The organism is Streptomyces sp. NPDC097640 (assembly GCF_040302705.1).
GTDB lineage: Bacteria > Actinomycetota > Actinomycetes > Streptomycetales > Streptomycetaceae > Streptomyces.
In genome coordinates this window covers 157,597-213,213 of the sequence record NZ_JBEOSB010000003.1, presented here as the reverse complement: position 1 = coordinate 213,213, position 55,617 = coordinate 157,597, and the positions used below count along the sequence as shown (strand labels likewise).

At 71.9% G+C, this 55,617-nt stretch carries 53 protein-coding genes and 1 tRNA gene (2 of these 54 cut by a window edge); 31 read left to right on the top strand and 23 right to left on the bottom strand.

What is annotated here, in order from left to right:
• The 7 genes from ABTY62_RS05375 to ABTY62_RS05345 form a co-directional block, all read left to right on the top strand.
• Nucleotides 1-539: the 3' portion of a trans-aconitate 2-methyltransferase gene (locus ABTY62_RS05375; protein ID WP_352128037.1), read on the top strand. 283 nt of this gene lie to the left of the window's left edge; the window shows 539 of its 822 coding nt (coding positions 284-822); its start codon lies beyond the left edge, outside the window; its stop codon occupies nt 537-539.
• Nucleotides 539-901, top strand: coding sequence for a VOC family protein (locus ABTY62_RS05370; RefSeq protein WP_352128277.1), 363 nt, complete (start codon nt 539-541; stop codon nt 899-901). The genes ABTY62_RS05375 and ABTY62_RS05370 overlap by 1 nt, the downstream gene beginning before the upstream one ends.
• A gap of 221 nt (nt 902-1,122) precedes the next feature.
• On the top strand, nt 1,123-1,425 hold the full coding sequence (locus ABTY62_RS05365; RefSeq protein WP_352128276.1) for a Scr1 family TA system antitoxin-like transcriptional regulator: 303 nt from the start codon (nt 1,123-1,125) through the stop codon (nt 1,423-1,425).
• Nucleotides 1,422-1,634: a DUF397 domain-containing protein gene (locus ABTY62_RS05360; protein WP_352128035.1), complete on the top strand. Its 213-nt coding sequence runs from the start codon at nt 1,422-1,424 to the stop codon at nt 1,632-1,634. The genes ABTY62_RS05365 and ABTY62_RS05360 overlap by 4 nt, the downstream gene beginning before the upstream one ends.
• Before the next feature lie 111 nt (nt 1,635-1,745).
• Nucleotides 1,746-3,140, top strand: a complete 1,395-nt coding sequence (locus tag ABTY62_RS05355) for an AAA family ATPase (RefSeq protein WP_502997404.1) — start codon at nt 1,746-1,748, stop codon at nt 3,138-3,140.
• Nucleotides 3,137-3,889, top strand: coding sequence for an HNH endonuclease family protein (locus ABTY62_RS05350; protein WP_352128033.1), 753 nt, complete (start codon nt 3,137-3,139; stop codon nt 3,887-3,889). Before ABTY62_RS05355 ends, ABTY62_RS05350 begins: the two co-directional genes overlap by 4 nt.
• Nucleotides 3,890-4,023: 134 nt before the next feature.
• Complete coding sequence (locus ABTY62_RS05345) at nt 4,024-4,896, top strand: hypothetical protein (RefSeq protein WP_352128031.1); 873 nt, start codon at nt 4,024-4,026, stop codon at nt 4,894-4,896.
• Nucleotide 4,897: 1 nt separating this feature from the next.
• Here the strand turns inward: ABTY62_RS05345 and ABTY62_RS05340 are convergent, their stop codons facing one another.
• From ABTY62_RS05340 to ABTY62_RS05330, 3 genes are all read right to left on the bottom strand, one after another.
• Nucleotides 4,898-5,359: a hypothetical protein gene (locus ABTY62_RS05340; RefSeq protein WP_352128030.1), complete on the bottom strand. Its 462-nt coding sequence runs from the start codon at nt 5,357-5,359 to the stop codon at nt 4,898-4,900.
• 81 nt (nt 5,360-5,440) lie between these two features.
• On the bottom strand, nt 5,441-6,139 hold the full coding sequence (locus tag ABTY62_RS05335) for a TetR family transcriptional regulator (RefSeq protein WP_352128275.1): 699 nt from the start codon (nt 6,137-6,139) through the stop codon (nt 5,441-5,443).
• Nucleotides 6,139-7,119, bottom strand: coding sequence for an acyl-CoA desaturase (locus ABTY62_RS05330; protein WP_352128029.1), 981 nt, complete (start codon nt 7,117-7,119; stop codon nt 6,139-6,141). Before ABTY62_RS05330 ends, ABTY62_RS05335 begins: the two co-directional genes overlap by 1 nt.
• A gap of 286 nt (nt 7,120-7,405) precedes the next feature.
• On the opposite strand from ABTY62_RS05330, the gene ppc reads away from it, so the two are divergent.
• Complete coding sequence (gene ppc, locus ABTY62_RS05325) at nt 7,406-10,126, top strand: phosphoenolpyruvate carboxylase (RefSeq protein WP_352128028.1); 2,721 nt, start codon at nt 7,406-7,408, stop codon at nt 10,124-10,126.
• Between the two features lie 153 nt (nt 10,127-10,279).
• Here ppc and ABTY62_RS05320 read toward each other — a convergent pair whose 3' ends face one another.
• From ABTY62_RS05320 to ABTY62_RS05295, 6 genes are all read right to left on the bottom strand, one after another.
• Nucleotides 10,280-10,798 (bottom strand): hypothetical protein, encoded by a 519-nt coding sequence (locus ABTY62_RS05320; protein ID WP_352128027.1) that lies wholly within the window; start codon nt 10,796-10,798, stop codon nt 10,280-10,282.
• Nucleotides 10,799-10,864: 66 nt separating this feature from the next.
• A complete protein-coding gene (gene pth, locus ABTY62_RS05315) occupies nt 10,865-11,455 on the bottom strand; it encodes an aminoacyl-tRNA hydrolase (RefSeq protein WP_352128026.1) in 591 nt (196 codons plus the stop codon).
• A gap of 148 nt (nt 11,456-11,603) precedes the next feature.
• Nucleotides 11,604-12,188, bottom strand: coding sequence for a 50S ribosomal protein L25/general stress protein Ctc (locus ABTY62_RS05310; protein WP_352128025.1), 585 nt, complete (start codon nt 12,186-12,188; stop codon nt 11,604-11,606).
• Nucleotides 12,189-12,455: 267 nt separating this feature from the next.
• Nucleotides 12,456-13,430: a ribose-phosphate diphosphokinase gene (locus ABTY62_RS05305; RefSeq protein ID WP_352128024.1), complete on the bottom strand. Its 975-nt coding sequence runs from the start codon at nt 13,428-13,430 to the stop codon at nt 12,456-12,458.
• Nucleotides 13,431-13,501: 71 nt separating this feature from the next.
• On the bottom strand, nt 13,502-14,977 hold the full coding sequence (gene glmU / locus ABTY62_RS05300; RefSeq protein WP_352128023.1) for a bifunctional UDP-N-acetylglucosamine diphosphorylase/glucosamine-1-phosphate N-acetyltransferase GlmU: 1,476 nt from the start codon (nt 14,975-14,977) through the stop codon (nt 13,502-13,504).
• Nucleotides 14,978-15,088: 111 nt separating this feature from the next.
• Nucleotides 15,089-15,161: transfer RNA gene (locus tag ABTY62_RS05295), tRNA-Gln, on the bottom strand.
• Between the two features lie 221 nt (nt 15,162-15,382).
• On the opposite strand from ABTY62_RS05295, the gene ABTY62_RS05290 reads away from it, so the two are divergent.
• Nucleotides 15,383-16,894, top strand: coding sequence for a sensor histidine kinase (locus ABTY62_RS05290; RefSeq protein ID WP_352128022.1), 1,512 nt, complete (start codon nt 15,383-15,385; stop codon nt 16,892-16,894).
• Nucleotides 16,895-17,006: 112 nt separating this feature from the next.
• Here ABTY62_RS05290 and ABTY62_RS05285 read toward each other — a convergent pair whose 3' ends face one another.
• The gene (locus ABTY62_RS05285) at nt 17,007-17,486 is read right to left on the bottom strand and encodes an SUKH-3 domain-containing protein (protein WP_352128021.1); all 480 of its coding nucleotides are present in this window, start codon (nt 17,484-17,486) and stop codon (nt 17,007-17,009) included.
• Nucleotides 17,487-17,515: 29 nt separating this feature from the next.
• A complete protein-coding gene (locus ABTY62_RS05280; protein WP_352128020.1) occupies nt 17,516-18,064 on the bottom strand; it encodes a YwqJ-related putative deaminase in 549 nt (182 codons plus the stop codon).
• Between the two features lie 254 nt (nt 18,065-18,318).
• On the opposite strand from ABTY62_RS05280, the gene ABTY62_RS05275 reads away from it, so the two are divergent.
• From ABTY62_RS05275 to ABTY62_RS05265, 3 genes are all read left to right on the top strand, one after another.
• The gene (locus tag ABTY62_RS05275; protein WP_352128019.1) at nt 18,319-19,296 is read left to right on the top strand and encodes an SMI1/KNR4 family protein; all 978 of its coding nucleotides are present in this window, start codon (nt 18,319-18,321) and stop codon (nt 19,294-19,296) included.
• Between the two features lie 5 nt (nt 19,297-19,301).
• On the top strand, nt 19,302-22,730 hold the full coding sequence (locus tag ABTY62_RS05270) for an SUKH-4 family immunity protein (RefSeq protein ID WP_352128018.1): 3,429 nt from the start codon (nt 19,302-19,304) through the stop codon (nt 22,728-22,730).
• 241 nt (nt 22,731-22,971) lie between these two features.
• Nucleotides 22,972-23,889, top strand: coding sequence for a coiled-coil domain-containing protein (locus tag ABTY62_RS05265; RefSeq protein WP_352128017.1), 918 nt, complete (start codon nt 22,972-22,974; stop codon nt 23,887-23,889).
• A gap of 22 nt (nt 23,890-23,911) precedes the next feature.
• Here ABTY62_RS05265 and ABTY62_RS05260 read toward each other — a convergent pair whose 3' ends face one another.
• Entirely contained in the window at nt 23,912-25,558 is a 1,647-nt protein-coding gene (locus ABTY62_RS05260; protein ID WP_352128016.1) for an MFS transporter, read from the bottom strand.
• A 469-nt stretch (nt 25,559-26,027) separates the two neighbouring features.
• On the opposite strand from ABTY62_RS05260, the gene ABTY62_RS05255 reads away from it, so the two are divergent.
• From ABTY62_RS05255 to ABTY62_RS05245, 3 genes are all read left to right on the top strand, one after another.
• The gene (locus ABTY62_RS05255; RefSeq protein ID WP_352128015.1) at nt 26,028-26,816 is read left to right on the top strand and encodes an ABC transporter ATP-binding protein; all 789 of its coding nucleotides are present in this window, start codon (nt 26,028-26,030) and stop codon (nt 26,814-26,816) included.
• Nucleotides 26,813-29,389: an ABC transporter permease gene (locus ABTY62_RS05250; protein WP_352128014.1), complete on the top strand. Its 2,577-nt coding sequence runs from the start codon at nt 26,813-26,815 to the stop codon at nt 29,387-29,389. The genes ABTY62_RS05255 and ABTY62_RS05250 overlap by 4 nt, the downstream gene beginning before the upstream one ends.
• Nucleotides 29,390-29,544: 155 nt before the next feature.
• Nucleotides 29,545-30,117, top strand: a complete 573-nt coding sequence (locus ABTY62_RS05245) for a GNAT family N-acetyltransferase (protein ID WP_352128013.1) — start codon at nt 29,545-29,547, stop codon at nt 30,115-30,117.
• Between the two features lie 10 nt (nt 30,118-30,127).
• Here ABTY62_RS05245 and ABTY62_RS05240 read toward each other — a convergent pair whose 3' ends face one another.
• Nucleotides 30,128-31,249, bottom strand: a complete 1,122-nt coding sequence (locus tag ABTY62_RS05240; protein WP_352128012.1) for a MerR family transcriptional regulator — start codon at nt 31,247-31,249, stop codon at nt 30,128-30,130.
• Between the two features lie 121 nt (nt 31,250-31,370).
• Between ABTY62_RS05240 and ABTY62_RS05235 the strand changes: the two genes are divergently transcribed.
• Nucleotides 31,371-31,769 (top strand): VOC family protein, encoded by a 399-nt coding sequence (locus ABTY62_RS05235; protein WP_352128011.1) that lies wholly within the window; start codon nt 31,371-31,373, stop codon nt 31,767-31,769.
• Here the strand turns inward: ABTY62_RS05235 and ABTY62_RS05230 are convergent.
• Together ABTY62_RS05230 and ABTY62_RS05225 are read right to left on the bottom strand one after the other, a co-directional pair.
• Entirely contained in the window at nt 31,753-32,175 is a 423-nt protein-coding gene (locus ABTY62_RS05230) for a GvpL/GvpF family gas vesicle protein (RefSeq protein WP_352128010.1), read from the bottom strand. The genes ABTY62_RS05235 and ABTY62_RS05230 overlap by 17 nt on opposite strands.
• Nucleotides 32,176-32,322: 147 nt before the next feature.
• Entirely contained in the window at nt 32,323-33,090 is a 768-nt protein-coding gene (locus ABTY62_RS05225; RefSeq protein WP_352128009.1) for a FadR/GntR family transcriptional regulator, read from the bottom strand.
• A 227-nt stretch (nt 33,091-33,317) separates the two neighbouring features.
• Between ABTY62_RS05225 and ABTY62_RS05220 the strand changes: the two genes are divergently transcribed.
• From ABTY62_RS05220 to ABTY62_RS05195, 6 genes are read left to right on the top strand one after another with little or no spacing between them, the layout of a single operon-like run.
• Nucleotides 33,318-34,709, top strand: a complete 1,392-nt coding sequence (locus ABTY62_RS05220) for an MFS transporter (RefSeq protein ID WP_352128008.1) — start codon at nt 33,318-33,320, stop codon at nt 34,707-34,709.
• Between the two features lie 60 nt (nt 34,710-34,769).
• Nucleotides 34,770-36,518: a dihydroxyacetone kinase family protein gene (locus ABTY62_RS05215; RefSeq protein WP_352128007.1), complete on the top strand. Its 1,749-nt coding sequence runs from the start codon at nt 34,770-34,772 to the stop codon at nt 36,516-36,518.
• A gap of 22 nt (nt 36,519-36,540) precedes the next feature.
• Nucleotides 36,541-37,056, top strand: a complete 516-nt coding sequence (locus ABTY62_RS05210; RefSeq protein ID WP_352128006.1) for a ribose-5-phosphate isomerase — start codon at nt 36,541-36,543, stop codon at nt 37,054-37,056.
• Entirely contained in the window at nt 37,056-37,853 is a 798-nt protein-coding gene (locus ABTY62_RS05205; protein ID WP_352128005.1) for a triose-phosphate isomerase family protein, read from the top strand. Before ABTY62_RS05210 ends, ABTY62_RS05205 begins: the two co-directional genes overlap by 1 nt.
• A gap of 1 nt (nt 37,854) precedes the next feature.
• A complete protein-coding gene (locus ABTY62_RS05200) occupies nt 37,855-38,682 on the top strand; it encodes a sugar phosphate isomerase/epimerase family protein (protein ID WP_352128004.1) in 828 nt (275 codons plus the stop codon).
• Complete coding sequence (locus tag ABTY62_RS05195; protein WP_352128003.1) at nt 38,679-39,554, top strand: phosphogluconate dehydrogenase C-terminal domain-containing protein; 876 nt, start codon at nt 38,679-38,681, stop codon at nt 39,552-39,554. Before ABTY62_RS05200 ends, ABTY62_RS05195 begins: the two co-directional genes overlap by 4 nt.
• A gap of 198 nt (nt 39,555-39,752) precedes the next feature.
• Here ABTY62_RS05195 and ABTY62_RS05190 read toward each other — a convergent pair whose 3' ends face one another.
• Together ABTY62_RS05190 and ABTY62_RS05185 are read right to left on the bottom strand one after the other, a co-directional pair.
• Nucleotides 39,753-39,953: a DUF397 domain-containing protein gene (locus ABTY62_RS05190; RefSeq protein WP_352128002.1), complete on the bottom strand. Its 201-nt coding sequence runs from the start codon at nt 39,951-39,953 to the stop codon at nt 39,753-39,755.
• Between the two features lie 13 nt (nt 39,954-39,966).
• Entirely contained in the window at nt 39,967-40,821 is an 855-nt protein-coding gene (locus tag ABTY62_RS05185; RefSeq protein WP_352128001.1) for a helix-turn-helix domain-containing protein, read from the bottom strand.
• A gap of 187 nt (nt 40,822-41,008) precedes the next feature.
• Between ABTY62_RS05185 and ABTY62_RS05180 the strand changes: the two genes are divergently transcribed.
• Together ABTY62_RS05180 and ABTY62_RS05175 are read left to right on the top strand one after the other, a co-directional pair.
• Nucleotides 41,009-41,341 carry a hypothetical protein gene (locus ABTY62_RS05180; protein ID WP_352128000.1) on the top strand — a complete coding sequence of 111 codons (333 nt, stop codon included), beginning with the start codon at nt 41,009-41,011 and terminating at the stop codon, nt 41,339-41,341.
• A 110-nt stretch (nt 41,342-41,451) separates the two neighbouring features.
• Entirely contained in the window at nt 41,452-41,706 is a 255-nt protein-coding gene (locus ABTY62_RS05175) for a hypothetical protein (RefSeq protein WP_352127998.1), read from the top strand.
• Here the strand turns inward: ABTY62_RS05175 and ABTY62_RS05170 are convergent.
• Nucleotides 41,690-42,034 carry a methyltransferase domain-containing protein gene (locus ABTY62_RS05170; RefSeq protein ID WP_352127997.1) on the bottom strand — a complete coding sequence of 115 codons (345 nt, stop codon included), beginning with the start codon at nt 42,032-42,034 and terminating at the stop codon, nt 41,690-41,692. The two genes, ABTY62_RS05175 and ABTY62_RS05170, sit on opposite strands and share 17 nt — an antisense overlap.
• Before the next feature lie 26 nt (nt 42,035-42,060).
• On the opposite strand from ABTY62_RS05170, the gene ABTY62_RS05165 reads away from it, so the two are divergent.
• The gene (locus ABTY62_RS05165; protein WP_352127996.1) at nt 42,061-42,576 is read left to right on the top strand and encodes a hypothetical protein; all 516 of its coding nucleotides are present in this window, start codon (nt 42,061-42,063) and stop codon (nt 42,574-42,576) included.
• 226 nt (nt 42,577-42,802) lie between these two features.
• On the opposite strand, the gene ABTY62_RS05160 is transcribed toward ABTY62_RS05165, so the two are convergent.
• Both ABTY62_RS05160 and ABTY62_RS05155 read right to left on the bottom strand, forming a co-directional pair.
• Nucleotides 42,803-43,054, bottom strand: a complete 252-nt coding sequence (locus ABTY62_RS05160) for a type II toxin-antitoxin system RelE family toxin (protein ID WP_352127995.1) — start codon at nt 43,052-43,054, stop codon at nt 42,803-42,805.
• On the bottom strand, nt 43,051-43,305 hold the full coding sequence (locus ABTY62_RS05155; protein WP_352127993.1) for a type II toxin-antitoxin system Phd/YefM family antitoxin: 255 nt from the start codon (nt 43,303-43,305) through the stop codon (nt 43,051-43,053). Before ABTY62_RS05155 ends, ABTY62_RS05160 begins: the two co-directional genes overlap by 4 nt.
• A gap of 305 nt (nt 43,306-43,610) precedes the next feature.
• Between ABTY62_RS05155 and mfd the strand changes: the two genes are divergently transcribed.
• Nucleotides 43,611-47,150, top strand: a complete 3,540-nt coding sequence (mfd, locus tag ABTY62_RS05150; protein ID WP_352127992.1) for a transcription-repair coupling factor — start codon at nt 43,611-43,613, stop codon at nt 47,148-47,150.
• A 93-nt stretch (nt 47,151-47,243) separates the two neighbouring features.
• Here the strand turns inward: mfd and ABTY62_RS05145 are convergent, their stop codons facing one another.
• Nucleotides 47,244-48,590, bottom strand: a complete 1,347-nt coding sequence (locus ABTY62_RS05145; protein ID WP_352127991.1) for a nucleotidyl transferase AbiEii/AbiGii toxin family protein — start codon at nt 48,588-48,590, stop codon at nt 47,244-47,246.
• Nucleotides 48,587-49,276, bottom strand: coding sequence for a hypothetical protein (locus tag ABTY62_RS05140; RefSeq protein WP_352127990.1), 690 nt, complete (start codon nt 49,274-49,276; stop codon nt 48,587-48,589). Before ABTY62_RS05140 ends, ABTY62_RS05145 begins: the two co-directional genes overlap by 4 nt.
• A gap of 42 nt (nt 49,277-49,318) precedes the next feature.
• Between ABTY62_RS05140 and ABTY62_RS05135 the strand changes: the two genes are divergently transcribed.
• The 5 genes from ABTY62_RS05135 (at nt 49,319) to ABTY62_RS05115 (ending at nt 54,639) form a co-directional block, all read left to right on the top strand.
• The gene (locus tag ABTY62_RS05135; protein WP_352127989.1) at nt 49,319-49,831 is read left to right on the top strand and encodes a hypothetical protein; all 513 of its coding nucleotides are present in this window, start codon (nt 49,319-49,321) and stop codon (nt 49,829-49,831) included.
• A 79-nt stretch (nt 49,832-49,910) separates the two neighbouring features.
• Nucleotides 49,911-50,825, top strand: coding sequence for an LLM class flavin-dependent oxidoreductase (locus ABTY62_RS05130; RefSeq protein ID WP_352127988.1), 915 nt, complete (start codon nt 49,911-49,913; stop codon nt 50,823-50,825).
• Nucleotides 50,826-51,002: 177 nt separating this feature from the next.
• Nucleotides 51,003-51,497: a hypothetical protein gene (locus ABTY62_RS05125; protein WP_352127987.1), complete on the top strand. Its 495-nt coding sequence runs from the start codon at nt 51,003-51,005 to the stop codon at nt 51,495-51,497.
• Nucleotides 51,498-51,628: 131 nt separating this feature from the next.
• The gene (locus tag ABTY62_RS05120; RefSeq protein ID WP_352127986.1) at nt 51,629-53,383 is read left to right on the top strand and encodes a S8 family serine peptidase; all 1,755 of its coding nucleotides are present in this window, start codon (nt 51,629-51,631) and stop codon (nt 53,381-53,383) included.
• 278 nt (nt 53,384-53,661) lie between these two features.
• Nucleotides 53,662-54,639, top strand: coding sequence for an aldo/keto reductase (locus ABTY62_RS05115; protein WP_502997411.1), 978 nt, complete (start codon nt 53,662-53,664; stop codon nt 54,637-54,639).
• On the opposite strand, the gene ABTY62_RS05110 is transcribed toward ABTY62_RS05115, so the two are convergent.
• A protein-coding gene (locus tag ABTY62_RS05110) for a substrate-binding domain-containing protein (RefSeq protein ID WP_352127983.1) crosses the window boundary here: on the bottom strand, nt 54,640-55,617 show its 3' portion. 162 nt of this gene lie beyond the right edge of the window; 978 of the gene's 1,140 nt are visible here — the last part of the coding sequence; the start codon falls outside the window, past its right edge; it ends in the stop codon at nt 54,640-54,642.

Sequence of the window (55,617 nt, the reverse complement as noted above, 5' to 3'; positions counted from 1 at the left end):
GCCCCGCCGACGCCGGGCGCTGGGTGCCCGAGGAGACCTTCGACCTGATCGTCTCCAACGCGCTGCTCCAGTGGGTCCCCGGCCACCCCGAGTCCTTCCCGGCCTGGATCTCCGCCCTCCGCCCCGGCGGCACCTTCGCCTTCCAGGTCCCGGGCAACTTCACCGCGCCCAGCCACACCCTGCTGGCCGGCCTGTGCGAGTCCCCCCGCTGGCGAGACCGCCTCTCCGCCCACGGCAGCCGCCCCGCCCCCGTCCTCGACCCGGCCGCCTACCTGGAGCGGCTGGCCGCCCTCGGCTGCGAGGTCGACGCCTGGGAGACCACCTACATCCAGATGCTGACCGGCCCCGACCCGGTGCTCGACTGGGTCAAGGGCACCGCCCTGCGCCCCGTCCTCACCGCCCTCGAGGACGACCCCACGGCCCGCGACGCCTTCCTGGCCGAATACGCCGAACTCCTCCGCAAGGCCTACCCGCCCGGCCCGCACGGCACGGCGTTCCCCTTCCGCCGTATCTTCGTCGTCGCGCGGAAGGCGCAATGATGCTCGCCGCGATCGACCATGTGCAGCTGGCCGTCCCGCCAGGCGCCGAGGGCGCGCTCCGCACGTACTACGGCGAAGCGCTCGGCATGACCGAGATCCCCAAGCCCCCCGTCCTGGCGGCGCGCGGCGGTCTGTGGTTCCGATGCGGACCGGTCCAGCTCCACCTCGGCGTCGAGGAGCGCTTCCGGCCGTCGAAGAAGGCCCACCCGGGCATCCGGGTGACGGACATCGACGCCCTCGCGGCGCGGCTGGCGGAGCGCGGCGCCAAGGTCGTCTGGGACGAGAACCTGCCGGGCCACCGCCGCTTCTACTCCCAGGACCCGGCCGGGAACCGGCTGGAGTTCCTGGAGCCGGTCGTCTGACCTCACCCGATCGGATGATCGGATCTCATTCGGCCGGTGGTGGCGCGCGTCGGCGGCGTAGCGTCGCGATGTCGCCCATGCCCGACGCCCGCGGGGGGAGAGGTTACGACGGGTAAGAGTTCATCCCCGGCCACACTGGACGACTTTATGTGGCAAGCGTGGAAGGATTTGCGGCCCCTTGACGGTTTGCGCGCCGAGATCATCGAGGAGGCGATGGAGGTATCTCCTCCGCCTCGTCGTCGCCATGGCGTGATCGCGAACTGTCTCCGTCAAGCCGCGGGCGCCCATTAGCGCATGCTGCCGGAGCCGGCCACTTCGTCGTCCTGGGACGGAACGACGAAGCCAACCCCCTCAACTCCATGGCAGTCGTCTACATCGAGATGCGCCGTCGTGGCCTGTACCTCGATGACGCCGAAGAAGTCGCTGCTTATAAGTTGACCTTCGATTACCTTCGTTCTCAAGCGGTCGACGCCTCGGCCTCGCTGCGGCTGTTGGCAAAAACCCGACAGGAGCTGACCTCATGACCGATCGAATATTGCCTGCGACAGTCTGGTTCAAGAGCAGCTACAGCGGTCCAGAGGGCAACGACTGTGTCGAGGTGGCAGACCTACGCGCCCGCATCGGGGTTCGGGACTCCAAGAACACGGACAGTCCCGTGCTGGCCTTCTCCGTCGACGCCTTCGCGTCGTTCCTCACCGAGGTCAAAGCGGGCCGCTGGGACCTTCCCACCTGAACGGCCAGCCCCACTCGCGGGTGCTTCCGGTCGGCTGAGGTTTTCCACAATCCGTACAGTGCTGATGCGACAGCGTGTATACATCCTGTAGCAGCGAGAAAGGGTGAGTCGGTGTACGTGGCGGGGTTACGGCTCGACGGTGTCCGTGGGTTCCACGGGCCGCGCACCGTGGATCTCGACTTCACCCGGCCAGACGGCGGCTACGCCGGGTGGACGGTGCTGGCCGGGCGCAATGGCTCGGGCAAGACCACGTTACTGCGTGCCATCGCGCTGTGCCTCGCGGGAAACCGGCGGGCCGCCCAGTTGGATGCGGAGCTGGAGGGCTGGTTGTCGGAGGGCCGGGAGCATGCCTCGCTCACGGCGGTACTGATGGCCGACCGCGCAGAGGATCCAGGGAGCGGTAAGGCGATGGGGCACGGGTCTCGGACCCCTGAATTCCAGGTTCGGCTCCAGTGGAAGCCCGAGGACGCGCTGTTTCCGGAGTCGGGCGACGTCATGCCCACTGAGGTGAAGTTCAGCGGCGGTCGGCAGGCCGGCTCACTGTGGTCTTCGTCGCCGATGGGCTGGTTCCACGCCGGGTACGGCCCGTTCCGTAGGTTGTCCGGGGCCGGGATGTACCACGAGCGCCAATCCCGTGCCGCCCAGCGCGGCGCCGCGAGCCGCGCCGCCGCGCTGCGCACCCTGTTTCAGGAGCAGGCCGCCTTGACCGAGGCCGTCGACTGGCTGGTCGCGGGGCACCTCTACCGAATGGAGGGGCGCACTGGGGCTCAGGAGCTCTTGGATACCGTCATCGCGCTGCTCAACCATGATCTGCTGCCCGACGGCTACCGCATCGTTGAAGTCGATTCGGACGGGCCGTGGCTTCGCCGGGACGACGGTGCGGGCGCGATGTTTCCGCTGCACCAGATGAGTGACGGGTTCCGCACCGTCGTCGCTCTGGTCCTCGACATGGTCTGGCGGATGCATTCCGCGTACGGAAACCTGGATCTCAGGTGGCGTGACGGCGAGCAGGGCCCCGAGCCGTATCTGCCCCACTCGGGTGTGGTCCTCATCGATGAGATCGACGCACACCTCCACGTCTCCTGGCAGCGGCGCATCGGGGAGTGGCTCAAGGCACATTTCCCGGCCATCCAGTTCATCGTGACCACGCACAGCCCCTACATCTGCCAGGCCGCCGACGAGCGCGGTCTGATCCGGCTGCCAGGGCCCGATGAGCCGAAGCCGCCGGAAGTTGTATCCGAGGCGCTGTGGAAGCGCATCGTCTATGGAACGGGCGACGACGCCGCGCTTTCAGACCTGTTCGGTCTGGATACCCCGTACTCGGATGAGGCCCAGGAACTGCGACGGGAACTTGTGGCGCTGGAGGCTCGCGTGGTCACGGGGCAGGCCACGCAGGAAGAAGAAGCACGCCACGAGGCTCTGAGAGAGCGGCTGAAGAGCTCGCCACGCACCAGGGTCTCGGAAGTGGAGGCCCGCTTAAGGCGTCTCGGGGCCTTTGACGAATGATCCGGATACAGCGCATCGAGCTGCCTCGACAACTGGCGGCTCACGCGGCGGAGCTCACCGAACGAGTGACGAAGGCCGACCCGGAGGGTCGGTACGACCTCGCGCGCGGGCTGTGGAGCCACACCACTCATCGGCGCAAGCTCGTCACCCCGCTGCGTGAGTTATTGGGCCAGATGGCACATGGCAACCGTTGTTGCATGTATTGCTGTGACGACCTCAGCACGGATGTCGACCATTTCGAGCCGTTGGCGATCAACCCGTTACGGACTTTCGACTGGCTGAACCACCTGCTCGCCTGCACGGCATGCAACAGCCACCACAAGGGGGATCGCTTCCCTCTGGACAGCCTGGGTGAGCCGCTGCTCATCGATCCCACTCAGGAAGATCCATTCGAGCATCTGTACCTGGGCCTGGCGAACGGCGAGTACACCGGGCTGTCGGACAAGGGATGGGCGACGCTGGAGGTGTGCGGGCTGAACAGGGATGACTTACCCGAGGCCCGATGCGGTGCCCGGGACGTGGTGAGCATATGCCTGGATGCCTGGCAGAGCGGCTGGGAGCAGGCGAACCAAAGCAAGATGGCACTGGCCGTTCGCACCATCCGTGCACAGCCGTTCGCCGATGTCGCCCAGTTTATGCTTCGGCAGGCGGTGTTACCGAAGGCCAGGACGGTCTTCGCCTTTGAGGTCGGGGACGAGACGTTGGATCGATTACAACGCCCGGAGCTGCGCGCGGCCCTGCTTGCCTGACACCGGCACAGTCGGCCAAGGTCACATGCCAGGCACGCTTTGCCGCAGCGTTCCCCTTGGGCCGTGCGTCATGAGACCGTGGATGTGCTGAACAACACAGGGTGGGCCAAGGCTTACGTTCTCGGGGGAGAGCCATGGACAGCGCGTCGGGCGGGGCTGGTTCGGGTACGAACGCAGGCAGCAGCGAGGAGCAGCGGCAGCGGGGCGTGTGGATTCTGGTCGCCGCCGCCCTCGCCTTCGCGGTCCTGGTGCTGCCGCAGGTCGTCGAGGACGACGACAAGACCTCTTTCGCGGGCGCCCTCCCGTCCAGCGGCTCCTCGCGCCTGCCGTCGCTGCCCAGTGGGATACCCAGCGGTGTGCCCAGTGGTCTGCCGAGCGGCCTGCCGAGCGGACTGCCCACCTCGTCGCCGCCCAGCTATGGCTCCGGAGGCGGCGGCAGCGGGGGAGGGGGCGGGTCGGTGCGGACGCAGCAGCCCGCCGCGCCCACCCCGGCGCCGGACCCCACCGCGGAGGCGTTCCGGGCGGTGAGCCCGGGTGACTGCCTCGCCGTCTACGACACCGGCCGCGGCGACTACAACACCGGGGTTCCCTACCGGGTCGGGTGCAGCGCGGGCAACGCCTATATGTGGGTGACCGGGGTCCGCTCCAGCAGCAGCGGCTGCACCCAGGGGTCGGGCCGCGGCTATATGTCGTACACCTCGCGGGGGCAGACCATCGCCCTGTGCCTGACCCGTCAGTTCAAGGTGGGCTACTGCCTGTTGGCGAAGCAGTCGGGCAGCGGGCAGTCGGCGCAGATGCGGGCCGGGCTGATGACCGCGGTGGACTGTGACGCGAAGCGGGTCCCCTCCCGGTACAACCAGGTCCTGCACATCACCGGCGTCTACAAGGCCCCGGCGACCCGCTCCGCGTACGACTGCGCCCGGGTCCAGGGCGACCGTACGTACTACTGGTCGTGGGTGGTCAACGGCGGCCGGACGCTGCTGTGCACCATGGTGTACCAGGGCTGACTCAGAGCGTCGCCACACTCACCACGCCCGCGCTCACCGCGAGCAGCAGGAAGAGCCCGCCGCCGCCCGGGGCGGCGAGGTACGGCAGCAGGGCCACCGTGGCCAGCAGACAGTACGCGGCGGTCACCCAGGACAGCACCTGCTGGGCCTCTTCCGGGCCGTGCCGGTTGAGCCGCACCACCAGCGCCATGACGACGGCCGCCCACAGGGCGGCGCGCGGCTGACCGAAGGAGAGCTTGTCGTAGAGATCCACGGCGGGCTTGTACCAGTCCGTCTCGGACAGCTCGGCCGCGAACTGGATCATGTCTTTCAGATACGAGCTCGAAGCGAGCGAGGTCGCGTCCTTCAGATCGGCCCGCACCCACTCCGAGATCACCAGCACCATCAGGCCCAGCGCATGACAGAAGCCCGGCCCCGCGCCGACCGTCTTCTTACGCGCCTCGGACCGCTCCCCCGTGGACATATGAAAGCCCCCTCCCCCGTGGCTCACATCATCTACCGGGGGGAGGGGCGCGGACCAGCCCTCAGCCGGTGAGGAAGTCGGTCAGGACTTGCGGTGGCCGATCAGCCGGGGCTTGGGCTCCAGCCCGTCCAGGCCGTGCCAGGCCAGATTCACCAGATGGGCCGCCACCTCGGCCTTCTTCGGCCGGCGCGCGTCCAGCCACCACTGGCCGGTGAGCGCGACCATGCCCACCAGCGCCTGGGCGTAGAGCGGGGCGAGCTTCGGGTCGAAGCCGCGGGCCTTGAACTCCAGGCCCAGGATGTCCTCGACCTGGGTGGCGATATCGCTGATCAGCGAGGAGAAGGTGCCCGTCGACTGGGCGACGGGGGAGTCGCGCACCAGGATGCGGAAGCCGTCGGTGTAGGTGTCGATGTAGTCGAGCAGGGCGAAGGCGGCCTGCTCCAGCAGCTCGCGGGGGTGGCCCGCGGTCAGCGCCCCGGTCACCATGTCCAGCAGCCGGCGCATCTCGCGGTCCACCACGACCGCGTACAGCCCCTCCTTGCCGCCGAAGTGCTCGTAGACCACCGGCTTGGAGACCCCGGCCTTGGCCGCGATCTCCTCCACCGACGTGGCTTCGAAGCCGCGCTCGGCGAAGAGCGTGCGACCGATGTCCAGCAGCTGCTCCCGGCGCTCCTTGCCGGTCATCCGCACCCGGCGGGTGCGCCGGGATCCGGATCCGGAGGCGCGGGCCGTCCGGTCCTTGTTACCGCTGGTATTACTGTCGGTCGCCACGCCCCCCATCATGCCGCTTCGGCGGTTTCCTCTTTACGGCGGGCGTCGATACGGGCCTCATTGGGCCAGCGCACGTCATAGGCCCAGCCGGCCTTCTCGAACCAGCGGATGATCCGGGCGCTGGAGTCCAGCTGGCCCTTCATCACGCCATGGCGGGCGGAGGTCGGGTCGGCGTGGTGCAGATTGTGCCAGGACTCGCCGCACGAGAGCACCGCCAGCCACCACACGTTGCCGGACCGGTCGCGCGACTTGAAGGGCCGCTTGCCGACCGCGTGGCAGATCGAGTTGATCGACCAGGTGACATGGTGCAGCAGCGCCACCCGGACGAGCGACCCCCAGAAGAACGCGGTCGCCGCGCCCTGCCATGACCAGGTCACCAGCCCGCCGATCAGCGCGGGCAGCAGCAGCGAGACCAGCGTCCAGACCACGAACTGCCGGGAGATGCGGCGGATCGCGTCGTCCTTGATCAGGTCGGGCGCGTACTTGTGCTGCGGGGTCTGCTCCTCGTCGAACATCCAGCCGATGTGCGCCCACCACAGGCCCTTCATCAGCGCCGGAACGCTCTCCCCGAAGCGCCAGGGGGAGTGCGGGTCGCCCTCGGCGTCGGAGAACTTGTGGTGCTTGCGGTGGTCGGCCACCCAGCGCACCAGCGGCCCCTCCACCGCCAGCGACCCGGCGATCGCCAGCGCGATCCGCAGCGGCCGCTTGGCCTTGAAGGAGCCGTGGGTGAAGTAGCGGTGGAAGCCGATGGTGATGCCGTGGCAGCCGATGTAGTAGAAGGCGACCATCAGGGCCAGATCGAGCCAGCTGACCCCCCATCCCCAGGCCAGCGGGATGGCCGCGGCCAGGGCGAGGAAGGGGACGGTGATGAACAGCAGCAGGGTGATCTGTTCGATGGAGCGCTTGCTGTCCCCGCCGAGCGTGGCGGAGGGAAGTGGGTGCTCCTGGGCCTTCGGCGCGTCTTGGATCACGTCGGGGCTTGCAGTCATGGGATCCCTCGTGGGGCTCGGGGGTACGGCTACGGGACCGTAACCTACGGCGACGTAAGTATGGCAGGGCCCCGAAGCGGGGCAATAGGGCTATGGATTCCCCCGAGGGTGTGCCGCCTATCCTGGTGGCGTCGGACAGCGTGGTCCGCACATCGCCGATAGCTCGGGGGTCCCGGGGCCGCGCCACGCGGTGGAGCCGCACCACGTCCGGAGCAGCCGTGCCTCGGCGTTTTCGGCCCCGTCGTTCCCCCGACCAGTGCCCGATCACTGCAAGGAGCCCGCACCTGTGAGCAGTGCCGACAACACCAACGCCGCCCTGCGCGCCGATATCCGCCGTCTGGGTGACCTACTCGGCGAAACCCTGGTCCGTCAGGAGGGCCCCGACCTCCTCGACCTCGTCGAGCGCGTCCGCGCTCTCACCCGTAGCGACGGCGAGGCCGCCGCGGAGCTGCTCGGCTCCACGGATCTCGAGACGGCGGCCAAGCTCGTACGCGCTTTCTCCACCTACTTCCATCTGGCGAACATCACCGAGCAGGTCCACCGCGGCCGCGAGCTGCGCGCCAAGCGCGCCGCCGAGGGCGGCCTGCTCTCCCGCACCGCCGACCAGCTCAAGGACGCCGACCCCGAGCATCTGCGGGAGACGGTCCGCCACCTCAACGTCCGCCCCGTCTTCACCGCCCACCCCACCGAGGCCGCGCGGCGCACCGTCCTGAACAAGCTGCGCCGGGTCGCCGAGCTGCTCGACACCCTCGCCGTCGGGGGCGACAGGCGCCGCACCGACCTGCGCCTGGCCGAGAACATCGACCTCCTCTGGCAGACCGACGAGCTGCGCGTGGCCCGCCCCGAGCCCGCCGACGAGGCGCGCAACGCCATCTACTACCTCGACGAGCTGCACGCCAACGCCGTCGGCGATGTGCTGGAGGACCTGTCCGCCGAGCTGGAGCGGGTCGGCGCCCCGCTGCCCGCCGGCACCCGCCCGCTCACCTTCGGCACCTGGATCGGCGGCGACCGCGACGGCAACCCCAACGTCACCCCCCAGGTGACCTGGGACGTGCTGATCCTCCAGCACGAGCACGGGATCACCGACGCCCTCGCCGTCGTCGACGACCTGCGGGCCGCCCTCTCCAGCTCCATCCGCAACTCCGACGCCTCCGAGGAACTGCTGGACTCCCTCCAGCGCGACCTGGAGCTGCTCCCCGAGATCAGCCCCCGCTACAAGCGGCTGAACGCCGAGGAGCCCTACCGCCTCAAGGCCACCTGCGTCCGGCAGAAGCTCCTCAACACCCGCGCCCGCCTGGCCGGCGGCACCCCCCACCAGCCGGGGCGCGACTACCTGGGCACCGCCGAGCTCCTGGCCGACCTGCACCTCATCCAGGAGTCCCTGCGCGCCCACCGCGGCCAGCTGATCGCCGACGGCCGCATGGAGCGCGCCATCCGCACCCTCGCCGCGTTCGGGCTCCAGCTGGCCACCATGGACGTACGCGAGCACGCCGACGCCCACCACCACGCGCTCGGCCAGCTCTTCGACCGCCTCGGCGAGGAGTCCTGGCGGTACGCCGACATGCCCCGCGACTACCGGCGCAAGCTGCTCGCCAAGGAGCTGCGCTCGCGCCGACCGCTCGCCCCCACCCCCGCCCCGCTGGACGCCGCCGGGGCCAAGACCCTCGGCGTCTTCCACACCATCCGCGAGGCCTTCGAGCGGTTCGGCCCCGAGATCGTCGAGTCGTACATCATCTCCATGTGCCAGGGCTCGGACGACGTCTTCGCCGCCGCGGTCCTCGCCCGCGAGGCCGGGCTGGTCGATCTGCACGCCGGCTGGGCCAAGATCGGCATCGTGCCGCTGCTGGAGACCACCGAAGAGCTCAAGATCGCCGACCAGCTCCTCGACGACATGCTCTCCGACCCCTCCTACCGGCGGCTGGTCGCCCTGCGCGGCGATGTCCAGGAGGTCATGCTCGGCTACTCCGACTCCTCCAAGTTCGGCGGCATCACCACCTCCCAGTGGGAGATCCACCGCGCCCAGCGGCTGCTCCGCGACGTCGCCCACCGGCACGGCGTACGGCTGCGCCTCTTCCACGGCCGCGGCGGCACCGTCGGCCGCGGCGGCGGCCCCACCCACGACGCGATCCTCGCCCAGCCCTGGGGCACGCTCGAAGGCGAGATCAAGGTCACCGAGCAGGGCGAGGTCATCTCCGACAAGTACCTGGTGCCCTCGCTCGCCCGGGAGAACCTGGAGCTGACCGTCGCCGCCACGCTCCAGGCCTCCGCCCTGCACACCGCCCCGCGCCAGTCCGACGAGGCCCTGGCCCGCTGGGACGCCGCGATGGACACCGTCTCGGACGCCGCCCACGGCGCCTACCGGGCGCTGGTGGAGGACCCGGACCTGCCCGCGTACTTCTTCGCCTCCACCCCCGTCGACCAGCTCGCCGAGCTCCACCTCGGCTCCCGCCCCTCCCGGCGCCCGGACTCCGGCGCCGGCCTGGACGGGCTGCGGGCCATCCCCTGGGTCTTCGGCTGGACGCAGTCGCGGCAGATCGTGCCCGGCTGGTTCGGCGTCGGCTCCGGGCTCAAGGCGGCCCGCGAGGCGGGGCTCGACGTGGCCCTGGACGAGATGCACCAGCACTGGCACTTCTTCCGGAACTTCCTGTCCAACGTGGAGATGACGCTCGCCAAGACCGATCTGCGGATCGCCCGGCACTACGTCGACACGCTGGTGCCGGACGAGCTGAAGCACGTCTTCGACACCATCCGGGCGGAGCACGAGCTCACCGTGCGGGAGGTGCTGCGGATCACCGGCGAGACGGAGCTCCTGGACTCCAACCCGGTGCTGAAGCAGACCTTCCATGTCCGTGACGCCTACCTGGACCCGATCTCCTACCTCCAGGTCTCGCTGCTGCGCCGCCAGCGCACCGCCCATGAGCGCGGCGAGGACGCCGACCCGCTGCTCGCCCGGGCCCTGCTGCTGACGGTCAACGGCGTCGCGGCGGGCCTGCGCAACACGGGGTGACCTGCGGTCCGCACCCGAGATGACCGCGGCCTGGGCCGCTCCTCGCGGAGCGGCCCAGGCCGCGGTCTTTGTGTTGGGCCATTCCGGGGCTGCGCCCCGGCCCGCACATTGGTGCTGCTCCCCTCCCCGCCCGGGGGCGGAGGGCTGGGGGCGTCAGAACGTCAGGGTGGCGAAGGACGCGGCGAGGAGGGCCGCGCCGGTGAGGCCCAGGGCCCACGCGGTGCGGCGGAGGCGGAGGCCACCCGCGACCATGAGCGCGGCCAGCAGGAGGGAGCCCGCGAAGGGCACCCAGGCGTGCAGGATTCCGGTCATCCCGGTCCGTACCGCTTCGTCCGAGCCGGGCTTGAGAGCCACCAGCAGGCGCTCGCCCCGGCCGTCGGTGACCGCCTTGTCGATCCGCACCTTCGCGCGGGCATGGCCGGAGCCGTCAATGGGCGTGAAGGCGCCCGTGCACCAGTCGTCGTCGCAGGCGGCGACCGTGATCGTGCCGCGTTCGAGGTTCTTGGTGAACATCGCCGGCTTGGCGGTCGCCCACGAGTACCAGACCCCCGCGACCAGAACGAACAGCGCGAGGAGCGCCATCACCACGTTCTTGGTGACGAGCAGCAGCCCGTATGCGCTCTCGCTCGCCCGCCGCTTACGGCTGCGTTTGATCGTGCCGGTGGAAGACATGGCCGCGATCCTGGCGACACCCTGGCCCGCCGGTCAACCTCCGCCGAGGGCATCGGGGGCGGATTCTCAGGAGTTGTACGTGGACTGCGCGCGCTCCAGACCGTCGACGATCAGCGTCTCCACCGCATCCGCGGCGCGGTCCACGAAATAGTCCAACTCCTTGCGCTCAGAAGCGGAGAAGTCCTTCAGCACAAAGGCCGCGACGTCCATCCGGCCGGGCGGCCGGCCGATCCCGAAGCGGACGCGGAAGTAGTCGGGGCCGAGCGATTTGGTGATCGACTTCAGGCCGTTGTGGCCATTGTCACCCCCGCCGAGTTTGAGCCGGAGCGCGCCGTGGTCGATGTCCAGTTCGTCGTGGATGGCGATGACATGCCCGACCGGCACCTTGTAGAAGTCGCGCAGCGCGGTGGTGGGGCCGCCCGAGAGGTTCATGAACGACATGGGCTTGGCGACGATCACCCGGCGGCTCGCCGGGCCGGGCGCGCCGACGCGCCCCTCGACGACCTGGGCGCGGGACTTGTGCGCCTTGAATCGACCGCCCATGCGGTCGGCCAGCAGGTCGGCCACCATGAAGCCGACGTTGTGGCGGTTGCCGGCGTACTCGGGCCCGGGGTTGCCGAGGCCCACGACGAGCCAGGGGCTGGCTTCGTCCGTCATCTGACCTCATCTCCTGGAGGTGAAGGACCGGCCGCCGCCCCGGGCCCGGCCCCGGGCGGGGCAGGGGCGGGACGGCGGCCGGAACGGGCAGGGGGTGGCGTGGCGCCTCGGCCTCAGGCCTCGGCGCGTGACGCCTCCTCGGGCGTTGTTACGCCTCCTCGCCCGCGGCCTCGCCCTCGGCGGCCGGGGCCTCGGCCTGGGCGGAGACGACCTGGATCACGACGGCGTCCTCCTCCACGGCCAGGGTGGTGCCGGCCGGCAGGGTGATGTCCTTGGCGAGGACGGAGTGACCGGCGTCCAGGCCCGCGACGGAGACGGTGACCGCCTGCGGGATGTGGGTGGCCTCGGCCTCGACCGGCAGCGCGTTCAGCACGTGCTCGAGCAGGTTGCCGCCGGGGGCCAGCTCGCCCTCGGTCTGGATCGGGACCTCGACGGTGACCTTCTCGCCGCGCTTCACCAGGAGCAGGTCCACGTGCTTGAGGAAGCCCTTGATGGCGTCGCGCTGGACCGCCTTGGGGATGACGAGCTCCTTCTTGCCCTCGACGTCGAGGCTGAGCAGCACGTTCGGGGTCTTGAGCGCGAGCATCAGGTCGTGGCCCGGCAGGTTGACGTGGACGGGCTCGGAGCCGTGGCCGTACACCACACCCGGGACCAGGCCCTCGCGGCGGGCGCGGCGGGCGGCACCCTTGCCGAACTCGGCACGGTTCTTGGCGGAAATCTTGACCTCAGCCATGGCTGCACTCCTCGTAGTCGTTGTATGCCGCTGAAAGCGGATCTGACGGCCGTCACCCGGCCCACGACAGACCATCTCTACGAAGAGCGCGTCGATAACGGACGAGCCGCGTGCATCACCGCACACAGCTTCCCTCGCCGAGCAACCCGGCAATTCTACCGTCCCGGGGCGCATGCCTCGGCACATGGCTGAGGCCACCCCTCGCGGGGTGGCCTCAGATCGGTCGGCGGGCGCTCGGGGCGGCGGGCCCTAAGTCGCCGGCGGTCATCAGTGCTCCTCGAAGAGGCTGGTCACCGAGCCGTCCTCGAAGACCTCCTGGACCGCGCGGGCGATGGTTGGCGCCATCGACAGCACGGTGATCTTGTCGAGCTCGACCTCGTTCGGGGTGGGCAGGGTGTTGGTGAAGACGAACTCGCTCACCTTCGAGTTCTTCAGCCGGTCCGCGGCCGGGCCGGACAGCACGCCGTGGGTGGCCGTCACGATGACGTCCTCCGCGCCGTTGGCGAACAGCGCGTCCGCCGCGGCGCAGATGGTGCCACCGGTGTCGATCATGTCGTCGACCAGGACGCAGACCCGGCCCCGCACATCGCCCACGACCTCGTGGACGGTGACCTGGTGGGCCACGTCCGGGTCGCGGCGCTTGTGCACGATGGCCAGCGGGGCGCCGAGCCGGTCGCACCAGCGGTCGGCGACGCGCACCCGGCCCGCGTCCGGGGAGACCACGGTCAGCTTGTCGCGGTCGACCTTGGCGCCCACGTAGTCCGCGAGCACCGGCAGCGCGAAGAGGTGGTCGACCGGGCCGTCGAAGAAGCCCTGGATCTGGTCGGTGTGCAGATCGACCGTGAGGATCCGGTCGGCGCCCGCGGTCTTGAGCATGTCGGCGATCAGCCGGGCCGAAATGGGCTCACGGCCGCGGTGCTTCTTGTCCTGGCGGGCATAGCCGTAGAACGGCACGATCACGGTGATGGAGCGCGCGGAGGCCCGCTTCAGCGCATCGACCATGATGAGCTGCTCCATGATCCATTTATTGATCGGAGCCGTGTGGCTCTGGATCAAAAAGCAGTCGGCGCCTCGCGCGGACTCCTGGAAACGGACGTAGATCTCGCCGTTCGCGAAATCGAATGCCTTGGTCGGGACCAAGCTGACGCCCAGCTCGTGGGCGACCTCCTCGGCCAGCTCGGGGTGGGCGCGGCCGGAGAAGAGCATGAGCTTCTTCTCGCCGGTCGTCTTGATCCCGGTCACAGCAAGTCTCCTTGGATGTCACTTTGATGCGCTTATCACCGTACGCCCCGCACGGCGCACCCGTGCGCGGGTCATCCCTCGCCCGCGGCCTCCTCGTGGGCCGACTCGGCGGCCCTCGCGGCGGCGCTTCCGGGACGCTTACGGGCGACCCAACCCTCGATATTCCGCTGCTGGCCGCGTGCGACAGCGAGCGAGCCCGGGGGCACATCCTTGGTGATGACCGAGCCGGCGGCGGTGTAGGCGCCGTCCCCGATCGTGACCGGAGCCACAAGCATGTTGTCCGCTCCGGTACGGCAGTGGCTGCCGATGGTGGTGTGGTGCTTGTTGACGCCGTCGTAGTTCACGAACACGCTGGCGGCACCGATGTTGGTGTACTCGCCGATGGTCGCGTCGCCTACGTAGGAGAGGTGCGGCACCTTGGTGCCCTCGCCGATCCGGGCGTTCTTCATCTCCACGTACGTACCCGCCTTGGCCTTGGCGCCCAGCCGGGTGCCCGGGCGCAGATACGCGTACGGGCCGACGCTCGCGGCCGGGCCGATCTCCGCGCCCTCGGCGACGGTGAAGCTCGCGGTCGCGCCCTCGCCGACGGTGGTGTCGGTGAGCCGGGAGTTCGGGCCGACCTGGGCATGCGCCGCGAGGTGGGTGGCGCCCAGCAGCTGGGTGCCGGGGTGTACCACGGCGTCCGGCTCGAAGGTGACGGTGGCGTCCACCCAGGTGGTGGCCGGGTCGACGACGGTCACCCCGTCGAGCATGGCCCGGGTCAGCAGCCGGTCGTTGAGCAGCCGGCGCGCCTCGGCGAGCTGCACCCGGTTGTTGATGCCGACGATCTCGCGGTGGTCGCCCGCCACACAGGCGCCGACGCGGTGCCCAGCCTCGCGCAGGATGCCCAGCACATCGGTGAGGTATTCCTCACCCTGGCTGTTGTCGGTCCGCACCTTGCCCAGGGCGTCGATCAGCAGCTGGGCGTCGAACGCGAAGACCCCGGAGTTGATCTCGCGGATCGCGCGCTGCGCGTCGGTGGCGTCCTTGTGCTCCACGATCGCGGTGACCGCGCCGCTCGCCCCGTCGCGCACGATCCGGCCGTAGCCGGTCGCGTCGGGAACCTCGGCGGTGAGGACGGTCACAGCGTTGCCCTCGGTGGCGTGGGTCTCGGAGAGGCGGCGCAGGGTCTCGCCGGTCAGCAGCGGGGTGTCCCCGCAGACGACGACCACGGTGCCGTCCAGGGCGACCCGGCTGTCGGTGGTGTCGGTGCTCTCGGTGAGCTGCTCGAGCCCCATCCGGACGGCGTGCCCGGTGCCGTTCTGCTCGTGCTGCACGGCGGTGCACACCTCGGCGTCGATCTCCGCGAGATGGGCGGTGACCTGCTCGCGGGCGTGGCCGACGACGACCACCAGGTGCTCGGGGGAGAGCTCGCGGGAGGCGGCGACGACATGCCCGACGAGGGACCGGCCGCAGATCGCATGCAGGACCTTGGGAGTCGCCGACTTCATGCGGGTGCCCTCACCCGCTGCGAGGACGACGACGGCTGCCGGGCGGTTGACGCTCACGGATGTGCCCTTCGGGCTCGGCTCGGGGTGGACACCCGCAGGATACCGAGAGGTTTCGGGGCGGAAACGAGGGTGGGTCCCCGGTCGGAAGATCGGGGGGCGGAATACGAGCTCCCCTGCAAGGATTCGAACCTTGACAAACGGTACCAAAAACCGGTGTGCTGCCTGATTACACCACAGGGGATGGTAAATCGGTCAAAGTCGGACACCTGGTGGGGGTGGCCGACTTGGCCTCCACCACTATGCCGTACCGACCGCCCTCGACGCGACGGTAGAGCCCCCCGCTGCGCCAGACAGATCACAAGCCGCGTTGCGCGAATCACATGGCGGAGATCCCCGGGCCGAGCGCGCTCCGGCCCTCGTGTCCCGGGTCAAACCGCCCGCATCCGGCCGTAGTCTGTCGGTATGACTTCGACGGGGGATACGGGGGAAGCCGAGACGGCGGGCGCGCGGGGCGCGCCCGCCGGGCCGTGGTGGTGGCCGCGGCGGCGGAGCATGGTGCTGGACATCGTGATCGCCGTCCTGTCCGCGGTCGAGTGCGCCGCGGAGGGCGTCGCCTTCGCCCATGACGCGCGCATCCCGGTCGCCGCCGGAGTGGCGATGGGGCTGGTCGTCGGCGCCACGCTGCTGCTGCGGCGGCGCTGGGCGATCGCCGTGGTGCTCATATCGATCGCGGTCACCCCCGCGGAGATGGGCCTCATGCTCAGCATCGTCGGCCTCTACACCCTGGCCTCCTCCGAGGTGCCGCGCCGGATCACGGCCGTGCTGGCCGGGATGTCGGGCGTGGGCACGCTCATCATCTCCACCATCCGCTTCCAGGAGGACATGCACCGCACCGGCGGCAGCGGCGCGGATTCCACCGTGTGGGTGATCCCGCTGGTCGCGGTGGTGATGTCGCTGGGTCTTACCGCGCCGCCCATCCTGCTCGGGCTGTACGTACGGGCCAGGCGCCGGCTCGTGGAGAGCCTGCGGGAGCGGGCGGACGGCCTGGAGCGCGAGCTGTCGCTGCTGGCGGACCGCGCGGAGGAACGGGCCGAGTGGGCCCGTAACGAGGAGCGCACCCGCATCGCGCGGGAGATGCACGACGTGGTGGCCCACCGGGTGAGCCTGATGGTGGTGCACGCGGCGGCCCTCCAGGCGGTCGCCCTCAAGGACCCGGAGAAGGCCGCGAAGAACGCGGCGCTGGTCGGCGACATGGGCCGCCAGGCCCTGACCGAGCTGCGGCAGATGCTCGGCGTGCTGCGCTCCCAGGACGTCGGCCAGCGGGCCCCGGCCTCGGCCGGCGCCCGCCGGGACGAGCAGCCGGTGCCGCTGGCGGCGGTGGCCGCCGCGGCGTCGGCCGCGGCGGAGGCGGCCGGGGCGTCGGGCGCGGAGGGCGCGGGGAGCGCGCGTACGGCCGGGGGCGCGGGGCCGGCCGGGGCGCCCGCCGGCGTCGCGGGCGGACCGCGGCTGGCGGAGCTGGAGACCCTGGTCGGGCAGTCGCGGGCGGCCGGGATGGTCGTCGAGCTGTCGGTCGAGGGGGAGGAGCGCGGCTACGCCCCCCGGGTCGAGCAGACCGCGTACCGCGTGGTGCAGGAGGCCCTGACCAACGTCCACAAGCACGCGCCGGGCGCTAAGGCGCGGGTCCGGCTCGCCCGCCGGCCCTCGGAGGTCGCGGTGCTGGTGGAGAACGGCCCCTCGGAGCGGGGCGCGGCGGACGCGGGGCTGCCGAGCGGCGGCAACGGCCTGCTGGGGATGAAGGAGCGGGTGACGACGCTCGGCGGCGGCTTTGTGTCGGGGGCCACGGAGTCGGGCGGCTTCCGGGTCTCGGCGGTCATCCCGGACCGTACGGCGGATGGCGCGCCGGATCGTGCGGGCAACGGCCGCGTGGATCTCCCGGCGTGGGACCGGGGCGCCGAGCGGGCGAAGAGCGCATAGGGCGGAGCGCATGGCGAGGCAGGGGCGAATGAGGCTTTCCGCCCTGTTTGCCCCTGCTCGAAATTGGCTCGAAAGTGTAGGTGATTCCTCAGAGTCGCCGCCCGCCGAGCCGCTACCCGCGCGGCAGGCGCTGCGGCTGCACCCCCGTCACCAACGCCGTCAGCGCCGCGTCGATGTCCGGGCCCAGGAACCAGTCCCCGGTGTGGTCCAGGCTGTACACCCGGCCCTCCGCGTCGATGGTCAACAACGCCTGTCCGTCGGCCTCCTCGCCCAGCGGGCAGAGCTCCGTGCCCAGCGCCCGCCCCAGGTCGCCCAGGGTCCGGGCCAGATGCAGACCGTGCAGCGGATCGAGGTGAAACGGCGTCGGCGCGATGTGCCGCCCGGCCCCGGGCGGGATCACGTGCAGGCCCCCGAACTCCGCCCACGCCTCGACGGCCGCCGGGAAGATGGCGTGCAGATGCCCGGCCGGCGAGGTGTGGGCGCGCAGGGTGTCCGCCCAGACCTCGGCCTGGTGGACGTTACGGCGCCCCGGCTGCCAGCCCGCCTCGCGCAGGGCGGCGTCGACGGGGACGGCGAAGCGGGTCGAGTCCATGCTTCGTACGCGTCTGGATGTGTCCAACGTCAGCCCCTCACCGGGCCCGCCGCGGCCCCGGCCCCGGGCTCGTGCCCCACGGTCCGTACGCCGAAGTGGGCCAGTAGCGGCACACAGGACCGGCACGGCGGGGCGTAGCCGCCGTGCCGCGGATCGCCGGCCTCGCGGATCCGGCGTGTGGTGATCTTGGCGTGTTTGAAGGCGCGGCGGGCCTCGCCATGGGTGAGCGGCTTGCGGGCGGCGCGCTTGGAGCGGTTCGCCTCGACGCCGGTCAGATGGCGGGACAGCAGGATCGCCTCCGGGCAGCGGCCGGTGAACCGCTCGCGCTGTGCGCTGGTGAGCGTGTCCAGGAAGTCCTGGACCAGCGGGTGCAGCGGGGGCGGCTGGTCGCCCTTGCTCGCGGTGGAGGTGAGGGTCTGGCCGCGGACGGAGAGCGCGGCGGCGACGGTCGGCAGGATGCCGTCGCGGCGGTGCACAAGCGGCGGCGGCCCGTCGGCGCCGTCGGTCTCGCTCCAGCTGAGCCGTGGGTCGCTCTGTCCGGGCTCGGCGCCGTCGTGGCCGTTCGGAGTGGTGTGCATCTCCTGTGTTCCCTCCCGTTTCCTCCCTGCGCAATTCGCGCGCAATCCCCGCGCAATCCCCCCGGTTGCGAAGATCAGCCTGCCAAATGTGGCGCGTGGTGCGAAAGTCCGGGGAGACCGGTGCAGGTCGGGCCGGAGGTCGGCGGTCCGCCCGCCGGCCGGGGCCGGTCATGCGGTCCGGGCGCGACGGGGTCCGGGGTCGCGGTACCGCATAGTCTGTCCGTAGTAGCCAGCAGCAGCAGGGGGCATCCGCCATGACGACAGGTCGGCTCGGGCAGCACGCCGCGCCACCGAACACGGCCTACGCCGGGCAGGTCGTGCACTTCCCGGATCCGGTGAGGGCCGCCCGGCACCCCAAGGGCGTGCGAGTGGACGAAAAGGGCTATCCAGACTTTGCGCCCTATGCGCGCGCGGCGGCCGAAATCGCCGAGCCGCCCGAGGGGTTCGGCGTCGACGAACTGCGGCTGACCGACTTCGTGTCCGCCAACGCCGCACAGCACGCCGTCGGCCACGATCTGTGGGACGGCGCGTCGAGCGTGGCCACCCCGCACGGCTGGACCTGGCACCACGTCGTCGGCACCCGCCGCCTGGAGCTGATCCCGGTGGAGGTGAAGGCGCTGCTGCGGCACCACGCCGGGCTCGCCACGGCCGCCGTCGACCAGGACAAGCGCGGCACCCGGCCGCTCCAGGAGACCCGTCCGGTCCACTTCACGCTGCCCAAGCGCGGCCTGTCGGTCACCGAGGAGCAGGTGCTCGGCGTCGAGGAGGACCTCGGCTACCGGCTGCCCGGCGCGTACCGCGCCTTCCTGAAGGCGGCGGGCGGCTGCGCGCCCGTCGGCGCCGCGCTGGACCCGGAGCTCGGGCTCCTGGTCGACCAGCCGTTCTTCACGGTGCGCGACGAGGCCGCGGTCAACGACCTCGTGTACGTCAACAAGTGCCTGCGCGACCACTTCACCAAGGACTTCCTCGGAGTCGGCTTCGTCCAGGGCGGAGTGATCGCGGTGAAGGTGAAGGGCGACGCGGCCGGCTCGGTGTGGTTCTGCGCGTACGACGACGCGCGGGACCGCGACGGCTGGACGGTGCAGGAGCGGGTCGACCACCTGATGCTCCCGTGCGGCGACGACTTCGACGCCTTCCTGCTGCGGCTCGCGGGCAACCCGCCGGAGCTGGAGACCGTGGCCAACCTGATGGTGGAGGGCGGCTTCGCGTACGCCGTCCCGGTGGAGGGGTGAGCGCGATGGTGACCTTCGCTCAGGCGCAGGAGCGCGCGGAGCTCTGGATCAACGGCGATGTGCCCGGCTACCAGCAGCGCGAGGTGCGGGTGCGGGAGTTCGACCTGGGCTTCGTGGCCTGGGCCGAGGACCGCGCGGACGGCCCCGTCTCGGACGCGCCCGCCGACGGCGCCCGGCTGGTCATCGCCCGCGACAGCGGGGACACGTCCCTGTGGCCCGCGCTGCCGGTGGGCGAGGTCATCCGCCGGTACGAGGAGGAGTACGGGGCCTCGGGCGGCCGCCAGGAGAACACGGGCGCGCGGCCCCAGCGCATCGACCTGAACGCGACGTCCTTCCTGCTGACCCCGCCCGACTGGCTACAGGAGGCGGCGGACGCGAGGGGCATCCCCGACCAGCGGTCGAGCGGCGGCAGCGGCGCTTCCACGGCGGACTCCGGGACGGGGGCGGGCGCCGGGGCGGGCACCGGCACGGACGCGAGTGCGGCGGCGGCCTCGGCGGGCGGCTCCGCCGACCGTGAGCCGGCGGCGGTGGACGACTGGCCGGGGTCGCAGGCCTCGGGCGGGCCCGCCGACCGCGAGCCGGGAACGGGAACGGGAACGGACGACTGGCCGGGGTCGCAGGCGTCGGCCTCGGCGGTGTCGGCCGCGGCGGCGTCGGGTTCGTACGGCGGTGGTTCGGCCGACCGTGGGGCGGACGACTGGCCGGGTTCCGGCGTGGCTGCGGGGCCGGGTTCGGGTTCGTACGGCGGTGGTTCGGCCGGCGGCGGAGCGGATGACTGGCCGGGTTCCGGCGCGGCGGGTTCCGGAGCCGGAGCGTCCGCGGCGGGCGGCTCCGCCGGTCGTGACCCGGAGCCGGTCGACGACTGGCCGGGGTCGCAGGCGGCGCCTGCGTCGGCCTCGGCGGCATCTGCTTCGTACGGCGGTGGTTCGGCCGACCGCGGGGCGGATGACTGGCCGGGTTCTGGCGCGGCTGGTTCCAGCGCGGGGGCGGCTGCGGGTTCGGGTTCTGGTTCGTACGGCGGCGGTTCGGCCGACCGCGGGGCGGACGACTGGCCGGGGTCCGGTTCGGGCGTCCCCGGCGCCGGAGCGGGCGCGCGGCCTTCGGACGACGCCTCTCACGGTGGGCAGCCCGGTGCCGGGAGCCCCTGGGCCACCCCGGCGGGCTCCGCGGCCCCCGGCGCCCCCGCGACACCGGCCGGCGGCACGCCGTGGGCGGGCGCCGACACCAACTCCGGGGGCGACGACAACGACCGCTCGGTCGCCCCGCCCGTCACGGTCTTCGCCCCGCCGCTCGCGGGCTCGGACGACGAGGACACCCCGGCGCCGGGCGTGCGGCCGGACGCCAAGACCGAGTTGATGTCGGCGGGCAGCGCGCTGCCGCCCACCGCCCTCGCGCCGGCCCTCGACATGCCGCCCCCGACGGGCGCGCCGGCCGGGGGCCCGGGCGTCCCCGGGGCGCCCTCCGCACCTCCCGGGGCGATGCCCGGCGGTCCCCCGCCCCCGCCGCCGCCCGGTGTGCCGGGCGCTCCCGGCGCCGGTCCGGCCCCGGGGCCGCAGACCCCGACTCCGCCGCCGTCCGGCCCGGGTGCCCCCGGCGCGCCGGCCGGAGGGTACGTACCGACCCAACTGGTCTCGGCGCTCGACTCCGAGAGCCTCGCGACGCCGCCCGGCGCCCCTGGCGCCCCAGGTGCCCCGGGTGTTCCCGGTGCCCCTGGTGGCGCGCAGACGCCGCCTCCGCCGCCGACTCCGGGCGCCCCTGGCGGGGGCGCGACGCCTCCGCCGGGCGTCCCGGGTGCTCCTGGTGTGCCTGGTGCTCCTGGTGGGGTGCATGCGGCGGCGACGATGCTGGCCGGTGGTCCTGGCGCGCCCGGCGTGCCCGGCGCGCCGGGGGCGGGCGGCCCGCAGCCGCCCGGCCCGCCCGGTGCTCCCGGTGTCCCGGGCCAGCCCGGTGTGTCGGGTCCGCAGCCGCCCGGTCCGCCGGGCGTGCCCGGGGCCGGGGGCGCCCAGACGCCGCCTCCGCCCGGTCCCGCCGCCAACTTCCCCGGTCCGCCCGGTGCCCAGGGTGCGCCCGGCGCTCCTGGTGTGCCTGGTGCTCCTGGTGGGGTGCATGCGGCGGCGACGATGCTGGCCGGTGGTCCTGGCGCGCCCGGCGTGCCCGGCGCCCCGGGCCAGCCCGGCGTGCCCGGCCCCGGTGGTGCGCCGACGCCGCCCCCGCCGCCCGGCCCCGGCTACCCCGGCGGCCCCGGCCCGGGTCCCGGCCCCGGCCCCGGTCAGCCCGGTGCTCCCGGTGGGGTGCACGCGGCCGCGACGATGCTCGCGGGCGGCACGCCCCCGCCCGGCATGCCCGGCCCGGGTACGCCCCCGCCCGGCATGCCCGGCCCCGGCATGCCCGGCCCCGGCATGCCCCCGCCCGGTGGCGCGTACGCCTACCCCACGCCGCCGGCCGGTCAGCCGACCGTCGGCCCCGGCTACATGGCGGTGCTGCGCTACCGCGCGCAGGACGGCTCCGAACAGCAGCTCATCCGCCGTTCCGCGCCGGGCACCCCGCACCCCGAGTGGCAGATCCTGCACGAGCTACGCGGGATGAACGTCCCGCCGCAGCAAGTGCTGGAGCTCCACACCGAGCTGGAGTCCTGCGATCTGCCCGGCGGCTACTGCGCACGGATGATCAAGGAGACCTGGCCGCAGGTGCGGATCAGCCACACGGCGGCGTACGGGCGTGACCACGCGACGCGTCAGCAGGGCGTGCGCCACCTGATCGAGCATCAGGGCGAGTTGCACCAGGTGGCGGACGGCCCGGCCCGCCCGGCCCCCAACCGGGTGCCGCTGCCGCACCCCAGCCAGGTGCAGCGGGTGCCCCCGGTGCCGCCGGAGCTGCTGGCACAGGAACTGCTCCAGTCGTTCGGCCCGCAGGGCATCTTCCGCTTCGACCAGCGGGCCGTGTCGCGGATGGGCGTGCCGGACGTGGTCGCGCAGACGCTGGTCTGGGCGGGGCTGCCGATGGACTTCGGGCCGTTCTTCTGGGCGCAGGCCCACCAGGGCCGCCCGGTGCCGACGCTGGCCGAGCTGGCCGCCGAGCGCGGGGTGCAGCCCGCGCCGGACTCGGGCTCGTACCTGGTCATGGGCAATGACTTCGGCCGTCAGCTCTGCGTGCAGTACGGCACGGCGCACATCGTGGCGGTGCCGGTGGAGGCGGGCCCCGGCGGCACGTCCGTGCCGCCGCAGTTCGTCAACTCCTCGCTGCCGGACTTCGTCCGCTGCCTGGCCCTGCTGGGCCGGATGTGGCGGCTGCGGTTCGGGCTGACGCCGGAGCAGGCCGGCCGCTGGACGGTCGACTTCCAGGCGCAGCTGGCCTGCCTGGACCCGGCGGCGCTGTCCTCGCCGGACAACTGGTGGTCGGTGCTGCTGGAGCAGATGTGGGACGGATTGCTCTGAGCGAACTCTGAGGCGAACAGCGCCAGAACATCAGGACCGAGGCGCCCGACCCCCGTGACGGGGGCGGGCGCCTCGTCGTTGTGTTGTCCGGGTCCGCCGGCGACGGCATTGGGCGACATCTGGGGGACACGACATCTCCGACCGAAGGAGATGGGCGGAGTGTCGCGTTATGTGCGATTAGCCGCGATCTATAAAGATGTGCGCCGGAGCGGTTGCATGCCGGACAAAAGGGGTTCCAAGGATGGGCGCATCGGTGTCACGTCAAGGTTTCACCATCGGCGGACGGGGCCGCGGCTACCGCCCCGAGCAGGTCGAACGCGCTCTCGCGGAGCTGTCCGACGCGCGCGACGCGGCGTGGGAACGGGCCGCGCGGCTGACGGTCCTGGGCAATGAGCTGGCCGCCGACGCCGAGCGGCTGCGCGAGGCGGTCGCCCAGCTGGCCCCCCAGACGTATGAATCGCTGGGCGACCGCGCCCGGCTGATTCTGTTCGCCTCCGAGGAGGAGGCCGCGAGCCTGCGGGCGCGGGCCGAGGGCTCGGTCCAGGAGCTGTGGGACGCCGCGCGGGCGGAGGCCCGTACGGTCGAGGAGGCCGCCCGCGAGGAGGCCGGGCGGGTGCGGGCCGCCGCCGAGGCGTCCGCGCGCTCGACGCTGGAGGCGTGCCAGGCGGACGTGGACGAACTGCGCGCCGCCTCGCGGCAGGACGCCAAGGAGTGGCGGGCCGAGGCCCTGTCGGCGCTGAAGGAGACGCGGCAGCGCAGCGCCGCCGTACTGGCCGAGCTGGAGCGGGACCACGGCGATCGGTGGGAGGCGGCGGGCCGGGAGATCGCCGAGCGGCAGGCCGCGGTGGCCGCGGGCATCGACCGGTTGGAGGAGCGCGTGCAGCAGAAGCTCGCCGAGGCCAAGCGGGAGTACGCGATGGCCGAGCAGGCGGCGCGGCTGCGGCAGGAGGACGCCCAGGGACAGGCGGCGGAGATCATCGCGCAGGCGCGGGCCCGGGAGGAGCGCCTGGAGCGGGAGACGGAGCGGACGCTGCGCGAGCACGTGGAGCGGCGTGAGGAGCTCAAGTCGCACCTGGAGCACGTACGGGGCAGCCTGGCGGCGCTGACGGGGCGGCCGGTCGCCGAGGACGCCGGCTCCACGCCGCTGCCGGAGGCCTGACCGGCTTTCCCTGCGGCGCTCCTTAACCGGCCGTCCGCGTCTGCTCGTCGGCTCCCTCGGTGCCCCCTGTGCCTTCGGCGCCCGCCGTGCCGTGTTCGCCGTCCGGCCCGGCGGCGGCCCGGCGCGGGGCGAGGAACAGCAGGACCAGTACGGCCAGTACGGCGGCCCCCGCCGAGCCGACGTACACATGGTCGACGGCGGTGTCGACCGCGCGCCGCAGATAGTCGGCGGCCTGGTCGGTGAGCGTGGCGGGGTGCTCCAGCGCGCGGGAGACCCCGTCGAGGTCGTCGGGCAGGCCGGGGCGGATCGCGGCCGGCGCCTCGTCGAGGCGGGCGGCCAGCGTGGAGTTGGCGACGGCGCCGAAGACGGCCGCTCCCATGCTCTGGCCGACCAGTCGGCAGAAGAGGATGGATGCGGTCGCGGTGCCGCGCTCCGCCCAGCGGACGGACGACTGGACCCAGATGATCAGCGGCAGCTGGAAGAGGCCGAGGGCCGCGCCGAGCAGCAGCATGATCAGCGCGGGCTGCCAGGCCGCGCCGGGGTTCGCCCCGGGGTAGGGGAGGAGCGGGAAGGCGAACAGGGCCAGCGCGGCGAGCCCGATGCCGGTGATCGCACAGCGCCGGAAGCCGACCCGGTTGTAGACGCGGTTGCTCAGCGCGGCGGATATCGGCCAGCTGAGCGTCATGGCCGACAGCACGAACCCGGCCGCGATCGGGCCGAGCCCCAGGACCGACTGGCCGTAGGTGGGCAGGAAGACGGTCGGGGCGATCATCACCAGGCCCAGCGCGCCGAGCGCGAGATTGACCGCCGAGATCGTACGGCGCCGCCAGACCCAGCCCGGAATGATCGGTTCGGCGGCATGGCGCTCGATCCACACCGTCCCGGCCGCGCACACCGCGCTGCCCGCGAACAGCGCGAACGACGGCGCGGACAGCCAGGCCCAGGCCACCCCGCCCTGCACGAGCGCGGTCAGCAGCAGCCCGCCGGTCGCGAAGATCGCGAGCGCGCCGGCCCAGTCCACCCGGGACCCGCGGGCGACCTCCCGGGCCGGCTCGTGCAGATGACGGGCGATCAGCAGCAGCGCCACCGCGCCGACCGGCAGGTTGATCAGGAAGATCCAGCGCCAGTCGGCGTACCCGGCTAGCAGACCGCCGATGACCGGGCCCGCCACGGAGGACAGGGCCCACACCGAGGAGAGCCTGGCCTGGATCTTCGGGCGCTCCTTGAGCGGGTAGAGATCGGCGGCGATGACCTGCACGGTGCCCTGGAGCGCGCCGCCGCCCAGGCCCTGGACGATACGGAAGGCGATCAGGGAGCCCATGTTCCAGGCGCCCGCGCACAACAGCGAGCCGAGCAGGAAGAGCACGATCCCGAAGAGCAGGACGGGCTTGCGGCCGAAGGTGTCGGAGATCTTGCCGTACACCGGAAGGCTGACGGTGACGGCGAGCAGATAGCCGGAGAACAGCCAGGAGAAGACGGAGAAGCCGCCGAGGTCGCCCACGATCTGCGGGATCGCGGTCGAGATGATGGTGGAGTCGAGCGCGGCGAGCGCCATGCCGAGCATCAGCGCGGCCGCGACGGAGCGGCGGCGTACGGGGGGTGACGGGGTGGTTCCTGGGGGAGGGGGTCCGGTGTCCGGGTCTGTCCGCCGTCGTGCGGTGCCGCCCACCGTGCGCACTCCCTCCCCGGCCGAGCCGGCCGGCTGCCGTGCTGCGCTGCCCGAACACTCGCTGCCCGTGAACACTGTTGTACTACCCACCATTCCATGCGGGATCGAGGGAAGGGAAGCGGGCGTCCAGGCCGTGGAACAGCGGACTTGAACCTCCCGTGACGTGACGGCGCAGTCTTGACCCCGAGACGGGATCCGTCTCAGGTCCCACACCCCTAGGGGACATCCACCCCTTCCTCCTACCCGGGGCTCGTACCGCCGGAGGAGGTTTCCGACCTGGGACGCTTCTAGTGTTGTTCTGGCCGACCGGACCGTGGGGGTATGGCTAGCACCCCCATGGATAGGGAGCCAGGCACCATCGCGCCACCCCCCGCGCCTGGCTCACCCTTGAATCGGGCGGCCGGGAGAACCCGGCTCGTGGAAGAAACGTCTGAAGAGCCGAAGAAGAAGACGACTGAGGAGAGTCACCGTGACAACCGCTGTATCGATTCCCAAGACCGGGGGCAGTGGAGGACATACGGCTGTTGCCGCCCGCGCACGTCAGGTGGTCAAGTCCTATGGCTCCGGCGAGACCCGCGTGGTCGCGCTCGACCATGTGGATGTCGACATAGCCCGCGGCCAGTTCACCGCGATCATGGGCCCCTCGGGCTCCGGCAAGTCGACCCTGATGCACTGCCTCGCCGGTCTCGACACCGTGACCTCCGGCCAGATCTTCATCGACGAGACCGAGATCACGGGGCTCAAGGACAAGAAGCTCACCCAGCTGCGCCGCGACCGGATCGGCTTTATCTTCCAGGCGTTCAACCTCCTCCCGACGCTCAACGCGATCGAGAACATCACGCTGCCCATGGACATCGCGGGCCGTAAGCCGGACCGCGCCTGGCTGGACCGGGTGGTGGAGACCGTGGGCCTGGCCGATCGGCTCAAGCACCGGCCGAACCAGCTCTCCGGCGGTCAGCAGCAGCGCGTCGCCGTGGCGCGCGCCCTCGCCGCCCGCCCCGAGATCATCTTCGGTGACGAGCCCACCGGAAACCTGGACTCCCGGGCCGGCGCCGAGGTGCTGGGCTTCCTGCGGCGCTCGGTGGAAGAGCTGGGCCAGACCATCGTGATGGTCACCCATGACCCGGTCGCCGCCGCGTACGCCAACCGGGTGCTGTATCTGGCCGACGGCCGGATCGTCGACGAGATGCACAACCCCACCGCCGAGCTGGTGCTGGAGCGGATGAAGAGCTTCGACGCGCGCGGGCGGGTGTCATGACCGTCGTCAAGACCTCGATGCGCAATTTCTTCGCGCACAAGGGACGCATGGCGCTGTCGGCCATCGCCGTCCTGCTGTCGGTGGCCTTCGTCTGCGGCACGCTGGTCTTCACCGACACCACCAACGCCACCTTCGACCAGCTCTTCGCGAGCACCAGCTCCGATGTCACGGTCAAGTCCAAGGAGAAGAGCGCCAGCCACAACGGCCCGCAGAGCGGCAAGATCGAGACGGTCCCCGGGTCGCGGCTCGCCGAGCTGAAGAAGGTCCAGGGCGTCAAGTCGGTGGTCGGTGAGATCAGCACCGAGACCGTCACCGTCGTCGACAAGAACAACGACGACATCGGTCCGAAGTCCGGCGCCCCGACCGTCGCCACCAACTGGGACCCGACCGAGCTGCTCGCGGTGGACCTCACCTCCGGCCATGAGCCGCGCGGCCCCACCGAGGTGATGCTCGACGCCGACACGGCCAAGAACAAGCACCTGAAGATCGGTGACGAGCTGCGGCTCATCGCCGTGCCCGGCGACTTCAGCGCCAAGATCGTCGGCCTGACGACCTTCAAGGTGACCAACCCCGGCGCCACCATCGTCTACACGGACAACGAGACCGCGCAGCGCAAGCTGCTCGGCCGCTCCGACGCGTACACCAGCTTCGCCCTGACCGCCCAGCCCGGCGTCAGCAACGAGCAGCTGAAGAAGAACGTGATCGCGTCCCTCGGCGACGGCTTCAAGGTGCAGACGAAGGCCGAGGCCGCCGAGGAGGGCAAGGACGACGTCGGCTCGTTCCTCGACATCATGAAGTACGCGATGCTCGGCTTCGCCGGGATCGCCGTGCTGGTCGGCATCTTCCTCATCGTCAACACCTTCTCGATGCTGGTCGCCCAGCGCACCCGCGAGATCGGCCTGATGCGGGCCATCGGCTCCAGCCGCCGGCAGATCAACCGCTCGGTGCTCATCGAGGCGCTGCTGCTCGGCGTCATCGGCTCGGTGCTCGGCGTGCTGGCCGGCGTGGGTCTCGCCGTCGGGCTGATGAAGGTCATGGGCAGCCAGGGCCTGAACATCAGCACCGACCAGCTGACGGTCAAGCCGGCCACGCCCATCATCGGCCTCACCATCGGCATCGTCGTCACCCTCATCTCCGCGTACATCCCCGCCCGCCGCGCCGGGAAGATCTCCCCGATGGCGGCCCTGCGGGACGCGGGCACCCCGGCCGACGCCAAGGCCGGCCGGATCCGGGGCGTGATCGGCCTGGTGCTCACGTTGGCGGGCACGGCGGCCCTGGTTGCCGCGGGGAACGCGGACAAGGCCACCGAAGGGTCGATGTTCCTGGGCCTGGGCGTGGTGCTGACCCTGATCGGCTTCATCGTCATCGGCCCGCTGCTGGCCGGCCTGGTGGTCCGGGTGCTGGCCGCCGTCATCCTGCGGATCTTCGGCCCGGTCGGCCGCCTGGCCGAGCGGAACGCACTGCGCAACCCCCGGCGCACCGGCGCCACCGGCGCCGCCCTGATGATCGGCCTCGCGCTGGTCGCCTGTCTGTCGGTGGTCGGCTCCTCGATGGTCGCCTCGGCCAGCGATGAGCTCGACAAGTCGGTCGGCGCGGACTTCATCATCCAGTCCGACCGAGGCCAACCGATCACCGAGGAGGTCGTGAGGGCGGCGCACGCGGCGAAGGGCCTGGACCACGTCACCGACGTCAAGAACCTCAACGACACCAAGATCACCACGTCCGACGGCAAGACCAGCACCGACAACCTGGTCGCCGCCGACCCCAAGTTCGCAGACGACCTGCGCACCCCCGTGGTCGACGGCACGCTCTCCGACGCCTACGGCAGGGACGCCATCTCGGTGGGCGAGGGCTTCGCCAAGGACCACAAGGTGAAGGTGGGCGACACCCTCACCGTCGCCTTCGCGGGCGGCAAGCCGGCCAAGCTCAAGGTCGCCGCCATCACCTCGGACGACACCTCGCTCAACAAGGGCGCCAAGTACGTCAACATCACCACCGCCGAGCGCTATATCCCGGCCGACAAGATGCCGGTGAACGCGATGATGCTCGCGGCCGCCAAGGACGGCCAGGAGAAGGCGGCCTACGCCTCCCTCCAGGCCCAACTGGACCGCTACCCGCAGGTCGAGGTCCGGGACCAGACCGACTACAAGAAGATGATGAAGGATCAGATCGGGCAGCTGCTCAACCTGGTCTACGGCCTGCTGGCGCTCGCGATCATCGTCGCCGTCCTCGGTGTGGTGAACACCCTGGCGCTGTCGGTCGTCGAGCGGACCCGGGAGATCGGCCTGATGCGCGCCATCGGCCTGTCGCGCCGTCAGCTGCGCCGCATGATCCGCCTGGAGTCGGTCGTGATCGCGCTGTTCGGTGCCCTGCTCGGCCTCGGCCTCGGCATGGGCTGGGGGGCGACGGCGCAGAAGCTGCTGGCGCTCGAGGGCCTGAAGACCCTTGAGATCCCGTGGCCGACGATCATCACCGTCTTCATCGGCTCGGCCGTGGTGGGCCTGGTCGCCGCCCTGCTCCCGGCGTTCCGGGCGGGCCGGATGAATGTGCTGAATGCCATCGCCACCGAATAAATGACTGCCGGAGAACAGCTGACAGTCGAATAATGAAGCCGCTGCCCCTCCGTGGGGGTGAGGGGCAGAGGGCCGGCCCGGCGCACTCCCAGCGAGCGCGCCGGGCCGAACGTCACGCCCACAGACACATGACACCGAACGGGGGGAGAGACGAGATGGGGACGGACGCACAGCGCGTGATCTGCTGGCGGGGCCGGAATGTCCGCTTCACATATCTGGAGGAGCGCGACGCGGAGCTGATCCACCGATGGCAGTCCGATCCGTTGATCGCCCATGAGGCCGGCTTCCTGCCGAGGGCCCTGTCCGCGTGCCGGGAGCGGATCGAAAGGGACATCGACAACCAGTCCCGGGACGACTTCCTGGTGCTGCTGGAGGACGGCACGCCCATCGGCCATATCGCCCTCACCGAGCAGGAATACGTCGACGGCTGGGGGGAGGTCTGCCTGGTGCTGGACCCGGCCTGGCGCGGTCAGGGGTACGGCACCGACGCCGTCGACGCACTGGTCGACTTCGCCCTCGGTGAGCTGCCGCTCTACCGCGTGGAGGCGTTCACACACCTCACCAACGCCGCCGCCCTCGGCGCACTCGCCAAGTCGGGCTTCGTCCAGGAGGGGGTGCGGCGCGGTGCGTGCATGCACCGGGGGAGCCGTCACGACCTCGCGGCGCTGTCCCTGCTCAGGCCCGAGTGGGAGGCCCTGACCCGGCCCCGGGCCTGGGACCACGGCTGAGGGCGGGGCGTCAGCCGGCGGCGGGGGTGGTGCGCACCGGCATGACCAGGGTGGTGAAGCTCCCCTGATCGGCGGAGCGGACGACGACGGGCTGCGCCGCGGACGCGATCTCCAGCAGCACATCGGGCCCGACGCTCGCGTCGAGCGCCGGGAGCAGCACGGCGGGGTCGAAGGCGATCCGCGGCGGCGGCCCCGTACAGATGGCGCGCAGCGCGGTCGTGTCCGGCCCCTCGGGCTCCTCCGACGAGATCAGGAGGATGTCCTCGGCGGTGGTGAGGGTGACCGCCTGGTGGCCGGCGTCCAAGCGGTCCGCTACGGCCCGCCGCAGCGCGGCGCGGTCGGCGAGCACCCGGTGCCGGGCGGCCCCGAGGCCGTCCAGCACCATCCGGTAGGCGGGGAACACCTCGTCGGAGCCCGGCAGTTCCCGGTGCTCGCCGCCGCCCCGTAGCCGGGTGAGCCGCCCCTCGACCTCGACGGTGACCTCGGGCAGGCGCCGGGCCCAGGCGGCCACCTCCGTCAACTCCTCGATGTCCCAGAGCAGTTCGCACGGCTCGCCCGCGCTCGACAGCGGCCGGAGCGCTCGTACGGCCAGCCGGTAGCGGTCCGTGGCCACCAGCCGGAGCTCCTCGCCGTCGAGCTCGACCAGGACGCGGCCGAGCACCGGGAACTCCTCCCGGGCTGCTCCCGAGGCCACCGCCGAGCCCACCTGCCGCACCGCGCCCGCCAGTTCGGCGCCGCCGACGCGGACCTCCGCGCGGCGCGTGCCCCCCGGCAGCTCGCGCAGGATCTCCTCGATCGCCGCGCGGGCCGCCGCGGCCGTCTCCCGGGTCCGGCCCAGATGCGCCCGCAGCACCTCGCGGGCCTCGTCATGCGGCCCGTCCAGCACGGCCGCCGCGTCGACCAGCGGCAGCTCGGCCTCCCGCAGCCGGCGCAGCAGCGCGGCGCGCGGCCGCTGGTCCGCGGCGTAGTAGCGGTAGCCGGTCGCCGCGTCCACGCGGGCGGGGCGCAGCACCGCGCAGTCGTCGTAGAACCGCAGCGCGCTCGGCGCCAGCCCCACCTGCCGGGCGAACGCTCCGATGCTCAGCAGGGCCTCGGTGCCGTCGGCGCTCCCGGTGGCGTCGTTGTCGTCCATGGGCGCGATTGTCGGGGTTCATCCGGCTTGAAGGTCAAGAAAACTCCTCGCGCGGGAGGCGATGAGTTTCGCCGGGCCCGGCGGTCCTACCAGCAGAACCGATTCCCCCAGGGAGAGCAGCATGACCGAGAGCAGCAAGGGCACCAAGGGCACCCGCATCACCGAGCTGGGCAGGGTGGCCGTCCCGGTCGCCGACCAGGACCGGGCGCTGGACTTCTACGTCGGCACGCTCGGCTTCGAGAAGCGCGCGGACATCCCCATGGGCGAAGCCCTCCGCTGGATCGAGGTGGCGCCGACCGGCGGCGCGGCCGCGATCTCGCTGATCCTGCCGATGGAGGGGCAGTCGCCCGGCGTCGAGACGGGGATCATTCTGGTCAGCGAGGACATCGACGCCGACCACGCCGCCCTGCGGGACCGCGGCGTCGATGTGGACGCGGAGGTCAAGCGGTGGGGCGACCCCGTGCCGCCCATGTTCGGATTCCGCGACCCGGACGGCAACAAGTTCATGATCGTGCAGTGAGCGTCCGGCTCGCGCGGCCCAGGGCGGCGAGGAAGGACTCCTCCTTCTCGCGCAGGGCCGCGCGGACCCGTCCGTCCCCGAGATAGAGGGTCGCGAAGGGGAGCGGCACGGTCGGTGTCACGGCCGACGCGGCCATGATCACCTCATGGTGGGCGCGGGCGCAGCGCCCCAGTTCATCGCGGTCGGTGAGCCGCCGCCGCAGCGCGTCCTCCGTGAAGTCGGCGGCGGACACGTCCTGGACGACGGCGGTGAGCGGGCCCGCGGCGAGGGTGCGGACGGGGGCCGCCGTGTCGAGCCCCGGGAGCCCGGCCAGGGCCGCCGGGTCGCAGTGCCGGCAGACGGCGAAGGCGTAGGTCACCGTGGGGAGCTGACGGGGCGCCGGCTCGTCGGGCTGCTCGGGTGCCATGCGTCCGTCCTCTCCTCGCGGCGGAGGGCGCCCAGCACAAGCTCATCCGCGTAGGCACCCGCCCATACGTGCATCAGTCTGGGCGTACGGGGCGCCCGGCCGCGCCTTGGGATGGGCCAATCCGGTGGTCCCGCACCGGCCTGCCGCCTACGAGGCGGGGCCGCCGTCCGCGTCCCCGCTCTCCTCCGCGCTCAGCGAGGACCACAGCCGCTCGCTCGCGCAGTGCATGTGCTCCGCCATGGCCCGCTCCGCCGCCTGCGGGTCGCGCTCGCGGATGGCCTGGAGGATCGCGCCGTGCTCCTTCAGCGTCCCGGCCACCGTGCCCTCGATGTCGCCCGCGCGCTCCATCCACACCTGAAGCAGCGAGCGGATGCTGTGGAGGATGTCGCTGAGGACGGTGTTGCGGGCGATGGAGGCGGTCTCCAGATGGAAGGCGATGTCGGCGTCGATGAACGCCGTGACGTCGCCGCCCGCCTCCCGCATCCGCTCCAGGTGTGCCTCGAGCCGTTCGACGTCCGCTTCCTCCGCGCGCTCGGCCGCCAGCCGGGCGGACATCGCCTCCATGAAGGTGCGCACCTCGACCAGGTCATGGGTGCGGCGCTGGCCGAGCATCAGGCCCCAGTTGATGGCCCGGGGCAGGAATTCCGAGGTCCCGGCGCGCACGTAGGAGCCGGAGCCGGGGCGGATCTCGATGATGCCGAGCACATCGAGTGCCGAGAGCGCACCCCGCACACTGGAACGGGCGACGTTGAGTGCCTCCGCCAGCTGGCGCTCGGCGGGCAGCCGGGTGCCGGGCTTCAGGTGGCCCTCGGAGAGGTGGTCCAGCAGCCGCTTGGCCACTTCGCTCACTGATGACTCCCGGACGACCGGGCGCAGCAGCGCGGTGAAGTTCGGCTGGTCGGGCTCGGCGCTCACGTGGCGTTTCCCCTCATGGACTCGGGTCCTCGGACATGGCTGCCCTAGTACATCACCAGGGCGGACGGCCCGGGGCGGCAGTGTTGCCGTAGGTGCTGGAGGTCCGCCCGTCAAGGGTTTCAAAAGCGACACACATCACTTTGGTTAATTGGTGACCAATTTTCGGAACGTGACCTAGCGTGTAGCCACCCCGCAGGACAAAGCCGTCCGCTCAGTCAGGAGCCGCCATGGGCACTGTCGCCCCAACCCCCGTCATCAGGGACGTCGAGAGATCGGCCGTGAAGAAGGTCTCGCGGCGTCTCGTCCCCTTCGTCGCCCTGATGTTCTTCGTGAACTTCCTGGACCGGACCGCGGTCTCCTTCGCCGAGCCCAACGGCATGGGTGACGCCCTCGGCCTCTCGGCGGCTCAGTTCGGACTCGCCTCCGGCATCTTCTTCATCGGCTACATCCTGCTGGAAGTGCCCAGCAACATGGCCCTGCACCGGTTCGGCGCCCGCCGCTGGCTGGCCCGGATCATGGTCACCTGGGGGATCGTCTCCCTGCTGTTCACCTGGGTGCAGAGCACCGGGCAGCTGTACGGGCTGCGCTTTCTGCTCGGCGTCGCCGAGGCGGGCTTCTTCCCCGGGGCGATCCTCTACCTCAGCCAGTGGGTCCCGGCCCGCCACCGCACCAAGATCCTCGCGCTGTTCTACCTGGCCCAGCCGCTGACCACGGTGATCGGCGCCCCGCTGGCCGGGCTGCTGATCAACCAGCACGGGGTGCTCGGCCTGGACGGCTGGCGCTTCATGTTCCTCGGCGTATCCATCCCCGCGATCCTGCTCGGCGTCATCGCCTGGTTCTACCTGATCGACCGGCCGGCCGACGCGAAGTGGCTGACCCGGGAGGAGAAGGACTGGCTCACGGCCGAGCTGGCGCGCGAGAACGGCACGAAGACGGGCGGCGCGAAGGAAGCCTCCGGGAACGGTGGGCATGGCGGGCGCGGCGCGCTCAAGGCCGCGTTCACCAACGGCCGGGTCTGGGTCCTCGCCCTTGTCTACTTCGGCTTCATCTACGGCCTCTACGCCCTGGCGTTCTTCCTCCCCACGATCATCAGCGGCTTCGAGGACCAGTACGGCACCCACTTCTCCGTGCTGGACAAGGGCCTGATCACCGCCATCCCGTACCTCCCGGCCGCCATCGCCCTCTTCTTCTGGTCCCGGCACGCCACCCGGCACGGCGTCCGCGCCTGGCATGTCGCGGGACCGGCGGCGCTCGGCGGGATCAGCATCCCGCTCGCCCTCTACATGGGGTCACCGAGCGCGACCATCGCGGTCATCACCGTCACCGCGTGCTCGATCTTCGCCGCGCTGCCCACCTTCTGGTCGCTGCCGTCCCAGTTCCTCACCGGAGCCGCCGCGGCCGCCGGCATCGCCCTGATCAACACCATGGGCAACGTCGCGGGCTTCGCCGCCAGCTACATCACCGGCTGGCTGAAGGACTTCAGCGGCTCCTACTACCTCCCGCTCTTCGTGGTCGGCGGCTTCATGCTCCTGTCGTCCGCCCTGATGCTCTGGCTCTCCACCCGGCCCCTCCCACAGGCCGCGGACGCCGAACAGGAGCTGATCGCGACCGGGCACTGACCCACCGCCCGTCAGCCCTCCCGTCACCACCCCTCACCCGCGGCCCGGAGGCCGCCCGCCATGACTCGACTGTTCAACACCCCCGCCGCCTTCGCGGACGAGGCCCTGGAGGGCTTCGTCGCCGCCCACCGCAGATGGGTGCGGCGCGTCCCCGGCGGTGTCGTCCGCGCCACCCCCACGGCCCCGGGCCAGGTGGCGGTCGTCATCGGCGGCGGCTCCGGCCACTACCCCGCCTTCTCCGGCCTGGTCGGCCGGGGCCTGGCACACGGCGCGGCGGTCGGCAACGTCTTCGCCTCGCCCTCCGCCCAGCAGGTCCACCAGATCGCCAAGGCCGCGCACAGCGGCGGCGGGGTGCTGCTGACCTTCGGCAATTACGCCGGTGACGTGCTGCACTTCGGCCAGGCCGAGGAGCGGCTGAACACCGAGGGCATCGACTGCCGGACAGTCGTCGTCACCGACGACATCTCCAGCGCCGCCCCCGAGGAGTCCGCCAAGCGCCGCGGCGTCGCCGGGGACCTCGCGGTGTTCAAGACCGCCGCCGCGGCGGCCGAGGCGGGCCTGCCCCTGGACGAGGTGGTACGCCTCGCCCGGCTGGCCAATGCCCGCACCCGCTCGTTCGGCGTCGCCTTCTCCGGCTGCACCCTGCCCGGCGCCGAAGCCCCGCTGTTCACCGTCCCCGAGGGCCGGATGGCGGTGGGCCTGGGCATCCACGGCGAGCCCGGCCTGTCCGAGGCGGCGGTCCCCACCGCCGACGAGGCGGCCGAGCTGCTGGTCTCCACGCTGCTGGCCGAGCTGCCGCAGGGCGTGGAGACCCCGCGAGGGCAGCGCGCGGGCGTGATCCTCAACGGCCTCGGCTCGGTCAAGTACGAAGAGCTGTTCGTGGTCTACCGCAGGGTCGCCCGGCTCCTCGACGAGGCGGGCGTGGAGGCCGTCGACCCGGAGGTCGGCGAGCTCGTCACCAGCTTCGACATGGCGGGCGTCTCCCTCACCCTCTTCTGGCTGGACGACGAGCTGGAGCCGCTGTGGACGGCCCCGGCCGACGCCCCCGCGTACCGCAAGGGGGCGCTCGGCCCGGCCGCGGACGTCAGCTCCGAGGGCTCCGAGGGCTTTGCGGAACAGCCCGAGCAGATCACCGTCCCCGAGGCGAGCGAGGAGTCGCGGGCGGCGGCCCGTACGGCGCTGGACGCGCTCGCCGCGGTCGTACGGACCATCGACGAGCACGCCGACGAGCTCGGCCGCATCGACGCGGTCGCGGGCGACGGCGACCACGGCATCGGCATGCGGCGTGGCTCCGAGGCCGCGTACGAGGCCGGGCGCCGCGCCCAGGGCCTCGGCGCGGGCGCCGGCACCCTGCTGTGCCACGCCGCCGACGCCTGGGCCGACCGGGCCGGCGGCACCTCCGGCGCGCTGTGGGGCGTCATCCTGCGCCAGGTCGGCACCGCCCTCGGCGACACCGACCGGCCCGACGCGGCCGCCGTCAGCAGGGGCGTGACCGCCGCGGCCGACGGCGTCATGCGGCTCGGCAAGGCCGAGGTCGGCGACAAGACGATGGTCGACGGCCTGGTCCCGCTGGCCGGCGCGCTCGGCGAGGCGGTGACTGTGTCCGAGGGGCAGCCCCTGGCCGCCGCCTGGGACGCCGCGGCCACCGCCGCCGAGGCCGCCGCCAAGGCCACCGCCGAACTCCTCCCGCGCCTGGGCCGCGCCCGCCCGCACGCGGAGAAGTCCCTGGGCACCCCGGACGCCGGTGCGGTGTCCCTGGCCCTGATCGCCCGCGCCGTGCACGGCGTACTCGCTGCGAAGAACGATTGAGATGAAAGCTGAGATGGCTCAGATGAACGAGAAGCTCCGCATCGTCGTCGGCTCCGACGACGCCGGTTACGACTACAAGGAGGTCCTGAAGGCGGACCTGGAGGCCAGCGAGCTGGTCGAGTCCGTCCAGGACGTGGGCGTGGACGCCGACGGCCACACCGCGTACCCCAAGGTCGCCATCGCCGCGGCCGAGCTGGTCGCGGCGGGCAAGGCGGACCGCGCGCTGCTGGTGTGCGGCACGGGCCTGGGCGTGGCCATCGCCGCCAACAAGGTCAAGGGCATCCGGGCGGTCACCGCCCACGACAGCTTCTCCGTCGAGCGCGCCATCCTCAGCAACAACGCCCAGGTCCTCACCTTCGGCCAGCGCGTGGTCGGCCTGGAGCTGGCCCGCCGCCTGGTGCGCGAGTGGCTCACCTACCGCTTCGACGCCTCCTCGGCGTCGGCCGCCAAGGTCGAGCTGATGTGCGCGTACGAGGAAGGCTCGGCCGAAGAGAACACGGCTGAAGACAAGACGGCCGAAGAGAGCACGGCCGCCTGATGCCCCGACCCGCCTCCGTCACCATCGGCGTGAGCCTCAAGATGTACTTCGGCCACCACGAGACGCTCAACTGGTGCCGCCGCGTCGCGGACATCGCCGACCGCCACCCGGCCGTCACCGGCGGCCTGGCCGAGGTCTTCGTCCTCCCCTCCTTCCCCACCCTCGTCCCGGCCGGCGGCCTGCTGGCCGGCACCGGGGTGCGGCTCGGCGCCCAGGACCTGTGCGCCCAGGACACCGGGGCGTACACCGGCGAGGTCAGCGGCGCCCAGCTCAAGGAGATCGGCTGCGGCTACGCCGAGGTGGGGCACGCCGAGCGGCGCCGCCTCTTCCACGAGGACGAGGCGGTCGTGGCCGCGAAGACCGCCGCCGCGCTGCGCAACGGGCTCACACCCGTGCTGTGCGTCGGCGAGCCCGAGCGCACCGACGCCGAGCAGGCCGCCGCCCGCTGCGTCGCCGAGGTCGAATCCGCCCTGGCCGACGCCGAGCGGGCGGGGGCGCTGGGCCCGCTGATCGTGGCGTACGAGCCCCAGTGGGCCATCGGCGCGCCCGAGCCCGCCTCGCCCGAGCACATCCGCGCGGTGTGCGCGGCGCTGTCCGCGTGGCTCGACGGGCGGGAGCCGCTGGCCGGCAGCCGCGTCGTGTACGGCGGCAGCGCGGGCCCGGGGCTCCTCACCCGGCTCGGCCGGGAGGTCGGCGGGCTCTTCCTGGGCCGCTTCGCGCACGACCCGGCGGCGTTCGAACAGATCCTGGACGAGGCGCTGGCCCTGCACGGGACGCCTGTGGCGGGGGGTGTGTGAGATGGCCCTCGGCCTGAGCACGTACGCGTTCTTCTGGCAGATCTCCGGCAAGGCGCCCAAGCGCCTGACCCTGCCGGACCTGCTGCACCGCACCCGGGAGCTGGGCGTCGGGGTCTTCCAGATCTGCGACTACCCGCTGATCGAGACGTTCGACGACGCCGAGCTGGCGGACCTCCGCGCCCTCGCGGAGGAACTCGGCATCCAGCTGGAACTCGGCACGCGCGGGGTCCGCCCGTCGCATCTGCTGAAGTACCTGGACCTGGCGGACAAGCTGGGCGCGACCTTCGTCCGCTCCATGCTCAACACCAACGACCACCGGCCGACCGTGGACGAGGCCGTCGCCCTGTTGCACGAGGCGCTGCCCGCGTACGCCGAGCGCGGCGTGACGGTGGGCCTCGAGACCTACGAGCAGGTCTCCACGGACGACCTGCTGGCCGTCGTCACCGGAGTCGACAGCCCGCACCTCGGCGTCTGCCTGGACCCCGGCAACAGCGTGGCCCGCCTGGAGCGGCCCGCCGACGTCATCGACCGCACCGCCCCGTACGTGGTCAACATCCACGTCAAGGACTTCTCCTTCACCCGCCGCGACGGGTGGGTCGGCTTCACCTTCGCCGGCTGCCCCCTGGGCGAGGGCCTGCTCGACTACGGCCACATGGTCGGAGCGGTCCGCCCCGAGGAGCGGGGCGTCAACCAGATCGTGGAGCACTGGCTCCCGTGGCAGGGCGGTTTCGAGGAGACCGCCCGACTCGAAGACGCGTGGACCAAGCACAGCGTCACCACCTTGAACACCCTGATGCACCGTGATGCCCTGATGAGGAGCGCCTCATGACCACCCCCACCGCCCACGAGCCCAAGACCGTCGCCGTCGTCGGCGCCGCCGGAAAGATGGGCCTGCGCGTCTCGGCGAACCTCGAGAAGAGCGACTTCCGCGTTCTGTTCAGCGAGAACTCCCCCAAGGGCCAGGAGATCCTGGCCGAGCTCGGCCGCGAGGTCGTCGACTCCGCCAAGGCCGCGGCCGAGGCGGACGTCGTCATCCTCGCCGTCCCCGACCGCGTCCTCGGCGCGGTGTCCGAGGCGCTGGTGCCGGTGATGAAGCCCGGTTCGGTCGTCCTCACCCTCGACCCGGCCGCCGCCTACGCCGGCCTGCTCGCCCGCCGCGACGACGTCTCCAACGCCTGCGCGCACCCCTGTCACCCCTCGGTCTTCCTGGAGCGCACCACCAAGGAGGAGTGGGCCGACACCTTCGGCGGCATCGCCGCGCCCCAGGAGGTCGTCGCCGCGTTCGAGTCCGACGACGAGGCGGCCCGCGAGCTGACCGAGACCGTCATCCGCACCATGTACGCGCCCGTTGTGGACGTCCACTGGGTCACCGTCAAGCAGCTGGCCGTGCTGGAGCCGACCCTCGTCGAGACCATCGCCTGCATGGTCGGCGCGCTCCTGACCGAGGCCCTCCACGAGACCGTCCACACGGTCGGCGTCCCGGAGTCCGCCGCCCGCGCGATGCTCCTGGGCCACACCCAGGTCGCCCTCGCCAACACCCTCAAGGGCGACAACCCGTTCTCGGACGCGTGCCTGATCGCGATGGACTACGGGCGTGAGTCGATCGTGCGCGACGACTGGAAGAAGGTCTTCCAGGACGACGAGCTCGACAAGGTCATCACGCGGATGCTGAAGATCAAGGAGATCCGCCGCGCGGCGTGAGCCCGGGTGGGGGGCGCCGGGGTGCTGGGGTGCCGGGCCGCCGTGAGGCGGCTCGGCCGCCGTGGGGCGTGGCGGCCCAGCGCCGCGGGGCGGCATTCGGCCCGGCCGTCCTCCCCGCCGTCTCGCGCCTCCGGCGCACTGCGGCAACTACGGGGGAGGGGGCGGGGGCGGGCGGCCGGGCCCGGCGCGCCCGCTCGTTCAGTCCGTGGTGAGCCGGTCGAGGGCGCCGGCCTTGACGGCGCGTATGAAGACGCCGAATGTGGCGGGGCTGGCGGCGAGTGTGGCGTTAGGCCCATCGCTCTCCTGCATTTTGACCCTACCGTCACTGTCGAGGGCGACGTAGACGCAGTTGCCTGCGTTGCCGCTGTAAGACGACTTCCGCCAGTTGTAGGTGGACACAGACGTTCCTTCGCTAGATGCCGTGTGCGATGCGGCGAATCATGTCGCGCGACTTCGTCGGCTTCAACGCGAGGGCTTCCAGCCGGTCCAGCGTGCTCCGGTACCTGGTGAGTTGAGGCTGCGTGTCCAGGAACTCGGAGCCGTGGTCGGTATCGAGCTGCACCGTGTCCAGGTGCGGCACCTCTCCACAGAGGTAGATGATCCCCTGGCCGGAGTTGGGGAAGGCACCCGCGCCGAAGGGGATCACCCGCACGGTGATGTGTTCCCGCTCGCTCATCGCGAGCAGGTATTCGAGCTGTTCGCGGGCCACGCTCGGACCGCCGAATTCCATGCGGAGCGCGGCCTCGTGGATGGTTGCGATCAGCGGTGTCGGCTGCTCCCCATGAAGCACCGCCTGTCGTTTGACCCGGTGGGAGACCCGGTGCTCAACCTCGTGCGGTGCGAGGGGCGGCTCGACCGCGCTGACGATCGCGTGGGCATGCGCCCTGCTCTGGAGCACCCCTGGCATGTGGATGACGGATGCCACCCGCATGGCCCGGGCGTGGTGCTCCAACTCGGCCATGTCGAGCATGCTCGGCGGGAGGATGTCGCGGTATTCGTCCCACCAGCCCCGCGTGCGGCCGCCGGTCATGTCCGCGAGCGCTTCGATCAGCGCCTGATCGGCACATCCGTACGCCCGCGCCGTGGCACGTACCCGGTCGGCGCTGACCGCGTAGCCCCCGGACTCGATGCTGCTGACCCGCGACTGCGACGAACCCAGCAGCGCGGCCGCCTGTGTGGCGTTGAGGTCTGCCTGTTCCCGTAGCCGACGCAGTTCGGCTCCCAGCCGACGTTGCCGAATGGTCGGCGGAAGCTTGATCCGGGCCATCGTGCTTTCCCTCCCGCTCACGCGTGGTGCCGTTCACCCACACGAGGGATGTTATGACGTATCCCATCAGTTGAGTTCACTGGATCATAGCTCGCGGCTATGGTGTAACTCACACGCAGGGGCGCGGCATTACCTCGCTGGCCGCGCGCCGCTCTGCCCAACTCCTCCTCTGTGACGGGAGACTTCCATGGCCACCGTAGCCCCCCAAGACCCCAGCTCAGCGCCGTTCGAATTCGATCAGGAAGTCTGCGAGCTCGTGCTCGACACCGCGCCCCGCATGTTCGCCGTGATGCAGGAATACGACCTGGAAACGGAAGACCCGGACGCCCAGGTCGCCGCCTGGGGCATGGCGCACGAGGATGGCAGGGTGCACGTGATCAGCGTGAGTGGCGCGGTGACCATGTCCCTCGGATCACCGGAGCGCGCGGTGTGGCACTACGGGCGCCGCAAGGGGGTCTCCGCGCGGCTGGTGTGGCTCGCACCGGGCGCGGGTGCGTTCACGCGGGTCGAGGCCGCGTGACGGTGTCGAACGGATCTGTCGGCTCCTGGCGCGGAAGTGCCGCGTCAGAGGCTCAGTTGGCGGAGCTGCGGGCCGAACTCGCGCGAGTCGCGCCCTCCCGGATGGCGGAGATGACGTCCGAGCAGGATGCGATCTTCGCGATGGCCGCCGAGTCCAACAGCTTCGCGCCGATCGCGATGTTCCAGCTCAAGTGGGCCACCGTGATCGAGATCCAGCGTTCCCCCGGCGTGGCCCGGCGCCTGCGTGCCGCCGAGGACGCCGCCCAGTCGCTCGACAAGGACCACCCGAAGTGGCGCGCGGTCATGGGCGAGATCTGCAAGATCATGCAGGCCGCGCGTGCTGAGGCGATCAGTGGGCGACCCTGACCCCCGAGGTGATGAAGAACGTCACGGCGTAGGTGAAGCGGCCCGCGCTGACCGCTCGATCGAACTGGGCGACGAACCTGTCCGCGTCAGCCGCGTCGAGGTATCCGCGAGTGGCGGCGGTGTGGGCCCAACTCCGGAGTCCCATGACGTTGTCGACGGCCCTCGGGTCCCGGACGACAAGGGTCCGCGCCTCCACGGCGCTGTCTTCCAGCGCGCGAGTGGCGAGCATGCCGGCGTGGCGATGGGCCGGCGTGCCATTGCGAAGGTTGGCCTCGGCGCGGAAGCGCAGCACCTGGGCGGCGAGGTCCTGATCCGCCCGACGGGGCACACCGCGCGTTGTTAGTCTGCGTGGCCGTGACGAGAATCAATAGCGGGGGCGCTGCCGACGAGTTGTACGCCCGTATCCAGACGGCCGCCGAGGGCACGCCGTATCGGATGTGCCGGACGGAGCGGGGATTCGACCTGACCGTGGACGTCGACGTCCCGCAGTGGCAGGAGCTGCTGACCCGTCGCCGGGTCAGACAGGTGTACACGTACCGCGTCGCACTGCGCCCGCAGGAGAAGATCTACACGCTGACGGATGTCGTCCGCACCGTCGAGTACGAGGCGGGCTTGGGCGGAGTGCGGCTGGGCGCGGCGGTTTTCGTCGGCCGGAGTCTGTCCCGGAGTTCGTACCGCTCCTTGGACGGCTCCGAGGAGTACACCTTCTCGTCCGCCGAGGGGCACGGCCTGATCCGGGGCGCGGCCGGGGATCTGGGCTGGCGGGAAGCCCAACCGGCCAGTGTGAAGATCGCGGCGGGCTTCGCGGTCCTCGGTGGGCTCGGGGCTATTGCCGCGCTGATCGCTGTCGCGATCATCAAGTGGCTCTGAGTCACCGTGTCTGGCGAGCCGCCGAGGCCGGCTTCTCCGCGTGGGAGGCGGTGCAGTACTGGGTGGGAGGGCCGGAGGATCCGGGGGCGGGGCGTGGCCGCTGACGCCGGGGGCGGATGCTGTTGGATTCGCAGGCTGTCCATCACCTCGCAAGCCAACCCGCCGAAAAGTAGCAGCCGTACCCGTGCGGCACGGCTGACCCTTCGGCTGGGTGTTCGCGTGCGGGTCAGGCGATGCGACCGAGATTCATGATCACGATCGTCACGGTCGAGTCCGTGATTTCGTAGATGATTCGGTAGAAGCCGACATGTAAACGGCGGAGGTCGGGGGATCCGTATGCGGCGGCCCCGGGCGGGCGCGGTTCTTCGGCAAGAAGATCGACGGAGGCAAAGACCTGCCGCAGCCCGTCCGGGTCGTCCTTGAGGAAACGGGCTGCGGTGTTCAGCGCCTGTTCCCGCCAGATGATCTGATAGCTCAATCCTGCTCCAGCCCCAGTCGCCTGCGGGCTTCTTCATGGGGGATCCCGACGAAGGTGCCGTTTGCCTGGCTGGCTCGGTATTCGGCCAAGGCCAGTGCGTCCTCCAGATCCGCAAGTTCCTGGGGGTTTATCAGCACGGCCGCAGGCTGGCCGTGATCCGTGATGGTGATGCGCTCGCGGGAGTGGGAGGCGCGGCGGACAAGTGACCCGAACCGGGCCCGGGCCTCCGTCATGGGCAGTACATCAGACATGTGCAGAACTGTACACTACTGTGCACGTCACTGTGCGTGGTTGGATGTTGCTCCCCTGGCCCGTGATCGATGCCGTGTCCACGAGGGCCGGATGTGGTGCGTCGGCATGGCGCCGTAGTGCCGCAAGAGTGACCCGACGCGTCCGTGCATGTGCGGACAGTCCGCGGGTGTGGTAGGGGTGGCGCCCGGGCCGTCGCCGGACCCGGCGGACGTTGTCGGCGGGGGGCCGTACTCTGGAAGACCCCCGGCCCGTGAGACGTGTCGGGCCATTCGCGTTGTTCGCCTCCGGGATGGAATAGCCCCTTATGAGCCTTACCGGTCTGCTCGACGCCGTCGTACGGGACCCCGCGCTCGCCGAGGCGGTCGAGGCCGCCGCCAACGGCGGGCGGCACCATGTCGACCTGGTCGGCCCGCCCGCCGCCCGACCCTTCGCCGTCGCCGCGCTGGCGCGCTCCGCCGGGCGGCCGGTGCTGGCGGTGACGGCCACGGGGCGGGAAGCCGAGGATCTGGCGGCGGCGCTGCGGTCGCTGCTGCCGCCTGACGCGGTGGTGGAGTACCCGTCGTGGGAGACGCTGCCGCACGAGCGGCTGTCGCCGCGGTCCGACACGGTCGGCCGGCGACTGGCGGTGCTCCGGCGGCTGGCGCACCCGAGCCAGGACGACCCGGCGACGGGCCCCGTGTCGGTGGTGGTCGCGCCGGTGCGGTCCGTGTTGCAGCCGCAGGTCAAGGGTCTTGGGGACCTGGAGCCTGTGAGCCTGCGGTCGGGGCAGAGCGCCGATCTGGGGGAGATCACAGAAGGGCTGGCGGCCGCCGCGTACTCGCGGGTGGAGCTGGTCGAGAAGCGCGGCGAGTTCGCGGTGCGCGGCGGGATCCTGGACGTCTTCCCGCCGACCGAGGAGCATCCGCTCCGGATCGAGTTCTGGGGCGACGACGTCGAGGAGATCCGCTACTTCAAGGTCGCCGACCAGAGATCCCTGGAGGTCGCCGAGCACGGGCTGTGGGCCCCGCCCTGCCGTGAGCTGCTGCTGACCGCGGAGGTGCGGGAGCGGGCCGCGGCGCTCGCCGAGGACCACCCGGAGCTGGGCGAGCTGCTGGGCAAGATCGCCGAGGGGATCGCGGTCGAGGGCATGGAGTCGCTCGCGCCCGTGCTCGTGGACGACATGGAGCTGCTGCTGGACGTGCTGCCGGCGGGCAGCATGGCCGTGGTCTGCGACCCGGAGCGGGTGCGGACCAGGGCGGCGGATCTGGTGGCGACGAGCCAGGAGTTCCTCCAGGCGTCCTGGGCGGCCACCGCCGGTGGCGGCGAGGCGCCGATCGACGTGGGCGCCGCCTCGCTGTGGAGCATCGCCGACGTCCGCGACCGGGCCCGCGAGCTGGGCATGATGTGGTGGTCGGTGAGCCCCTTCGCGGCCACCGACGAGGACATCGAGGAAGACACCCTCAAGCTGGGCATGCGCGCCCCCGAGAGCTACCGGGGCGACACCGCCCGCGCGCTCGCCGACACCAAGGGGTGGCTGGCCGACGGCTGGCACACGGTGTATGTGACCGAGGCCCACGGCCCGGCCTCCCGCACCGTCGAGGTGCTGGGCGGCGAGGGGATCGCGGCGCGGCTGGACGGCGACCTCGCCGCGATCAAGCCGTCCGTGGTGCATGTGGCCTGCGGCTCGATCGAGTACGGCTTCATCGACCCCGCGCTCAAGCTGGCCGTGCTGACCGAGACCGATCTGTCCGGGCAGAAGGCGGCCGGCAAGGACGGGGCCCGGATGCCGGCCCGGCGCCGCAAGACCATCGACCCGCTGACCCTCCAGGCGGGCGACTTCATCGTCCATGAGCAGCACGGCGTCGGCCGCTACATCGAGATGGTGCAGCGCACCGTCCAGGGCGCCACCCGCGAGTACCTGGTCGTCGAGTACGCGCCCGCCAAGCGCGGCCAGCCCGGCGACCGGCTGTTCGTGCCGACGGACCAGCTGGAGCAGATCACCAAGTACGTGGGCGGCGAGGCCCCGAGCCTGCACCGCCTGGGCGGCGCCGACTGGACCAAGACCAAGGCGCGCGCGAAGAAGGCGGTGAAGGAGATCGCGGCCGATCTGATCAAGCTCTACTCGGCCCGCATGGCCGCGCCCGGCCACGCCTTCGGCGCCGACACCCCCTGGCAGCGCGAGCTGGAGGACGCCTTCCCGTACGCGGAGACCCCGGACCAGCTGACCACCATCGGCGAGGTCAAGGAGGACATGGAGAAGTCGGTCCCGATGGACCGGCTGATCTGCGGCGACGTCGGCTACGGCAAGACCGAGATCGCGGTGCGGGCGGCCTTCAAGGCGGTGCAGGACGGCAAGCAGGTGGCCGTGCTGGTGCCGACCACGCTGCTGGTGCAGCAGCACTTCGGCACCTTCAGTGAGCGGTACGGGCAGTTCCCGGTCGTCGTCAAGGCGCTGTCCCGGTTCCAGACCGACACCGAGGCGAAGGCGGTCCTGGAGGGCCTGCGGGACGGCTCGGTCGACATCGTCATCGGCACCCACCGCCTCTTCTCCGCCGAGACCAAGTTCAAGGACCTGGGCCTGGTCATCGTGGACGAGGAGCAGCGCTTCGGCGTCGAGCACAAGGAGCAGCTGAAGAAGCTCCGGGCCAATGTGGACGTGCTGACGATGTCCGCCACCCCCATCCCGCGCACCCTGGAGATGGCGGTCACCGGCATCCGCGAGATGTCCACGATCACCACTCCGCCGGAGGAGCGCCACCCGGTGCTCACCTTCGTCGGCCCGTACGAGCAGAAGCAGATCGGCGCGGCCATCCGGCGCGAGCTGCTGCGCGAGGGCCAGGTCTTCTACATCCACAACCGCGTCGAGTCCATCGACCGGGCGGCGGCGCGGCTGCGCGAGATCGTCCCCGAGGCGCGGATCGCCACCGCCCACGGCCAGATGGCGGAGACCGTGCTGGAGCAGGTCGTCGTCGACTTCTGGGAGAAGAAGTTCGACGTACTCGTCTCGACGACGATCGTCGAGTCCGGGATCGACATCTCCAACGCCAACACGCTGATCGTCGAGCGCGGCGACAACTTCGGCCTCTCCCAGCTGCACCAGCTGCGCGGCCGCGTCGGGCGCGGGCGCGAGCGCGGATACGCGTACTTCCTCTACCCGCCCGAGAAGCCCCTGACCGAGACCGCCCACGAGCGGCTGGCCACCATCGCCCAGCACACCGAGATGGGCGCGGGCATGTATGTGGCGATGAAGGACCTGGAGATCCGCGGCGCGGGCAATCTGCTCGGCGGTGAGCAGTCCGGCCATATCGCGGGCGTCGGCTTCGACCTGTACGTGCGCATGGTGGGCGAGGCCGTCGCCGACTACCGCGCCTCGCTGGAGGCGGGCGGCGGGGAGCCGGAGGAGGCCCCGCTCGAGGTCAAGATCGAGCTGCCGGTCGACGCGCATGTCCCGCACGACTACGCGCCGGGCGAGCGGCTGCGGCTCCAGGCGTACCGGGCCATCGCCTCGGCGTCGAACGAGGAGGACATCCGCCACGTCCGCGAGGAGCTGACCGACCGCTACGGCAAGCTGCCGGAGCCGGTGGAGAACCTCCTGCTGGCCGCGGGGCTGCGGCTGCTGGCGCGGGCCTGCGGGGTCGGCGACATCACGCTCCAGGGCTCCAACATCCGCTTCGGTCCGGTCGAGCTGCGCGAGTCGCAGGAGCTGCGGCTGGGGCGGCTCTATCCGCGGTCGGTGATCAAATCCGCGACCAGGCAGGTGCTGGTGCCCCGGCCGGCGACGGCCAGGATCGGCGGGAAGCCGCTGGTGGGGCGGGATCTGCTGGCGTGGACGGGGGAGTTCCTGACCACGATCCTGGGGGCGTAGGCGCAAGGCCTTGAGTCTGTGGTGGACATGAGACGGGGACACGCCGTGGTGTCGGCGTGTCCCGTGTCTCGTACTCACCGCGAAGTCACGAACTCACCGCTCTCCCGTGAGCTTCCGTGACGCCTCGACGGGGTCGCCGAGGTACTCCCGCAGGTCGTTCGCCTTGCGGCTGAACGACCGGAACGCGTAGACGGTCTCGGCCGCGTCCACGATCTCGCAGTCGGCGCGGCCGAGCAGCTCGCGGGTGATCACGATGGCGTTCTCCGCGTGCACATACCGGTCGAGCAGGTGCTCCTGGACCGCGTCCATGCCGGAGTCCGCCAGCATCTGCCCGCAGTCCCGGGTCCACTGGGCCAGCCAGGCCGCCCGCTCCAGGTATGCGGCGGACTCACCGCTGCCGTCGTCGAGGGCGGCGAAGGCGGGGGCGAGGGCCTTGAGGAGGCGGGCGCGGTACTCGCCGTGGCGGTCCTTGAGGTGCGGATGGTCCTTCGAGAACTCGAACCAGTTCGCCTCGATCTTCCCGATCTGCTCCAGGAGCACCGGATTCCGCTCGTAGTGGCCGTTCTCGACGCCCTGGAACACCTGGCGCAGCAGCTCGAAGGGCAGCTCGGTGGATTCGGCCAGCAGGACCGCGTCGTACAGGTCCGTGCCCTCCGGGTGCATGTCCGACTCCAGCCACAGGATCTTCCAGGCGAGGGAGAGTTCGGGCGTCGCCGCGTGGAGCCGGATCGGGGGCTCGGTGCCGGTGCGGCGGGGGATCGAGGTGACGGCGGAGGGCGCGGGCAGCCGCTCGTTGAAGACGAAGTCGAGCTGGACCGTGCCCGGCGGCACCCCGTCCGCCCCGGACGTCCATGGGATGACCAGACGGCGGCCGGGAACGCGGTCGTACGTCCAGATCTCGTCGCCGACCGCGCCCCGGGAGTCGATGCGGACCGGCCCGCCCGCGCGCCGGGAGCCGAGGTCGGCGGCGCGCGCGATGCCGTCAAGCATCCGGTCCGTACGCTCGTCCGCCAGCTCCCAGGAGTCGGGGACCACGACGAAGTCCAGGTCACCGGGTTCGCGCGCCGCCTCGCCGTACCAGGCCTTGAGCAGCACGCTGCCGCGCAGCACCAGATGCTCGGCCCACGGCGACTCCGCGACGGCGGCGAGGACCAGATCGGTGGCGCGGCGGCGGGCGGCGTACCAGCGGCGGCCGGCCTCCGCGTCCTCGAACTGCGGCTCGCCGGGCCGCATCGCCCGGGCGTGGTGGGCCATCGAGGGGTCGAACACCGGGCGCTGGAGCACGCCTTCGCCGAGGACGGGCCGCAGCGACTTCGGCAGACGCATCTGCTCGGCGGTCGCCTCGGTCAGCTCCTCCTGGGGAACGGTGCCGTCCTGCGGCCATGGGCCCCAGCCGAACGCCGTCCACGATGACTCCGATGCCGACGCTGCCTCTGTCATCTCGCTGCCTCCTCCTCGGGTATCCAGCCCGCGTCCAGGCCCTCGTCGCTGTCATACACGACGAATTCCCGTTCCATCGACACGATTTCGCGGCCGTCCGCGCGCAGGGCGGCGGCCAGCGCCTCCAGTCGGCGGCCCGCCGTGTCGCGGCCGACCAGGCGGCACCGCTGGGTGACGAACCGCTCGGCGCGCCCGTCGTTCCGTATCCGGCGGGCGTTGCGGGAGAGATGGGCGGCGTGGGCGCCGACGAGCGGCAGCAGCCCGGCCGTGTCGTCGGCAGTGTCGTCGGCAGTGTCTTCGGCCGCGTCCAGGAGCAGCTTGATGTGGTGTTCGAAGTAGTAGCGCGGGCCGAGGGCCCGGCCGCCCTCGTCGGACACCGGCACCCCCTCGGCCCACGGCGTCGCCTCGACCTTCGTCCGTACGACCGTGAAGCCCGCGCCGGCCAGCCCGGCCGCGGCGTCATCGGCGGCGGAACGGGCGGCGGTCAGCGTGCCGTCGGCGCGCAGCGTCAGCATCGGCTGGGAGGGCACCCGGCCCCGGTCGAGGACGATATGGGCGAACTTCCAGGCGCGGTCGGCCGCGTACCGCTCCAGCGCGCGGTACGGAACGGGGGAGTCCGGGTCCGCCGTCCCCGTGACGGGGCGGACCGTCAGATGGATCTCGAACTCGCCGGTGACTGTGAACACACCCGAGATGTTCTCAGCGGTGTCTCGGCTAGGGTCGGCGGAGTGACCGCCGTCATAGCAGCGATGCTCACCGCCGTCGTCGGCGTCCTGGGCACGCTCTTCGCCCCGCTGCTGCAACAACGGATGACGGCGCGGCAGCGCGCCGAAGAGGCGCGCGTGGAGGACCGGCGGCGCCACCTCGAGGAGCGCCGGGCCGCGTACACGGCCATGAACCGCGCCTCCCGGCAGTTCCACACCCTCCTCAAGGACGCCCTGCACCGGATCAGGGACGGCGTCTACACGGACGAGGACCGCGGCGGGCTTGAGGAGGCCAGGCGCGAGTACCGGGACTGCTACGCCCAGGCGCAGATGATCGTGCCCGAGCGGGTCCTGGAGGCGTCCCGCGACCTCAACACCGTGCTCGCCGGGGTCGACGCCATGGCCAAGCGGATCGACCGGGGCCTGGCGCGCGAGGGGGAGACCGCGGCCGCGGCGCTGACCGAGCTCAAGGAGGCCGAGCCGAAGCTCTCGGCGATGCGGCGCGTGATGCGCGAGGACCTGGGCATCACGGACTGAGCCGCCGCGCCCGCGCCCCGCCGCGCCACCGGCCCGTGATCCTCTTCTCCCGCCCTGGCGCGGCGCCTACATTGGCCGGATGACCAATGACCCGATGATCAACGAGGCTTCGCCGCGCCCCCGCGTCGGCGTGATGTTCGACCGGGGCCGCAAGCCGGAGGAACTGCCCGCGTTCGCGCGGGCGGTGGAGGAGTACGGGGCGGACGACCTGTGGGTCGTCGAGGACCTGGGCTGGACCGGGTCGATCGGCTCGGCGACGCTCGCGCTGGCGGCGACCGAGCGGCTGCGCGTCGGGATCGGGATCCTCCCGGCCCCGCTGCGCAACCCGGCGCTGCTGGCCATGGAACTGGCCAACCTGGCCCGGGTGTTCCCCGGCCGGTTCATCGCGGGCGTCGGGCACGGCGTGCCGGAGTGGATGGCGCAGGTCGGCGCCGCGTCCCCGACCCCGCTCGCCCTGCTCGAAGAGACGATCACGGTGGTGCGCACCCTGCTGCGCGGTGAGACGGCCACGTTCGACGGCCGGACCGTCCACATCGACGGCGTACGGCTGGTCCACCCGCCCGCCGAGCCCCCGCGCATCGTCTCGGGCGTCGTACGCCCGCGCTCCCTGGAGCTGTCCGGCCGCGCCGCCGACGGCACGGTCATGGCCGAGGGCCAGGGGCCGGCCGCGATCGCCGCCGCGCTCGGCCATATCGCGAAGGGGCGCGCCGCCGCGGGCGCCGACCGGCCGCACGAACTGATCGTCTTCACCCATCTGTGTGTGGCCGACGACCCCGAGCACGTGGCGACGGCCTCCGCGCCCGTACGCGACGAGTACTCCGAATGGCTCGGTATCCCGCGCGAGGAGGTGTTCCTCGCGGCGGGCGACGCCGCCACCGCGGCCGAGCGGGTTTGGGCCCTGTGGGACGCGGGCGCGGAGACGGTCGTGCTGCGCCCGGTGGGGGAGGACGCGCTGCCCCAGGTGCGCGCGGCGCTGGCCGCGTTGGAGCGCTGACCGCCGCTGACGGACCGTCTCCGATTGCGCACGCTCCGGACACCGACTTAGCGTAAATGTAACAAATAGGGCATACGGGGCGTGTCGCCCCGGTGTCCTTCCTCGTCTATGTCGTCGTGTGGAGGATCCATGTCGGTGATGACTGGCGCCCAACCCCTGCAACAGACAGGGCCCCAGATGGGTCAGCAGCAGCTCGGCCAGATCGTGCAGCAGGCGATGCAGCAGGCATGCCAGCAGGCGAGTCAGCAGATCGCCCAGCGCATGCAGCACACCGTCCAGCAGCTCCAGCAGATGAACCAGCAGGGCATGGGGCAGCACGCGCACCCCTACATGGCCATGGCGCTGCACTACTCGCTGCGCAGCGGGATCCGGCAGGCGGTCGAGCAGGCCGTGCAGCAGGCGCTGCCGATCGCGGTCATGACGCTGATCCAGCAGCAGGGCATCGGCATGGGCCAGCAGGGCATGGGCCAGCAGGGCATGGGCCAGCAGGGCATGGGGATGCAGCCGGGCATGGGCCAGCCGGGGATGGGCATGGGCATGGGCCAGCCCGGGATGGGCCAACCGGGCATGGGCATGGGCATGCAGGGATTCGGCCAGCAGCCGTACCAGCAGTACCAGCAGCCGGGCTTCGGCTTCGGCCAGATGGGCCAGCAGCCGTACGGCATCGGCTGACGCAGCCCGGGTTGACGCGGTGCGGTGTGCCGGGAGCGGTTCCCGAGCACACCGCATCACCGTGGGGGCGCGGCCCCCGGTCGCCGGATCAGGAGCGCGAGGACGACGTGGGTGTGGTGAAGGTGGACGTGATGCTCAAGAACAGGCCCGAGAACGACAGCGACGGCGGATCCGGGAGCGCGAACCAGCCCGCCCGCGCGGGCAAGGAGGAGGGGCCGCGCAAGAAGAGCACGAGGCGCGCCGTCGCGGTGCGGCCGCGCCGCGAGCGGTACTTGGTGACGCCGCTGCCCCAGCACCTGCTCCCGCCCGGCGTGGCCGCGCTCGACATGGACACGGTGTGCGAGCGGCTGGGCCGGATGCCGGAGGTCGCGGTGGTCCGCCGGCTCCGGGCCGCGGGCGAGCCGGACCCGATGGGGCCGCCCGCCTGCTGCCCGGAGATCGCGGTGGTGGAGGCGGCCGAGGAGCAGGTGCCGTCGATGCGGTCCGTGCACGTCCATGTGGAGCCCGACCTTCCGCTGAACGGCGCGGGCGCGGGCGCGGCCTCCGGTCCGGTGGCGGGGCTGATGCCGCTGCCCGACCCGGGGCTCGTCGCCCCGCTGGACGCGCCCGTGGAGATCACGCTGCGCGTCTGCGGCCCGGACGAGGAGCCGCTGGCCGGCGCCGGGGTGTTCCTCATCGGGGCGTCCTGGCCGGTCCAGGGCATCACCGGCGCCGACGGGACGGCGCGGCTGGCGCTGGCCACCGAGACCGCGCAGTCCCTCCAGGCCCTGTACGTCCGCCCCGCGAGCGGCTACGTCGACCGCTGGATCCACCGCCCCGATCTGTCCGCCACCCAGGAGAACCTGGTCACCCTCACCCCGCTGACCAAGGCCTACCCGGGCCTTGAGGAGCGGCAGCAGTACGGCTGGGGCCAGCAGGCCATGCGGCTCGACCGGCTGCCGCCCACGTTCCGCGGCTTCGGCGTGAAGGTCGCGGTCATCGGCTCCGGCGTGGCCGCCGAACACCCCGATCTGAAGGACCGGGTGCGCTCCGGGGTGGATCCGGTCGGCGGTACGGAACGGGGCTGGGCCCATGACGCCATCGGCACCGGCACCCACGCGGCCGGCGTGATCGCCGCCGCCGACACCGGCCCCGGCGTCATCGGCATCGCTGTCGACGCCCGCATCGAGGCCTGCCGGGTGCTGCCCGGCGGCCGCTTCAGCGACCTGATCGCCGCGCTCGACCACTGCATCGAGACCGAGGTCGACATCGCCCATATCGCGGTGGCCACCCCGTACTCCTCCGCGCTGGTCGCGCGCAAGCTCGCCGACGCCCACGCCGCGGGCGTCGCCTGCGTCGCCCCGGCGGGCGACTCCGGCGGGCCGGTCGCCTTCCCGGGCTCGCTGCCCACCGTGTTCACCGTCGGCGCGCTGGGCGCCTTCGGCTCGTACCCGCCCGACACCTCCCAGGCCACCCACGCGGGCCCGCCCCTGACCCCGGAGGGCCTGTTCGCGGCGCGGTTCAGCGCGTACGGCCCCGAGGTCGACGCCGCCGCGCCCGGTGTGGCGGTGCTGTCCTGCTCGGCGCGCGGCGACTACGCGGCGCTGGACGGCACCGGCCCGGCCTCGGCCCATGTCGCCGGGCTCGCGGCCCTCGTCCTGGCCCACCACGAGGACTTCCGGGGCCACTTGCCGCCCCGGGGACCGGGCCGGGTCCAGCGGCTGTTCGAGATCATCGCCGCGAGCTGCCGCCCGCTGGCGCTCCCCGGCACCTGGGAAGCGGCGCGCACCGGCCGCGGTCTGCCCGACGCGCTGGTCGCGCTGGGCCTGGCGCCCGGCGTACAACTCGCCGCCACGGTCCCGTCCTACGCCCCGCCCATGGCCGGCTACGGCGCCACGCCCCAGTGACCTCGGCGGGTTCTCTCCCCTACCCGCCCCTTCCCTCAACTGGGGCTCCGCCCTCAGACCCCGGGAATCCGAGGGTGAGCACCCCCGCGGCGGAGCCGCACATCGGTGCCGTGGCAGGGGCTTTGCCCCTGGACCCCCGGGGTCTGGGGCGGAGCCCCGGTTTCGGGAAGGGGCGGGGTGGGGGAGCTGTACCCATGTGCGGCTCCGCCGCGGGGCAGCCGCAGGCGCCGAGATCCGCCGGACAGGGGCGGGGGGGAACGGGGTTGGACGCGGGGGACATGGTGCCACTGGGGCGTACCGGGCTGTCGGTGAGCCGCCTCGGGCTCGGGCTGGCCTCCATCGGCGGCCTCTTCGCCCCCGTACCCGCCGCGCAGGCCGCCGCCACCCTCGACCGCGCCTGGGAGCTCGGCGTACGGCTCTACGACACCGCTCCCGTCTACGGATACGGGCGCTCCGAGGCGCACGCCGGAGCCGCCCTCGCGCCGCGCCCGCGCGGGCAGTACGTCCTGTGCACCAAGGTGGGCCGGCTGATCGAGCCCGGCGGGCCCGACACCCAGCCCATCTGGGCCGACCCTCCGCCGGGCGTCGGGCCCCGCCTGGACTACACCTACCCGGCGGTGCTGCGCTCGGCGGCGGAGAGCCTGGAGCGGCTCGGCCTCGACCGGGTCGACGTGCTCCACATCCACGACCCCGACGAGGACTACCCGACGGCCGTCACCGAGGCCTACCGGGCCCTGGCCGAGCTGCGCCGCGCCGGCGTCATCGGCGCGCTCTCGCTCGGGGTCAACCACGCCGACGTCGCGGCCCGCTTCCTGCGGGAGGCTCCGCCACCGGGCCCCGACTGCGTGCTGCTCGCCGGCCGGTACACGCTGCTCGACCACTCGGGGCTGGCCGAGCTGCTGCCGCTGTGCGCCGAGCGCGGCGTCGCCGTCATGGCGGCCGGCGTCTTCCAGTCCGGTCTGCTGGCCGACCCCCGCCCCGGCGCGCCGCACGGCTACCGGAGCGTTCCCCCCGAACTGGGCGCGCGGATACGGGCGATCCGGGCCGTGTGCGACCGGCACGCGGTGCCGCCGCTGGCCGCCGCGCTCCAGTTCCCGTTGGGGCACCCCGCGGTCGTGACCGTGGTGGTCGGCGCCCGCGCGCCCCACGAGATCGCCGAGAGCGCGGGACTGCTCGCGCATCCGATTCCGCCCGCCTTCTGGGCCGAGCTCAAGGCCGTGGGGCTGCTCCCCGCGGAGGCGCCCACGCCACGCTGATTAGCGGTCCCAGATCTTGTGGTACGCCTGGCGGTAGCCCTCGGAGTCCCAGGACAGCGCGCCCCCGCTGTTGGCGGCGGTGGTGATGTGCACGGGGGCGACGTATCCGCTGGCCGGCTGGCCGGAGAAGGCGCGGTTGAACTCGTCGACGATCTGCCAGCCCTGCTCGGAGAGCGGCTCGGGCACCGTCGCGGCCTGGTACTGCTTGCGGTTGACGCGCTCGAAGGCCGACGGGTCGCCGTCACCCGCGCCGATGTTGAACGGGGCGCCGTCGCCGGCCTTCCCCGCGGCGCGCAGCGCGGGGGCGCCGTGGCGGAAGTACAGGTCGTTGATGGCGACGGAGTAGGTCCACTGGTCCCCGAAGCGCTTGAGCAGGGCCGAGACCTCCTTGATGGAGCGGCTGTTGGCCTCGGGGATGGGGATGTTCCTGTAGTCGAGCAGCTTGACGTCGGAGCAGGTGGCCAGCTCCTTCTTGATCAGCTCGGACTTGTTCCTGGGGAAGTCGGACGTGGTGTCGGTGAACACGACCACGCCCGCGCGGCCGTTGGACCGGGCGATGATCCAGTCGGCGCTGATCTTCGCGACGTCCTCGACCCTGGATGTCACATTGCTGAAGAGTTCCGGGTCCTTGCTGGGGCCGGGGGCGACGGTGGCGTGCCAGCCGATCACCGGGATGCCGGCCGCGTTGGCCCGCCGGACCTCCTTGGGGACGATCTCGGGGCCGAAGCCGCTGATGACGATGCCGTCCGCCTTGATCCGGAAGGCCTCCTCGAAGGCGGCCTTGACGCCGGCGGTGGTGCCCTTGCCGTTGATCGTCCGGGAGTGCCAGCCGACGACCTTGGCGGCCTCCTCGACGCCTTGGGCGACTCCGGCGGGGCCGGGGTTGGCCAGGGTGTGGGCGATGAAGACGATCGTCTTGCCGCGCACGGCCTTGGGCCCGGTGGTGGGTCCGGTCCAGGGGACGTCCACGTCCTCGGC

Excerpts from the sequence above, each read along its gene's own strand:
- ABTY62_RS05370 (WP_352128277.1), top strand. The coding sequence starts at position 539 with ATGCTCGCCGCGATCGACCATGTGCAGCTGGCCGTCCCGCCAGGCGCC.
- ABTY62_RS05360 (WP_352128035.1), top strand. The coding sequence starts at position 1,422 with ATGACCGATCGAATATTGCCTGCGACAGTCTGGTTCAAGAGCAGCTAC.
- ABTY62_RS05350 (WP_352128033.1), top strand. The coding sequence starts at position 3,137 with ATGATCCGGATACAGCGCATCGAGCTGCCTCGACAACTGGCGGCTCAC.
- ABTY62_RS05345 (WP_352128031.1), top strand. The coding sequence starts at position 4,024 with ATGGACAGCGCGTCGGGCGGGGCTGGTTCGGGTACGAACGCAGGCAGC.
- ABTY62_RS05340 (WP_352128030.1), bottom strand. The coding sequence starts at position 5,359 with ATGTCCACGGGGGAGCGGTCCGAGGCGCGTAAGAAGACGGTCGGCGCG.
- ABTY62_RS05335 (WP_352128275.1), bottom strand. The coding sequence starts at position 6,139 with ATGGGGGGCGTGGCGACCGACAGTAATACCAGCGGTAACAAGGACCGG.
- ABTY62_RS05330 (WP_352128029.1), bottom strand. The coding sequence starts at position 7,119 with ATGACTGCAAGCCCCGACGTGATCCAAGACGCGCCGAAGGCCCAGGAG.
- ABTY62_RS05320 (WP_352128027.1), bottom strand. The coding sequence starts at position 10,798 with ATGTCTTCCACCGGCACGATCAAACGCAGCCGTAAGCGGCGGGCGAGC.
- pth (WP_352128026.1), bottom strand. The coding sequence starts at position 11,455 with ATGACGGACGAAGCCAGCCCCTGGCTCGTCGTGGGCCTCGGCAACCCC.
- ABTY62_RS05310 (WP_352128025.1), bottom strand. The coding sequence starts at position 12,188 with ATGGCTGAGGTCAAGATTTCCGCCAAGAACCGTGCCGAGTTCGGCAAG.
- ABTY62_RS05290 (WP_352128022.1), top strand. The coding sequence starts at position 15,383 with ATGACTTCGACGGGGGATACGGGGGAAGCCGAGACGGCGGGCGCGCGG.
- ABTY62_RS05285 (WP_352128021.1), bottom strand. The coding sequence starts at position 17,486 with ATGGACTCGACCCGCTTCGCCGTCCCCGTCGACGCCGCCCTGCGCGAG.
- ABTY62_RS05280 (WP_352128020.1), bottom strand. The coding sequence starts at position 18,064 with ATGCACACCACTCCGAACGGCCACGACGGCGCCGAGCCCGGACAGAGC.
- ABTY62_RS05275 (WP_352128019.1), top strand. The coding sequence starts at position 18,319 with ATGACGACAGGTCGGCTCGGGCAGCACGCCGCGCCACCGAACACGGCC.
- ABTY62_RS05270 (WP_352128018.1), top strand. The coding sequence starts at position 19,302 with ATGGTGACCTTCGCTCAGGCGCAGGAGCGCGCGGAGCTCTGGATCAAC.
- ABTY62_RS05265 (WP_352128017.1), top strand. The coding sequence starts at position 22,972 with ATGGGCGCATCGGTGTCACGTCAAGGTTTCACCATCGGCGGACGGGGC.
- ABTY62_RS05250 (WP_352128014.1), top strand. The coding sequence starts at position 26,813 with ATGACCGTCGTCAAGACCTCGATGCGCAATTTCTTCGCGCACAAGGGA.
- ABTY62_RS05245 (WP_352128013.1), top strand. The coding sequence starts at position 29,545 with ATGGGGACGGACGCACAGCGCGTGATCTGCTGGCGGGGCCGGAATGTC.
- ABTY62_RS05240 (WP_352128012.1), bottom strand. The coding sequence starts at position 31,249 with ATGGACGACAACGACGCCACCGGGAGCGCCGACGGCACCGAGGCCCTG.
- ABTY62_RS05235 (WP_352128011.1), top strand. The coding sequence starts at position 31,371 with ATGACCGAGAGCAGCAAGGGCACCAAGGGCACCCGCATCACCGAGCTG.
- ABTY62_RS05230 (WP_352128010.1), bottom strand. The coding sequence starts at position 32,175 with ATGGCACCCGAGCAGCCCGACGAGCCGGCGCCCCGTCAGCTCCCCACG.
- ABTY62_RS05220 (WP_352128008.1), top strand. The coding sequence starts at position 33,318 with ATGGGCACTGTCGCCCCAACCCCCGTCATCAGGGACGTCGAGAGATCG.
- ABTY62_RS05215 (WP_352128007.1), top strand. The coding sequence starts at position 34,770 with ATGACTCGACTGTTCAACACCCCCGCCGCCTTCGCGGACGAGGCCCTG.
- ABTY62_RS05210 (WP_352128006.1), top strand. The coding sequence starts at position 36,541 with ATGAACGAGAAGCTCCGCATCGTCGTCGGCTCCGACGACGCCGGTTAC.
- ABTY62_RS05205 (WP_352128005.1), top strand. The coding sequence starts at position 37,056 with ATGCCCCGACCCGCCTCCGTCACCATCGGCGTGAGCCTCAAGATGTAC.
- ABTY62_RS05200 (WP_352128004.1), top strand. The coding sequence starts at position 37,855 with ATGGCCCTCGGCCTGAGCACGTACGCGTTCTTCTGGCAGATCTCCGGC.
- ABTY62_RS05195 (WP_352128003.1), top strand. The coding sequence starts at position 38,679 with ATGACCACCCCCACCGCCCACGAGCCCAAGACCGTCGCCGTCGTCGGC.
- ABTY62_RS05185 (WP_352128001.1), bottom strand. The coding sequence starts at position 40,821 with ATGGCCCGGATCAAGCTTCCGCCGACCATTCGGCAACGTCGGCTGGGA.
- ABTY62_RS05180 (WP_352128000.1), top strand. The coding sequence starts at position 41,009 with ATGGCCACCGTAGCCCCCCAAGACCCCAGCTCAGCGCCGTTCGAATTC.
- ABTY62_RS05175 (WP_352127998.1), top strand. The coding sequence starts at position 41,452 with ATGACGTCCGAGCAGGATGCGATCTTCGCGATGGCCGCCGAGTCCAAC.
- ABTY62_RS05155 (WP_352127993.1), bottom strand. The coding sequence starts at position 43,305 with ATGTCTGATGTACTGCCCATGACGGAGGCCCGGGCCCGGTTCGGGTCA.
- mfd (WP_352127992.1), top strand. The coding sequence starts at position 43,611 with ATGAGCCTTACCGGTCTGCTCGACGCCGTCGTACGGGACCCCGCGCTC.
- ABTY62_RS05145 (WP_352127991.1), bottom strand. The coding sequence starts at position 48,590 with ATGACAGAGGCAGCGTCGGCATCGGAGTCATCGTGGACGGCGTTCGGC.
- ABTY62_RS05130 (WP_352127988.1), top strand. The coding sequence starts at position 49,911 with ATGACCAATGACCCGATGATCAACGAGGCTTCGCCGCGCCCCCGCGTC.
- ABTY62_RS05125 (WP_352127987.1), top strand. The coding sequence starts at position 51,003 with ATGGGTCAGCAGCAGCTCGGCCAGATCGTGCAGCAGGCGATGCAGCAG.
- ABTY62_RS05120 (WP_352127986.1), top strand. The coding sequence starts at position 51,629 with ATGCTCAAGAACAGGCCCGAGAACGACAGCGACGGCGGATCCGGGAGC.
- ABTY62_RS05115 (WP_502997411.1), top strand. The coding sequence starts at position 53,662 with ATGGTGCCACTGGGGCGTACCGGGCTGTCGGTGAGCCGCCTCGGGCTC.